At 43.2% G+C, this 57671-nt stretch carries 62 protein-coding genes and 3 tRNA genes (1 of these 65 cut by a window edge); 49 read left to right on the top strand and 16 right to left on the bottom strand.

Annotation, left to right across the window (positions count from 1 at the left end; genetic code table 11):
* The 6 genes from DW800_RS17420 to DW800_RS17395 form a co-directional block, all read right to left on the bottom strand.
* A protein-coding gene (locus DW800_RS17420; RefSeq protein WP_005828045.1) for a sulfatase crosses the window boundary here: on the bottom strand, window positions 1-642 show its beginning. Its footprint begins 906 nt before the window's first position; only the first 642 of its 1548 coding nucleotides appear in the window; its start codon is at window positions 640-642; its stop codon lies off the left edge, out of view.
* Between the two features lie 55 nt (window positions 643-697).
* Window positions 698-2356 (bottom strand): long-chain fatty acid--CoA ligase, encoded by a 1659-nt coding sequence (locus tag DW800_RS17415; RefSeq protein WP_005828046.1) that lies wholly within the window; start codon window positions 2354-2356, stop codon window positions 698-700.
* A gap of 100 nt (window positions 2357-2456) precedes the next feature.
* On the bottom strand, window positions 2457-4871 hold the full coding sequence (locus tag DW800_RS17410; protein WP_119958234.1) for a TonB-dependent receptor: 2415 nt from the start codon (window positions 4869-4871) through the stop codon (window positions 2457-2459).
* Between the two features lie 20 nt (window positions 4872-4891).
* Entirely contained in the window at window positions 4892-5968 is a 1077-nt protein-coding gene (locus tag DW800_RS17405; RefSeq protein ID WP_034525574.1) for a GDP-L-fucose synthase family protein, read from the bottom strand.
* Window positions 5969-5994: 26 nt separating this feature from the next.
* A complete protein-coding gene (gene gmd, locus DW800_RS17400) occupies window positions 5995-7071 on the bottom strand; it encodes a GDP-mannose 4,6-dehydratase (protein ID WP_005836261.1) in 1077 nt (358 codons plus the stop codon).
* A gap of 74 nt (window positions 7072-7145) precedes the next feature.
* A complete protein-coding gene (locus DW800_RS17395; RefSeq protein WP_005837656.1) occupies window positions 7146-8306 on the bottom strand; it encodes a dicarboxylate/amino acid:cation symporter in 1161 nt (386 codons plus the stop codon).
* 128 nt (window positions 8307-8434) lie between these two features.
* Between DW800_RS17395 and gnd the strand changes: the two genes are divergently transcribed.
* From gnd to pgl, 3 genes are read left to right on the top strand one after another with little or no spacing between them, the layout of a single operon-like run.
* Window positions 8435-9910, top strand: a complete 1476-nt coding sequence (gene gnd / locus DW800_RS17390) for a decarboxylating NADP(+)-dependent phosphogluconate dehydrogenase (protein ID WP_034523384.1) — start codon at window positions 8435-8437, stop codon at window positions 9908-9910.
* A gap of 17 nt (window positions 9911-9927) precedes the next feature.
* Window positions 9928-11424: a glucose-6-phosphate dehydrogenase gene (gene zwf / locus DW800_RS17385; RefSeq protein WP_117589218.1), complete on the top strand. Its 1497-nt coding sequence runs from the start codon at window positions 9928-9930 to the stop codon at window positions 11422-11424.
* Window positions 11421-12137 (top strand): 6-phosphogluconolactonase, encoded by a 717-nt coding sequence (gene pgl, locus DW800_RS17380; protein WP_005828055.1) that lies wholly within the window; start codon window positions 11421-11423, stop codon window positions 12135-12137. The genes zwf and pgl overlap by 4 nt, the downstream gene beginning before the upstream one ends.
* Here pgl and DW800_RS17375 read toward each other — a convergent pair.
* The 8 genes from DW800_RS17375 to DW800_RS17340 all read right to left on the bottom strand — a co-directional run bounded on the left by DW800_RS17375 (window position 12130) and on the right by DW800_RS17340 (window position 18324).
* Window positions 12130-13173: a DUF2776 family protein gene (locus DW800_RS17375; RefSeq protein ID WP_005828056.1), complete on the bottom strand. Its 1044-nt coding sequence runs from the start codon at window positions 13171-13173 to the stop codon at window positions 12130-12132. The two genes, pgl and DW800_RS17375, sit on opposite strands and share 8 nt — an antisense overlap.
* Before the next feature lie 99 nt (window positions 13174-13272).
* Window positions 13273-13917, bottom strand: a complete 645-nt coding sequence (gene pdxH, locus DW800_RS17370; RefSeq protein ID WP_035448172.1) for a pyridoxamine 5'-phosphate oxidase — start codon at window positions 13915-13917, stop codon at window positions 13273-13275.
* Between the two features lie 316 nt (window positions 13918-14233).
* On the bottom strand, window positions 14234-14920 hold the full coding sequence (locus DW800_RS17365; RefSeq protein WP_005828058.1) for an energy transducer TonB: 687 nt from the start codon (window positions 14918-14920) through the stop codon (window positions 14234-14236).
* Window positions 14921-15277: 357 nt separating this feature from the next.
* A complete protein-coding gene (locus tag DW800_RS17360) occupies window positions 15278-15553 on the bottom strand; it encodes a hypothetical protein (RefSeq protein ID WP_129643995.1) in 276 nt (91 codons plus the stop codon).
* A gap of 22 nt (window positions 15554-15575) precedes the next feature.
* A complete protein-coding gene (locus DW800_RS17355; RefSeq protein ID WP_117589212.1) occupies window positions 15576-16667 on the bottom strand; it encodes a type I restriction endonuclease in 1092 nt (363 codons plus the stop codon).
* 24 nt (window positions 16668-16691) lie between these two features.
* A complete protein-coding gene (locus tag DW800_RS17350; RefSeq protein WP_147335287.1) occupies window positions 16692-17195 on the bottom strand; it encodes a helix-turn-helix transcriptional regulator in 504 nt (167 codons plus the stop codon).
* 602 nt (window positions 17196-17797) lie between these two features.
* Complete coding sequence (locus tag DW800_RS17345) at window positions 17798-18040, bottom strand: hypothetical protein (protein ID WP_117589215.1); 243 nt, start codon at window positions 18038-18040, stop codon at window positions 17798-17800.
* Between the two features lie 2 nt (window positions 18041-18042).
* Window positions 18043-18324: a hypothetical protein gene (locus tag DW800_RS17340; RefSeq protein ID WP_117589216.1), complete on the bottom strand. Its 282-nt coding sequence runs from the start codon at window positions 18322-18324 to the stop codon at window positions 18043-18045.
* A gap of 161 nt (window positions 18325-18485) precedes the next feature.
* Here DW800_RS17340 and DW800_RS17335 point away from each other — a divergent pair, with 161 nt between their 5' ends.
* The 26 genes from DW800_RS17335 to DW800_RS17215 all read left to right on the top strand — a co-directional run bounded on the left by DW800_RS17335 (window position 18486) and on the right by DW800_RS17215 (window position 38603).
* Complete coding sequence (locus DW800_RS17335) at window positions 18486-18788, top strand: hypothetical protein (protein WP_117600669.1); 303 nt, start codon at window positions 18486-18488, stop codon at window positions 18786-18788.
* Between the two features lie 1161 nt (window positions 18789-19949).
* On the top strand, window positions 19950-20162 hold the full coding sequence (locus DW800_RS17330; RefSeq protein ID WP_117589300.1) for a hypothetical protein: 213 nt from the start codon (window positions 19950-19952) through the stop codon (window positions 20160-20162).
* Window positions 20159-20539: a helix-turn-helix domain-containing protein gene (locus tag DW800_RS17325; RefSeq protein WP_229034725.1), complete on the top strand. Its 381-nt coding sequence runs from the start codon at window positions 20159-20161 to the stop codon at window positions 20537-20539. The genes DW800_RS17330 and DW800_RS17325 overlap by 4 nt, the downstream gene beginning before the upstream one ends.
* Window positions 20540-20543: 4 nt before the next feature.
* Window positions 20544-20843, top strand: a complete 300-nt coding sequence (locus DW800_RS19725; RefSeq protein ID WP_117866150.1) for a hypothetical protein — start codon at window positions 20544-20546, stop codon at window positions 20841-20843.
* 233 nt (window positions 20844-21076) lie between these two features.
* Window positions 21077-21190, top strand: a tRNA-OTHER gene (locus DW800_RS19720).
* A 181-nt stretch (window positions 21191-21371) separates the two neighbouring features.
* A tRNA-OTHER gene (locus DW800_RS17315) sits at window positions 21372-21439 on the top strand.
* Window positions 21440-21533: 94 nt separating this feature from the next.
* A tRNA-OTHER gene (locus tag DW800_RS19715) sits at window positions 21534-21664 on the top strand.
* A gap of 215 nt (window positions 21665-21879) precedes the next feature.
* A complete protein-coding gene (locus DW800_RS17305) occupies window positions 21880-22818 on the top strand; it encodes an ATP-binding protein (RefSeq protein ID WP_117866149.1) in 939 nt (312 codons plus the stop codon).
* A complete protein-coding gene (locus tag DW800_RS17300; protein ID WP_117866148.1) occupies window positions 22802-23623 on the top strand; it encodes an HNH endonuclease in 822 nt (273 codons plus the stop codon). Before DW800_RS17305 ends, DW800_RS17300 begins: the two co-directional genes overlap by 17 nt.
* Window positions 23623-24048, top strand: a complete 426-nt coding sequence (locus DW800_RS17295; RefSeq protein ID WP_117866147.1) for a hypothetical protein — start codon at window positions 23623-23625, stop codon at window positions 24046-24048. The genes DW800_RS17300 and DW800_RS17295 overlap by 1 nt, the downstream gene beginning before the upstream one ends.
* A gap of 2 nt (window positions 24049-24050) precedes the next feature.
* Window positions 24051-24701 carry a hypothetical protein gene (locus DW800_RS17290; RefSeq protein WP_117589295.1) on the top strand — a complete coding sequence of 217 codons (651 nt, stop codon included), beginning with the start codon at window positions 24051-24053 and terminating at the stop codon, window positions 24699-24701.
* Between the two features lies 1 nt (window position 24702).
* Window positions 24703-26391, top strand: a complete 1689-nt coding sequence (locus DW800_RS17285) for a DEAD/DEAH box helicase (RefSeq protein ID WP_117866146.1) — start codon at window positions 24703-24705, stop codon at window positions 26389-26391.
* Window positions 26388-26753: a VRR-NUC domain-containing protein gene (locus DW800_RS17280; RefSeq protein ID WP_117589293.1), complete on the top strand. Its 366-nt coding sequence runs from the start codon at window positions 26388-26390 to the stop codon at window positions 26751-26753. The genes DW800_RS17285 and DW800_RS17280 overlap by 4 nt, the downstream gene beginning before the upstream one ends.
* Window positions 26754-26968: 215 nt before the next feature.
* Window positions 26969-27517: a hypothetical protein gene (locus DW800_RS17275; protein WP_165859905.1), complete on the top strand. Its 549-nt coding sequence runs from the start codon at window positions 26969-26971 to the stop codon at window positions 27515-27517.
* Window positions 27480-28004, top strand: a complete 525-nt coding sequence (locus DW800_RS19710) for a DUF6633 family protein (protein WP_117866145.1) — start codon at window positions 27480-27482, stop codon at window positions 28002-28004. The genes DW800_RS17275 and DW800_RS19710 overlap by 38 nt, the downstream gene beginning before the upstream one ends.
* A gap of 235 nt (window positions 28005-28239) precedes the next feature.
* Window positions 28240-29979 carry a DNA cytosine methyltransferase gene (locus DW800_RS17265; protein ID WP_117866144.1) on the top strand — a complete coding sequence of 580 codons (1740 nt, stop codon included), beginning with the start codon at window positions 28240-28242 and terminating at the stop codon, window positions 29977-29979.
* Window positions 29979-32495: a DNA methyltransferase gene (locus DW800_RS17260; RefSeq protein ID WP_117866143.1), complete on the top strand. Its 2517-nt coding sequence runs from the start codon at window positions 29979-29981 to the stop codon at window positions 32493-32495. The genes DW800_RS17265 and DW800_RS17260 overlap by 1 nt, the downstream gene beginning before the upstream one ends.
* Complete coding sequence (locus DW800_RS17255; RefSeq protein ID WP_117589288.1) at window positions 32492-32815, top strand: hypothetical protein; 324 nt, start codon at window positions 32492-32494, stop codon at window positions 32813-32815. Before DW800_RS17260 ends, DW800_RS17255 begins: the two co-directional genes overlap by 4 nt.
* A gap of 88 nt (window positions 32816-32903) precedes the next feature.
* The gene (locus tag DW800_RS17250) at window positions 32904-33257 is read left to right on the top strand and encodes a hypothetical protein (RefSeq protein ID WP_117866142.1); all 354 of its coding nucleotides are present in this window, start codon (window positions 32904-32906) and stop codon (window positions 33255-33257) included.
* A 5-nt stretch (window positions 33258-33262) separates the two neighbouring features.
* Complete coding sequence (locus tag DW800_RS17245; protein WP_133302536.1) at window positions 33263-33568, top strand: hypothetical protein; 306 nt, start codon at window positions 33263-33265, stop codon at window positions 33566-33568.
* 593 nt (window positions 33569-34161) lie between these two features.
* A complete protein-coding gene (locus DW800_RS17240) occupies window positions 34162-34845 on the top strand; it encodes an FRG domain-containing protein (protein ID WP_117589285.1) in 684 nt (227 codons plus the stop codon).
* A gap of 210 nt (window positions 34846-35055) precedes the next feature.
* Window positions 35056-35649, top strand: a complete 594-nt coding sequence (locus DW800_RS17235) for a hypothetical protein (protein WP_117589284.1) — start codon at window positions 35056-35058, stop codon at window positions 35647-35649.
* Window positions 35639-36049 (top strand): YopX family protein, encoded by a 411-nt coding sequence (locus DW800_RS17230; protein WP_165853104.1) that lies wholly within the window; start codon window positions 35639-35641, stop codon window positions 36047-36049. Before DW800_RS17235 ends, DW800_RS17230 begins: the two co-directional genes overlap by 11 nt.
* A 127-nt stretch (window positions 36050-36176) precedes the next feature.
* The gene (locus DW800_RS17225; protein ID WP_117589282.1) at window positions 36177-37025 is read left to right on the top strand and encodes a mechanosensitive ion channel family protein; all 849 of its coding nucleotides are present in this window, start codon (window positions 36177-36179) and stop codon (window positions 37023-37025) included.
* Window positions 37026-37338: 313 nt separating this feature from the next.
* Complete coding sequence (locus DW800_RS17220; RefSeq protein ID WP_117589302.1) at window positions 37339-37977, top strand: porin family protein; 639 nt, start codon at window positions 37339-37341, stop codon at window positions 37975-37977.
* Between the two features lie 110 nt (window positions 37978-38087).
* Window positions 38088-38603, top strand: a complete 516-nt coding sequence (locus tag DW800_RS17215; RefSeq protein ID WP_117589281.1) for a porin family protein — start codon at window positions 38088-38090, stop codon at window positions 38601-38603.
* Window positions 38604-38710: 107 nt separating this feature from the next.
* On the opposite strand, the gene DW800_RS17210 is transcribed toward DW800_RS17215, so the two are convergent.
* Both DW800_RS17210 and DW800_RS17205 read right to left on the bottom strand, forming a co-directional pair.
* On the bottom strand, window positions 38711-39238 hold the full coding sequence (locus DW800_RS17210; protein WP_117589280.1) for a hypothetical protein: 528 nt from the start codon (window positions 39236-39238) through the stop codon (window positions 38711-38713).
* Window positions 39239-39299: 61 nt separating this feature from the next.
* Window positions 39300-39533: a YtxH domain-containing protein gene (locus tag DW800_RS17205; RefSeq protein WP_117589301.1), complete on the bottom strand. Its 234-nt coding sequence runs from the start codon at window positions 39531-39533 to the stop codon at window positions 39300-39302.
* Between the two features lie 526 nt (window positions 39534-40059).
* On the opposite strand from DW800_RS17205, the gene DW800_RS17200 reads away from it, so the two are divergent.
* The 20 genes from DW800_RS17200 to DW800_RS17110 all read left to right on the top strand — a co-directional run bounded on the left by DW800_RS17200 (window position 40060) and on the right by DW800_RS17110 (window position 57449).
* Complete coding sequence (locus tag DW800_RS17200; RefSeq protein WP_117974920.1) at window positions 40060-40596, top strand: methyltransferase domain-containing protein; 537 nt, start codon at window positions 40060-40062, stop codon at window positions 40594-40596.
* Window positions 40593-41699: a phosphoadenosine phosphosulfate reductase family protein gene (locus tag DW800_RS17195; protein ID WP_117974918.1), complete on the top strand. Its 1107-nt coding sequence runs from the start codon at window positions 40593-40595 to the stop codon at window positions 41697-41699. The genes DW800_RS17200 and DW800_RS17195 overlap by 4 nt, the downstream gene beginning before the upstream one ends.
* On the top strand, window positions 41662-42300 hold the full coding sequence (locus DW800_RS17190; RefSeq protein ID WP_227187301.1) for an IbrB-like domain-containing protein: 639 nt from the start codon (window positions 41662-41664) through the stop codon (window positions 42298-42300). The genes DW800_RS17195 and DW800_RS17190 overlap by 38 nt, the downstream gene beginning before the upstream one ends.
* Before the next feature lie 2 nt (window positions 42301-42302).
* Window positions 42303-42896, top strand: a complete 594-nt coding sequence (locus DW800_RS17185) for a ParB N-terminal domain-containing protein (protein ID WP_117974914.1) — start codon at window positions 42303-42305, stop codon at window positions 42894-42896.
* A 31-nt stretch (window positions 42897-42927) separates the two neighbouring features.
* Window positions 42928-43440, top strand: coding sequence for a DNA-packaging protein (locus DW800_RS17180; protein ID WP_227187299.1), 513 nt, complete (start codon window positions 42928-42930; stop codon window positions 43438-43440).
* 54 nt (window positions 43441-43494) lie between these two features.
* A complete protein-coding gene (locus DW800_RS20065; RefSeq protein WP_255425210.1) occupies window positions 43495-43623 on the top strand; it encodes a hypothetical protein in 129 nt (42 codons plus the stop codon).
* On the top strand, window positions 43566-44756 hold the full coding sequence (locus DW800_RS17175; RefSeq protein ID WP_243634924.1) for a phage terminase large subunit: 1191 nt from the start codon (window positions 43566-43568) through the stop codon (window positions 44754-44756). The genes DW800_RS20065 and DW800_RS17175 overlap by 58 nt, the downstream gene beginning before the upstream one ends.
* The gene (locus DW800_RS17170; protein WP_119958230.1) at window positions 44753-45289 is read left to right on the top strand and encodes a hypothetical protein; all 537 of its coding nucleotides are present in this window, start codon (window positions 44753-44755) and stop codon (window positions 45287-45289) included. The genes DW800_RS17175 and DW800_RS17170 overlap by 4 nt, the downstream gene beginning before the upstream one ends.
* Window positions 45286-45717, top strand: coding sequence for a hypothetical protein (locus tag DW800_RS17165; RefSeq protein ID WP_119958229.1), 432 nt, complete (start codon window positions 45286-45288; stop codon window positions 45715-45717). Before DW800_RS17170 ends, DW800_RS17165 begins: the two co-directional genes overlap by 4 nt.
* Window positions 45718-45719: 2 nt before the next feature.
* Window positions 45720-46187: a hypothetical protein gene (locus tag DW800_RS17160; RefSeq protein ID WP_119958228.1), complete on the top strand. Its 468-nt coding sequence runs from the start codon at window positions 45720-45722 to the stop codon at window positions 46185-46187.
* On the top strand, window positions 46174-47271 hold the full coding sequence (locus DW800_RS17155) for a hypothetical protein (RefSeq protein ID WP_119958227.1): 1098 nt from the start codon (window positions 46174-46176) through the stop codon (window positions 47269-47271). The genes DW800_RS17160 and DW800_RS17155 overlap by 14 nt, the downstream gene beginning before the upstream one ends.
* Window positions 47268-49199: a hypothetical protein gene (locus tag DW800_RS17150; RefSeq protein ID WP_119958226.1), complete on the top strand. Its 1932-nt coding sequence runs from the start codon at window positions 47268-47270 to the stop codon at window positions 49197-49199. Before DW800_RS17155 ends, DW800_RS17150 begins: the two co-directional genes overlap by 4 nt.
* A 2-nt stretch (window positions 49200-49201) precedes the next feature.
* The gene (locus tag DW800_RS17145) at window positions 49202-51928 is read left to right on the top strand and encodes a hypothetical protein (protein WP_119958225.1); all 2727 of its coding nucleotides are present in this window, start codon (window positions 49202-49204) and stop codon (window positions 51926-51928) included.
* Window positions 51925-52158, top strand: a complete 234-nt coding sequence (locus DW800_RS17140; protein WP_117589269.1) for a hypothetical protein — start codon at window positions 51925-51927, stop codon at window positions 52156-52158. The genes DW800_RS17145 and DW800_RS17140 overlap by 4 nt, the downstream gene beginning before the upstream one ends.
* Window positions 52159-52288: 130 nt before the next feature.
* Complete coding sequence (locus DW800_RS17135) at window positions 52289-53425, top strand: ATP-dependent Clp protease proteolytic subunit (protein WP_158573894.1); 1137 nt, start codon at window positions 52289-52291, stop codon at window positions 53423-53425.
* A gap of 17 nt (window positions 53426-53442) precedes the next feature.
* The gene (locus DW800_RS17130) at window positions 53443-54510 is read left to right on the top strand and encodes a hypothetical protein (protein ID WP_117866139.1); all 1068 of its coding nucleotides are present in this window, start codon (window positions 53443-53445) and stop codon (window positions 54508-54510) included.
* Between the two features lie 16 nt (window positions 54511-54526).
* Window positions 54527-55138, top strand: coding sequence for a hypothetical protein (locus DW800_RS17125; protein WP_119958224.1), 612 nt, complete (start codon window positions 54527-54529; stop codon window positions 55136-55138).
* 23 nt (window positions 55139-55161) lie between these two features.
* On the top strand, window positions 55162-55746 hold the full coding sequence (locus tag DW800_RS17120; RefSeq protein ID WP_133302537.1) for a hypothetical protein: 585 nt from the start codon (window positions 55162-55164) through the stop codon (window positions 55744-55746).
* A 19-nt stretch (window positions 55747-55765) separates the two neighbouring features.
* On the top strand, window positions 55766-56962 hold the full coding sequence (locus DW800_RS17115) for a hypothetical protein (RefSeq protein ID WP_117589264.1): 1197 nt from the start codon (window positions 55766-55768) through the stop codon (window positions 56960-56962).
* Between the two features lie 22 nt (window positions 56963-56984).
* Window positions 56985-57449: a hypothetical protein gene (locus DW800_RS17110; protein WP_117589263.1), complete on the top strand. Its 465-nt coding sequence runs from the start codon at window positions 56985-56987 to the stop codon at window positions 57447-57449.
* Window positions 57450-57671: the final 222 nt, after the last annotated feature.

Raw genomic sequence — 57671 nt, 5'->3', positions numbered from 1 at the left:
GCTTTTACCGTCTGTTTTGTTGCCGAAATTCTCCTTGCCATAGTAGCTGGCAGGTGAACCGGCAGCATGTCCGGCTATGTTCACTTCAAACCCCATTTTCAACGGGTCGGCTCCGGGAGTGCCTTCAGCACCGAAGTGGGCTTTTCCGCAATGAATGGTGTGATAGCCATGGTCTTTGAGCACTTCGGCCAGGGAGGTGACTTGTGTGGTCCGTTCCACGCCAGGCTCTTGACAAATGCCGTTAACGTTCCATTCCGGATAAATCATGACCGAGTCGGGTTGTTCATGGGTAGTGTTCTTGCGGAGGGTCCAACTGGTGACTCGATGCCTGGCAGCATTCATTCCCGTAAAAAGGCTGACACGCGTAGGTGAACTGATGCTGCATGCATAGGCCTGCGTAAACATTTTGCCTTGTGTAGCCATCCGTTCCATGTTGGGAGTATGGTACGTATCGTTGTACTTGGTACGCTGTGTCCAAAAGGGGAGGGACGTGTCTTGCCATCCCATGTCATCCACTAGGAACAGAATGATGTTTGGCTGCTCTTTTGGAGCAGGTACGGCATCCCCAGGCGGCATGCCATACGCTTCTCCCGCCATTCCGCATATCGGAAGCATGGCGGATAATAATAATTCGTTTCTCATTTAGATAATAATTTAGAAAGGGTTAGATAGGTTGTAGTTTAATTGTTTTTTTACATTATCCTTTGGCCTCCTGATACAAGAAGCGTTTGATAGATTTCTTCGGCGTTTTTTCAAATTCTTCAGGATAGATTTTCATTTTGAATATCTGGCTGTATGCGGGCAGTTCTGCATTCAGTGCCACACGGTTTTCCTCCATGACGCGTTCGATGTCGTCATTGTTCAGCCCATGGGCAAAGGCATCATCGAAGTCGGGGTAAACCAGACCTACCAGTTTCTCATTCTGCTGCACGATGATGCTTTCGGCTACATACGGCATATTGTTCAGTTTGTCTTCTATCTCTTCCGGGTAGATATTCTGACCGCTCGGACCAAGGAGCATGTTCTTGCTGCGTCCCTTGATGCTTACGTTGCCTTCGGCATCCATCAGGGCAAGGTCTCCGGTGTGCAGCCAGCCGTCTTTGTCGAGTACCTGTACGGTGGCCTCGTCGTTCTTGTAGTAACCCAGCATGACATTGGGACCACGGCAGACAATCTCTCCCGGAATGTTTTCGGGATCGGATGATAGGATTTTCACCTCCATACGCGGTGCGGCCTTTCCGCAAGAACCGGGTTTGAAGCGGGTCCAATCCTCGTAACAGATGATGGGACCGCATTCCGTCATTCCATAGCCTACCGTATAGGGGAAATCTATCATCTTTAAGAACTGCTCCACTTCCTGGTTGAAGGCAGCTCCTCCTACAATGATTTCTGCAAAGTTTCCGCCAAAGGCTTGAATCATTTGTTCGCGTACGGTCGCCTTTATCTTGTCATTGATGATGGGTACTTTCAGCAACAACTTCATGGCGGGAGTTTCCAGCTTGGGCAGTACGCTCTTCTTTATAATCTTTTCGATAATGAGCGGAACAGCCACAATCAGGTTAGGCTTCACTTCGGTGAAAGCCTGGAAAATGATTTTGGGGCTGGGCATACGAGTGAGGAAGAATATGTGGCAACCTACGGCGAATTCATACAGAAACTCGAATGCAAGTCCGTACATATGTGCCATTGGCAGCATGGAGACAATCTTGTCACCGGCTTTCAGCGGCAATACTTCGAAAGCAAAAGTGGTGTTTGACCAAAGGCTGCGGTAGGGCAGCATCACTCCTTTGGAGTAACTGGTGGTGCCGGATGTATAGTTGATGACCGCCAGTTCGTCGGGCTGGTCCTTGTGATAACTGACATGTTCCTTGCGGAAGTTCTTGGGGTATTTCTTACCGAACATTTCGTTGAGATGTTCGCGGGCATAGTCCAACTTTTCGCTACGGGAGACAAGAATGTAGAAGTCTGCCATCATCATGATGCCCTCCAGCAGCGGCATGGCACTTTCGTTGAGGTTTTCCCAAACCTGGTCGCCTACGAAAAGCAGTTTGGCTTCGGAATGGTTCACGATGTTGTGTACATTGTCTGCCTTGAACTCGTGAAGGATGGGGACGATTACCGCACCGTAGGTCAATGTTGCGAGGAACGTTACGCCCCAGTGGGAACTGTTGCGGCCACAGACGGCAATCTTATCGCCTTTCTTGATGCCGCTTGCCTCGAAAATGATATGCAGCTTTTCTATTTTGCGGGCTACGTCCTTATATTGTAGGGTTGCTCCCTTATAGTCGGTCAGAGCGTCTAAATCCCAATTTTCCTTTATGCTATTCTCTATATAGGCGATAAAACTTTGTTCCATGATATTAATTGCACATTTGGTTGAAAATTGTGCAAATATAAGGGTTTATATATAGAAAGCAAACTTTTATAGGGAAAATAGTTTTTATGGCGGCTATTTGCTAAAACTCGACAGTTATACCTAAAGTAGGCAGGATAGTGCCGCTTTCCTGCTTGAGGTATTTCATTTTATAGCGCTGTTCGGCAACAGGAGCGGACGGATTTTCGATGATGCCCGTACTCATTATCACATCCGGCTGCTTCAGTTTGTTGCCGGTGATATTCTGTATGTCCAGGTAGATTCCTATCATGCAGTGATGGAAGTAGAAGGACTTGTCCACACGCAAGTCTAACTGGGCAAAGTTGGGAAGCCGCCCGGTATTATAGTACGCATAGTCGTAGTAGGGCTGTCCTTTGGCATCCCATGCTTCTACGAGTGATGATTTGTCTTCATCATAGGGAGTGTAGGGGCTGCCGCCTATATAGCTTAGCTTGCCTCCTATGCTCCAGCGCCGGGGCAGGTTGTATGTACCGCTCATGTTGAGTATGAAACGGTTGTCCCAGGCAGATGGAATGAAGTCTCCATTTGAACGGTTGCGGTATTCGCTGCGGTATAAGGTGAAGGAGGATACGAGATTGAACTTGCCGGATGCCTGCCAGCGGAACATGGTTTCCAGTCCGTAGGCCCTGCCGCTGGCTGTAGGGACGAGTGCTTCGTTGCCGGTGACACCGTAATCGTTTCCTTTGCATGCCAACGGAATGTTGTCTTGGAGGGAAAGTGGCATACGGCTGTAACGCTTGAAGAAACCTTCTGCAGAAACCATGAACCGGTCTTGCAGGTGCCAGTCCACACCGAGGCTGCTTTCAAAGACCTGCATGTACTTCAGGTTTTTGTTGAGATATTGCCCTTCATTGTCTTTATATCCCAAAGCGGTGTAGGGAGGCAATTGGTGGTAGAGGCCGGTACTTCCGCTCAGGGTCCATTGTTCCGAGAGTTTGTAGGATGCAGAGAGGCGTGGGGAGAACTGTTTCCATAGCTGCCGCATCTTTCGGTTGTAAGTGTTGCCATCCATACGGATACCGGCAGAAAGGGCCAGACGCTTGTCGGCGGTGGTATAGTTGGAAGAGAAGAAAGCCCCCCAGCCGAAGATGTTGAGTGAGGTTTCGTAGATGGAAAGCGTACCCGAATGACTGCCGTATAGTCTTTGCCTGCTGTGGTTTGTATAGATGGAGTTGTTCAGTTCTGCTCCTTCTTTTAGGGTCCATGCTCCCAAGCGCGTTTGGTTTTCGAAACGCAGGGTGGTCTTTTGTTCTGTGGAGCGTAGGCGCAGGGTCAGGTTGTCTTCGGAAGAGTCATCGTTGTTGCGGTATTTCAGATTGCGGTTGTTCAGGTAGTTATGGCTCAGTATAAGGGATTGTACGTGCCTTCCATTGTAGTGTCTGTAAGAGGCTCCGAGAGTGAATGTTTCCTGATGGATAGTGGGGAGATAGCTGAGCAGATATTCGGCATCTTCTCCTTTTTCATCGGTATTCAGTTTCATCTTGTCAATGCCTGCAAGACCAAGCAGGGTCAGCTCGCTGTGCTCGTTGAAACGGGTTTTTGTTTTGAATTGTCCGTCAATGAAATTGGGCAGGAAGGGCAGTCCCAAAGCCTTGAACAAAAGTTGCAGGTAGGACTGGCGTGCGGAGAACAGATAAGTGGTGCGCTGCCCCAGATGGCCTGCTCCGCTGAGCGAGACTTCCGATGCGCCGATGGTGGCTTTGAACGCCTGCTTGTCCGGATTTCCGTCCTTGAGGCGGAAGTCGAGGACGGAACTCAAGGCTCCGGAGCGGTTGGCGGGGAAGGCGCCCGTATAAAATGTAATCTCGCGTATCAGGTCGGCATTGACAATACTTACCGGTCCTCCGGATGCACCCTGAGTGGCAAAGTGGTTGATGTTGGGGATTTCGATGCCATCCATATAAAAGCGGTTTTCGGAAGGAGAACCGCCCCGAACAATCAAGTCGTTGCGATAGCCGATGGGAGAGAAAGAGACGCCGGGATAGGAGCGTACGATGCGCGAAACATCCCGGTTGGCTCCGGGACTTTTCTCTATTTCCTGCAAGCCGATGATACGCATGCTGACCGGGCTTTCGATATTTCGCCGGAAGGGGGAAGGCACCACCACTACTGTGTTCAGCAGATTGGCATCCTCTTCCATCTCTATCTCGATGAACGGGGTTGAGGCTGAAACGATATATTCGGGGGTGGAAACAGTCTGGTATCCTATGCAGGATGCCTCAAGGCTATAAATGCCCGGAGGTACCTGCTCTATCTTGAATGTGCCGAGTGAATCGGTGGATGCCCCTTTCCCGGGGATGCCGGCAACGAAAACGTTGGCGTAGGCCACGGGTTGTCTGGACTGTCTGTCGATGACTTTGCCGCGAACGGAATAGGTCACGGGAGCTATCATGGCATTCATGGTTGGGCTGATACCTGATAAAAGTATCAGCAATATAAACAATACAGTTCCCACCTTGTACCGTATGGCATTCATGGCTAATCAGACGTCACTAATTACTTTCCCAAGTACCATCGGTACATGCGTTGCACACCTTCCTCGATATCAATCTTATGATGCCATCCCAATGCATGTAACTTACCGGGATCGGTCAGTTTGCGCATGGTGCCGTCGGGTTTGGAAGTGTCGAAGGTCAACCGGCCCTGATAGCCTACGGTGTTGACAATCAGCTCTGCCAACTGGCGGATAGTGATTTCCTTGCCCGTACCGATATTGATGTGACAGTTGCGGATTTCCTTGTCGTCCGGCTCGAAGGTATCTTTGAAGTCGACGTGTTCCATGACGAAGACGCTGGCATCTGCCATCTCCTCGCTCCAGAGGAATTCGCGCAAGGGGGTGCCGGTACCCCATAATCTCACTTCTTCTTCGCTGATGCCGTATTTCCGGAGGATATTCAGAATGTCTTCTTTGCTGCTGTCGCCGTTGATGCCTTCCACCGGACGCAGGTTCATGTCGTGGCGTACGGCATCCCAGTCGCCTTGTTTCAGGCAGTGGGCGAGGTGTATCTTGCGTATCATGGCAGGGAGCACGTGGCTGCGTTCCAGGTCGAAGTTGTCGTTGGGACCGTAAAGGTTGGTGGGCATCACGGCAATGTAGTTCGTACCGTATTGAAGATTGAAGCTTTCGCACATTTTCAGTCCGGCTATTTTGGCGATGGCATAGGGCTCGTTCGTGTATTCCAGCGGAGAAGTGAGGAGTGCGTCTTCTTTCATCGGCTGTTCGGCATCACGGGGATAGATGCAGGTGCTGCCAAGAAAGAGAAGTTTTTTCACTCCGTGGCGGAAGCTTTCGCCGATGACGTTCTGTTGTATCTGCAGGTTCTTGTAGATGAAATCGGCACGGTAGATACTGTTGGCCATAATGCCACCCACAAAGGCGGCGGCAAGGAATACATATTCGGGCTGCTCCTCGTCGAAGAAGCGGCGTACGGCAACTCCGTCGAGCAGATCGAGTTCTGTGTGGGTCTTGCCGATGAGATTGGTGTATCCTTTCTCCTCAAGATTTTTCCAGATGGCAGAACCTACCAGTCCCCGGTGGCCTGCTACATATATTTTGGCATTTTTGTCTAACATTGTTGTCTGAAAGTTTAATAGTTCATTCAAAGCTCTTTGCTTCTTAAATACAGTTTCTTCACAAATTTCATGTCGTGCTCTGCCATGATGCGTACCAACTCTTCAAAACTGGTCTGCCTCGGATTCCATCCCAGCAGTGTTTTTGCTTTGGTGGGGTCGCCCAGCAATTGTTCCACTTCGGCAGGCCGGAAATATTTGGGGTCGACTTCCACGAGGACTTTTCCGGTCTGTGTGTCGATACCCTTCTCATCCACTCCCTGGCCTTCCCAGCACAGAGTGATGCCTACCTCCCGGAATGCCAGTGTCGCAAATTCGCGTACGGTATGCATTTCTCCGGTGGCAATGACGAAGTCTTCGGGGGTGTCGTGCTGCAGGATGAGCCACATGCACTCGATGTAGTCTTTGGCATATCCCCAGTCGCGCCGGGCATCCAGATTGCCCAGATACAGCTTGTCCTGGAAGCCTTGGGCGATGCGGGCAGCCGCCAGTGTGATTTTTCTTGTCACGAAGGTTTCACCTCGGCGTTCGCTCTCGTGGTTAAAGAGTATGCCGTTTACAGCAAACATGCCATAGCTTTCGCGGTAGTTCTTTGTAATCCAAAAGCCATACTGTTTGGCTACGCCATAGGGGCTGCGGGGATAGAACGGGGTCGTTTCGCTTTGCGGCACTTCCTGCACTTTTCCGAAGAGCTCGGAAGTGGAGGCCTGGTAGATGCGTGTCTTCTTTTCCATACCGAGAATGCGTACGGCTTCGAGCATGCGCAGGGTGCCTACGGCATCGGTTTCGGCGGTATATTCGGGCACGTCGAAGGATACTTTGACATGGCTTTGGGCGGCAAGGTTATATATTTCGTCCGGCTGCACACTCTGGATGATACGGATGAGAGAGCTGGAGTCTGTCATGTCTCCATAGTGCAGGTTAATGGTACGTTTCTGTTTCATGTCGCGTACCCACTCATCGAAGTAGAGGTGTTCGATGCGGCCGGTGTTGAAAGAGGAAGAGCGACGCAGGATACCGTGCACTTCATATCCTTTCTGCAGGAGGAATTCGGCAAGGAACGAGCCGTCCTGCCCGGTAATGCCGGAGATAAGGGCTTTCTTCATAATGTATGCTTCTTGTTATTATGTCTTTTCGGACTGCAATATTCGTTATTTTCCACGAGATGGCAAAATATAAACTATTTCTTTCCCATCACTTTGTCGATAATCAGTGCGATTGCCCCGTCGCCCGTCACATTGCAGGCAGTACCGAAGCTGTCCATCGCTATGTATAGTGCAATCATCAGCGCTTGTGCCGACTCGTCGAAGCCCAGCATGGATTGCAGGATGCCCAGTGATGCCATGATGGCGCCTCCCGGTACCCCGGGAGCGGCTACCATAGTGATGCCCAGCATGAAGATAAATCCTGCAAATAGAGGGAAATCATGGGGCATGCCTTGCATTATCATCAGTGCCAGGGCGCATGCCACAATCTTCAATGTGCTGCCCGACAGATGGATGGTGGCGCAAAGTGGGATGACGAATCCGGCAATATCGGCAGAGACGCCGTTCTTCCGACTTTGCTCCAATGTTACAGGGATAGTGGCGGCACTGGATTGAGTGCCTAGAGCCGTGAAGTAGGCAGGCATCATTCGTCCCAGTAGTTTGAGAGGGTTCTTGCGGACAAACAGTGCCGCAATGCTGTATTGGAATACCAGGAGAAAGATGTGAAGCAGGAAGATTACACCGATAATCTTAATAAAGACCATCAGGATGCCGAATACTTGTCCACTGTGCGTCATGTTGAGGAAAATGCCGAAAATATAGATGGGAAGCAGCGGCAATATCACTGCACTGATCATGCGGATGACAATCTCTTGAAAATCGCGTGCCGCATTTTTCAGTACCTCACTTTTCAGATGAGCCAGGCCCAGCCCCAGTGTGAAGGCAAGTACGAGTGCGGTCATAACATTCATCAAGGGCGGGATACCCACGGAAAAATAGGGAAGGATGCCTTGAGATTCACTGACTTCTTCTAACGGCACCCCGGTTTCTATGAGGGAAGGAAATACCGCCATACCGGTGAAATAGGAGAGAAAGCCGGAGAATAAGGTAGCTCCGTAAGCAATGAGCGCCGTGACGACCAGCATCCGTCCGGCTCCTTTGCCGATGTCGGCAATGGCAATCGTGACCAGTCCCACAATGATGAGGGGGATGGAGAAGTTCAGGAATTCACTGAAAATGGCATTGAATGTTACGAACAGCCGTACCAGCGAAGCCGGTAGGAAATTTCCGAAAAGTATACCTAAGATAATGGCAATGATGATGCGTGGCAATAGTCCGATGTGGAAGTTCTTCATGAGCATTGGTTTTCTGTCTGGTTGAAAAATAGGCTTTCGCTGACAAAAGTACTATTTTATTTTCGTAATTCATACGAACAAATGCTGTTAGCATTTTGTTTCCATATAAAGACAAAATTTACATGAATATGAAGAATTTAAATAAAACAGACATTGGACTTATCGGTCTGGCAGTTATGGGCGAGAATTTGGCCCTCAATATGGCAGATAAGGGATGGAATGTTTCGGTATATAATCGTACGGTTCCGGGAGTGGAAGAAGGGGTGGTGGAGCGTTTTGTGAACGGCCGCGCCAAAGGGAAAAAAATTGAAGGCTATACAGATATAGCCGAATTTGTAACTTCCATTGCCATACCCCGCAAAATAATGATGATGGTTCGTGCCGGCAGTGCGGTGGATGAACTGATGGAACAGCTGTTTCCCCATTTGTCCGAAGGGGATATCCTGATTGACGGTGGTAATTCCAATTATGAGGACACCAACCGGCGTGTGGCATTGGCCGAAAAGAAAGGCTTCCGTTTTGTGGGAGCTGGAGTTTCCGGTGGAGAGGAAGGAGCGCTGAACGGCGCGTCTATCATGCCCGGAGGATCTGAAAGTGCCTGGCCTGAGGTGAAGCCTATCCTGCAGAGTATTGCGGCAAAAGCATCTGACGGTACCCCGTGCTGCCAGTGGATTGGTCCTGCCGGTTCCGGTCATTTCGTCAAGATGATACATAACGGTATCGAATATGGAGATATGCAGCTTATTGCCGAAGCTTATTGGGTGATGAAGAATCTGCTTGGTCTGGACAATGGACAGATGGCGGAAATCTTTGCTGATTGGAATGAGGGTAAGTTGCGTAGCTATCTCATTGAAATTACCGCCAACATACTGCGTCATAAGGACAAATCAGGAGGTTACCTGATAGATAAGATATTGGATACCGCCGGACAGAAAGGTACGGGCAAGTGGTCCGTTATCAATGCGATGGAGCTGGGCATGCCGTTGGGGCTGATTGCTACGGCTGTGTTCGAACGTAGTTTGTCGGCACAGAAGGGTTTGCGTGAAACGGCTTCCAAGCAATTTGTGTGCCGACGCTCGCAGGCGGTGTACAACAAGTCGGAGATGGTGAAGGATATCTATTCCGCACTCTATGCTTCCAAATTAGTGTCATATGCTCAGGGATTCGCCGTGTTGCAGCGTGCATCCGACGCTTTTGCCTGGAACCTCGATTTGGCATCCATCGCACGCATGTGGCGGGGCGGCTGCATTATCCGTAGTATTTTCCTGAACGACATAGCTACGGCTTTCGAGGCAAAAGACAAGCCCAAACATCTGCTGTTGGCTCCTTATTTCAAAAATGAAATGCAGCTGTTGCTTTCCGGCTGGAAACATCTGGTGGCACAATCCATGAAAGAGGAACTTCCGGTGCCTGCATTCTCGTCCGCCTTGAATTATTTCTATTCGCTGGTGTCTGCCAAGTTGCCTGCCAATATGATTCAGGCGCAACGTGACTATTTTGGTGCGCATACCTTTGAAAGGACAGACGAGTTGCGTGGACAGTTTTTCCATGAAAATTGGACGGGACACGGAGGAGATACGAAATCGGGTACGTACAATGTGTGAGAAAGGGGGAGAAGATGATGAATAAATTAGTGATTGTTATATTCGGCGCTTCGGGTGACTTGACGAAGCGCAAACTGATGCCGGCGCTCTATACTTTGTATAGTGGCGGGCGGTTGCCGGAAGGATTCTCCATTCTGGGGATAGGACGCACCGAGTATACGGATGCCCGTTACCAAGAATATATAATGAGTGAATTGAGTAAGTTCGTAGCTTCCAGAGAGCAGGTGGAAGATAAAATGAGGGATTTTTGCAGCCATCTGCATTACCAGACATTGGATCCCGCCGAGGTTGAAGGCTATCATCTGCTGGACGGACGTTTACAAGAGTTTACCGGTGAGCAGAAACCGGACAACCTGCTGTTCTATCTGGCTACTCCACCTTCCTTGTACGGTGTCATTCCCTTGCACTTGAAGGCGGCCGGTCTGAACCGTCCTGATACGCGTATCATCGTTGAAAAGCCGTTCGGTTACGATTTGGAGTCAGCCAGAAAGCTGAATAGCATTTATGCTTCCGTTTTCAAGGAGCATCAGATTTACCGCATCGACCATTTTCTGGGTAAGGAAACGGCGCAGAACATTCTCGCCTTCCGTTTTGCCAACGGAATCTTCGAACCGCTATGGAACCGTAATTATATAGACTATGTGGAGATTACAGCCGTAGAGAATCTGGGTATCGAAGGACGTGGTGGATTCTATGAAGGTGCCGGAGCCCTGCGCGATATGGTACAAAACCACCTCATACAGCTTGTGGCGCTCACAGCATTGGAACCGCCTGCCGTTTTCAATGCCGATAATTTCCGCAACGAGGTGGTGAAGGTCTATGAGTCATTGGCCCCCTTGACAGAGGAGGATTTGGAGGAACACATTGTCCGCGGACAATATACGGCTTCGGGCTCGAAAGCCGGGTATAGGGAAGAGAAGAACGTGGCACCTGATTCGCGTACCGAAACGTATATTGCCATGAAAATCGGTATTAACAACTGGCGGTGGAAGGGTGTTCCTTTCTATATCCGTACCGGCAAACAAATGCCGACAAAGGTGACTGAGATTGTTGTACATTTCCGTGAGACGCCCCATCAGATGTTCCGTTGCGAGGGTGGACATTGTCCCCGCGCGAATAAGCTGATTCTCCGCCTGCAACCCAATGAAGGTATTGTGCTGAAATTCGGCATGAAGACTCCCGGACCGGGATTTGACGTGAAGCAGGTGATGATGGACTTCAGTTATGACCAGTTGGGCGGGTTGCCTACCGGCGATGCCTATGCCCGTCTGATAGAGGACTGCATACAAGGTGACCCTACACTCTTTACCCGCAGCGACGCGGTAGAGGCTTCATGGCGCTTTTTCGATCCCGTGTTGCGTTATTGGAAAGAGCATACGGATGCTCCTTTATATGGGTATCCCGTAGGTACGTGGGGACCTTTGGAAAGTGAAGCGATGATGCACGAACATGGTGCTGAGTGGACTAATCCGTGTAAGAATTTGACTAATACAGATGAATATTGCGAGTTATGAAAAGTTATGTTTACCATTCGGCTACAGCTACGGCACATGCGTTGATTGAACATTTGATTGCGATGATGGAGCGTGAGCCGGAAAAGACCTTTTATTTTGCATTCAGCGGGGGGAGTACTCCTTCGTTGATGTTTGACATTTGGGCTAACGAGTACAAGGAGGTGACTCCTTGGATGCGGATGCGGATTTATTGGGTGGATGAACGGTGTGTGCCGGCAGAGGATTATGAGAGCAATTATGGTACCATGCGCCGTTTGCTGTTGGATGAAGTAGGCATGCCCGATGAATACGTTTACCCTATTTATGGAGTGAACCGCCCGGAGATTGAAGCAAAGAACTATTCGACGCTGGTTTGCCGCACGGTTCCGCTTTGGGGTGGCTTCCCGGCCTTCGATGTTGTTTTGCTCGGTGCTGGAGACGACGGGCATACCTCCTCTATCTTTCCGGGGCAGGAATATCTGCTTTCTTCCTTTCATCCTTATGAGGTGAGTGTCAATCCCTATAATGGGCAGAAACGCATAGCCATGACCGGCTGCCTTTTGTTTGCTGCGAAGAATCTTATTTTCTTTGTTACCGGCAAGAATAAGGCGGATGTGGTCCGCGATATTCTTGATTCCGGGGATACCGGTCCGGCAGCTTATGTGGCCCACCATGCCGAGCGTGTGGAATTGTTCCTCGATGCTCAGGCCAATGGCGGGAAAATGTCTACTTAGATGTACCGCTCTCCAGAATGCTTACGATGGAGAATAATGTAAAGCAGATGCCTCCCAAACCTGCCAGTACGCGTGCAGGGACAAAATAGGCATTGTGCAGGCTTGCCATCTCAAACAGAAAGGCGGAGAGAAACAGACAAGCCAGGGCCGTGAAGACCGGAATCAGCGGGATGCGGTTGGCCAGCTTGAAAGTGTTCCGCCAGATGGCGGCAAGTAGTATGACTTTGCTGGAAATGCTGTAGCATACCAGTCCCAGGCCTATCATAATATATCCTGTGGAGGAGAGTGCCGGATTGCTGTTGGCCAAGACCAGAAGTCCCCAGAGAATGCTGATGCTGCCCATTATCAAAACAAGGGCCGGCCATTGTTTCCGTTCAGACTTTGTATAGTTGTTGCGTATCTGGCGGACGATGGTTGCAACCAGCGCCACCAAGCTGGAACAGATACAAGCAAGTCCTGCCATGACATGGCCTGCTACATAATATGCATTGTGCTCGCTGCTTTTTGACAATAGCCAGAAGGCCCATATCCATGCCATTACTGCCATAAGGGTGGCAACTGCTATCAGGATATATCCCTGGGAGGAATTGAATGCATCGGCAGGTTGTAGCTGGTCGGTACGTTCCGAGTTGGCGGGAATGAGGGTGAAGCGGGTGGAGGCTGTGGCTGTGGTAGCTACACAAGCTGTGATGAAACCGACTCCGCAAATCACGTGTCCTGCCACGAAATTGCTTGCCGTGGCAGCTTCGTGCATATAATTCCAACCATAGATTACTGTGAGTACGGCTGCCAGGTAACCAATAACCGGAAGTGCGTATCTGGCTATCGGATTGTAGGTATGAATAATTTGTCTAATGATTGTTGCCGCTGTGGCGAACAAGGCAATGCAAATCATCCCTAAGGAAAATACTACCGGACCGGCCACAAATTTTGCCGAATCCAGTCCTTCGTGGAGCACAAAGGCTCCGTAGCCGAAACAGAAAAGGGCCATCAACAAGGGTATAGCCCTGAAAAGAATACTGATACCGTAATTCATAACTGTTGTTTTTAGAGTTTCCCCTTCAAACAGCGTTTCTGTGGCTTTGTTCCTCCTTTTAAGATTTATTTGTGATGAGAAGTGTTTCCCTGTCCGTATTTAGGGAGCCAGCCTCTCCTTTTTCCAGCTGCCATCCGCTTGTTGGGAATAGAGGAAACGGTCGTGTAGCCTGCTTTCCCGTCCTTGCCAGAATTCAAAACGGAAAGGGGTGACGGCAAAACCTCCCCAGTTGTCGGGACGTTTGATACTTTGCCCTATCCATGTTGCCGCTTCGCGGACGAACGCGCGCATTATCTCCATACGGCTGCCGATGACGTGACTTTGGGGTGAAATCCTCGCCCCGATTTTACTTTTGTAAGGCCTGCTTGCAAAATAGGCGTCAGAATCGGCAGGAGCGCATCTTTCAGCTTTTCCTTCAATGTGTATTTGCCTTTCCAGTTTGTGCCATACGAAAGATAAGGATATATACGGATTTGCAGTCAGTTGCCGGCCTTTTCTGCTTTCGTAGTTGGTGAAGAAGATGAACCGGCCATTTTCCACCCCTTTCAGCAACACTGTGCGTGTAGAGGGATGTCCGTCTGACGAGACTGTAGCTACCGTCATGGCGGTGGGCTCGTACTCATCACTATGGATAGCATCGTTCAGCCAATGGTCGAATTGCTCAAGGGGATTGTCGTTGAGGTTACCCGGTGTCAGCCTGCCTTTCTTATATTCTCTTCTGATGTCAAAGAGTTGTGATTTCATTATCGTGTGGTTTTATCAGGAGTGATATATTGTTTTTCTATGTAACAGTCTGAGAGGGCTGAATGTTTTTGTTTTTCTGCGGAAAGAAAAATATGGAAGAAGGAAATGGCTGTGTTGATACTTAAAAAAATGGGGGTGTGTCAAAATTCACCACAGATTACACGGATTAACACAGAATGAGCTTAATCTACTGATAGTCAAAGATACTTATCTGTGCAAATCTGTGTAATCTGTGGTGAATACCAGTTTCGACACACCCTCGGATATTGGAGATTACCTTATGAAGACAAGTGGAAAGTGGACACTGGCATGTCTGCTATTGTAATTTAAACATTACGGGAACTGTGAATTTACAACGGACCGGTTTGCCTCGTTGCTCACCGGGTTTCCATTTGGGCATGGTGGAAATCACACGGATAGCTTCTTTGTCCAGATAGGGATCTACGCCTCTTACTACTTTTACATCTACGATGCTGCCGTCTTTGTTGACAACGAATTGTACTATTACGCGCCCCTGGGTTCCGGTCTCTTGTGCAATAGTCGGGTATTTTATACTCTTACCCAGATATTGCATCAGACTCATGCCATTATAAGAAAACTCGGGATTCTTCTCTACAACTTCAAAAATCTCATCCTCTACCGGAATCTCTTCATCTACGGTTGGAGATATGGGTTTGATGATTACAGCTTCACCGATTTCTTCGGAAGAGGCAATGGCTGTTTCTTTCACATTGTCATTATCATCCACAATTGTCAATACCTCGGCAATTGCAGGAGCTTGAGGGGGTGGCGGAGCTACTAATTCGGGTTGCTCCGTGATAGGAATTTCAATTTCCTGCTCAAATACGTTCTCGGTAATAGCACCGCTCATGTCAATCCTAACATCACGCTTCGACCATTCAAATGCAACGAACATGAAGACCAGCACAATTACATAACCTACAAGTAGCCAACTTGACTTCTTGTTTTCCAGGCTTGCTTTGGATGTTTTCTTGATTTCCATAATTTACAAGATTATTACCGTATAATGGTTGTCGCGAAACTAACATTATACAGATGTGATTAGTAAAATCATAAAACATGCGTGCCCACTTGTTTCTGTATTAAAGATAAGAAAATGAATGTTATGTTGGTGTTTGATATGTAGTTATATATAGTTTTTTAAATTTGCTTTGATAATTTTTCTGCTTGTGGATTAAATAGTGTTGATATGTAAAAAGCACTTCCAACGTTCGCTTACGGAGGAAGTGCTTCACACAAAAACTAAACTAGACTTATTGTATTGAAAATATAGCTATAATCTGTGTATCACTTCTTTATAGGCTGGTTTAAATCTGATGTCGACAATAAATAGGAAAAATCAGCTCATGTTTTGTTGTATAACGTTACTTTTCTCAATGTTCTCTAGAACCTCGTCGATGAAAAGCGAACGATAGTGCGGACATTCCAGTACACCCTTTTCTTTCGCTTCCCGGTATACCTTGGAGAACAGTTTTGCTTTCTCCTTGTCGGTGGTCGGCAACTTATCTATGGGAGTGGCAAGGAACCGACACCCCCAGCCTTTGCAGGTAGGGGTGAGGGAACAATGGTTTGGAGTTTTCCACTGACATGAGCATTCGGTAATTATTTGATTCATATTTGCTATAATCGAATTGACATCAATCTTTGTGCTCATACATGTCTATTGTCTTGAAGAAATCATCCTCGTAATTATAGATGTCATCTAGGGTTTCAATAACATGTTTCACATCTTTCTTGTTTTCATCAATAGTGGCTACATACTTAGTGGCTGTATTGAAATACATACGACAAATAGGTTTGCGATTGTTGTCATCAAGCAGAATACTGAAATAAGTCTGTGCATCACGATATACTATGCGGGATATATCTACTTTCTTTCTACAGATAGCTTTTACAATTCTGTATGCATCTAACTCTTCTTCTGTAGTGACAATCTTGGATTCTGTATTTACTTCTTCTGTAGTCTCTTCTGATGTGTTTCCACTGTTTTTTGTTTGGCTTTCCTCTATTTTGGAATCACTAACTGTCAAAGCTCCTTTCAAACGGTCATTAATAATATCGTTGATATGTGAAGAGATAGCGCGTTTGACTAAAGGTGTGAATTGGTCTATTATATTTTGAAGCATTCTACCTTCATAAACTTTGGTAGCAAACATTTTCACAAAATCAGTGCTAGGCGAGGAGAATTCTTCTTGGATAATAGCCTTTAATTCTCCCATGTACTTTAATTCGCTGGCTGAGTTCAGAATATTGTCCACATCAAAGTATGATTTATGGAATTTTTTCAGTTCCTCGATTTGATTATCCCTTAAATCCGTAATATCCACTTCCAAAAAAGGCTTATCATCCATTATATTGGGTTCTTTCAAATCTGTATAGAAGCGGTAGATAATTCCATTGGTCAAAAGTCCGAACTTAGCTTTTGATACGTTGAAATAGCGTAGTAGTTGGTTATCATGTAGGTTTAAATCTTGCTTCCAATGCTTACATTCAATCAGCAATATAGGCTGGTCGTCCTTCATGATGGCATAATCAATCTTTTCTCCTTTCTTGGTCCCAATATCGCAGGTCATTTCTGGCAATACTTCCAAAGGATTGAACACATCATATCCCAGAGCATTAATAAAGGGCATGATGAAAGCATTTTTAGTAGCTTCTTCTGTCTGAATGTTATCTTTCAGCTTTTCAATTCTATCAGCAAGCTGTTTAATAGTGTCTTTAAAATCCATAGTATTTTACTTTTTAGATTGATATTATAGTCTCATATTGCGTTCAACAACCTTAATCACGTTGTATATCTCCACTACATCATCAAGGTTAACGGTGTAGTCATTGAATAACTCATTGAGCGAGTGGCAGGTGATATTACCTTTATCATCTTGGGCCGTGATTTGCTTGATGGATATGCCGTTTGTACGGTGTACAATAACGAAGTACCAGTCGTTAATATGAAGTTTGGGAAGCCAAAGGTCACGTCTTACTTCCCTTGCTAAAACCTTGTCACCATCGCAGATGGCAAGCCTGCTGTTGTCATCCATACTGTCACCTTCTGCTTCAAATATGCGGTATTTTCCGTGATAGGTCTTATCTACGATTACCGGCATTGTGGGCAAGGTGTCTATATATTCGGTATCTCCATATCCGGCGAGATAACCACATTGTGCTTTGATGTGTATAACGGGCACGTTCATGTAGCTTAAATCGTCAACTGGGCGGGCGTTGGAGTGGTACGTCTGTGATGGAGCATCGGTAAGCATATTTCCTTCACCAGTTAGTAGCCATTCTAAATTGTATGCAGGGAATGCACTAACTATCTTTTCACATGTTGCACGTGAAGGTGTACGATGCTCGTTAATAATGCGAGTGATAGTTACATTATTAGATATACCAATAGCTTTACTGAATGAATTCTTATTCAAGCCTTCTTTTTCAATAATAAATTCAACTCTTTTCCAAGCTTCCATATTTGAATATACTAACAGTTAGTTAAATGTTGTAAATAAACTAACTTTTAGATAGTAAAAGTTTGTATTTGTACTAACTGTTAGTATCTTTGCAACATCAACGTCAACAACGACTACAAAATAATGAAAAATAGTTGAGTTGGCAAAATTAAAGTAATACCTAAAAAGGAGTAGTTCTTTGATTTATTGATGTTGCAAATTTAAAAAGGGGTAGTATTTCTACCACCCTTTCAGTTCTTAACCTCTATGGGTTCGTTCTGACGGCTGTCTATTTGAAAGGATGCAATAATTACAGACTTGCAAGCCACTTCTTGCCTGATTTGGTGAATGTCCATAGGTAAATACCGCCTACTATTGCTACTCCTACTGCGAAAACGAATATTAATACTTCCATACTATTTTAATATTTTGTTTGCCAGCAATGCCGACAATACGGTTAATACTATTCCAAACATAGCAACGAGCCACATTGTTGCGTTTTGGGTGTCAGAGAACAAAGGTAGTGTAATTCCTATGACCAACCCAGCGAAAGAAAGTTTGGATAAGTCGAAGAAATATCCTGCGAGTTTGTCTCGTCTAGTCTTATCTTTTTCTTTCCGTTCTTGCTTTACTGCTTGTTGTTCGCTCCAGTTCCCCATAGTTATTTCTTTGAAAGGTTCTCGATGGTACGTTGCTGGCTCTCTATGACGGAGAACAGGCGTTCGTTGGTGATGGGGGTTGGTACTTCTGATTGTCTTGGTAATGAAATTCCAATCAATTCTGATAGGTCTATATTCGTTGCCTTAGATATAATCATCACCTCTTCTACGCTACGCTTCATTAAGTCGTCATATCGTGGCATATTGTTGGGGTGAATACCTAAGGCATCGGATACAACTTTATAGGCTATTCCCTTTTCTTTCAGCAATTCTCTTAAGGTCATACAATCATATTATATTTTATTAACTAATAAATATATCATAATTGATTGTTATAATCAAAAATGATAGTATATTTGCAACGTCAACAACGACAACAGCAGCAAAGATGCGAAGTTTGAGTGAGATAACCAAAAAAACAACATACCTAAAAAGGAGTAAGACAATGAAAAAGTACGATTTACACAAGATTATGAAAGCGGCTCACGAGATATACAGAAAGTATTTCAAGCTATACCAGCTTACTCACGGTGTACAGACTTTCGGTGATTGCTTGAAACTCGCTTGGGCTAACGAAAAGAAACGTGTTGCTGATGAAGAAGCGAGAAAGGCTGAGAAAGAAGTAATGAAAGCAGCTTTGGTACGACCGGAAAGAAGAAGTTCTTATGATTACTGCAACGCTCCAGCTTCAGCTTACTACAATCAGAACAGCAAAGGTGCCTTCGGTTCCCGTTACGTAGGCGATTAAGATAATTATTCGCAGAAAAGGCAGCTACATATACCATGCAGAACAGCTGTACGCTTAACATGAATACTTGCGCAAGTGGCGTGCAAAGCCTTGCATGGGCGAATTGAAAGATTCTCCGTCCGGTCATTGAGCCTACCCTTTGATGGGAGACGGAGAACGAGATGGAGTGATTGCCCTAAGCAATCCGTTCCAGAAAGCGATACTGGCGCTTACCCTCAATCCCAGCATAGAGGACGCGAGAGATACCCGGAGTAGCAAGAATTTGCGACGATGTCTGAATGGAAGTTCAGAACGAGCGAAAGATTTGCAACGGTGCGAAATAAGAAGCCGACATGCCCCGAACGGTCATGCAGCGAAGTACAGTAGCTGATAACTCCGGTGGGAAGAGCAGAGAGAGCTTATCGGGGCACGAATATTAATCGAAAATAGAGAGAATATGAATGAAATAATAGATTACATTAAGGATTCACCAATCGAGTATGCGATTGATGCCTTGTCTGTAAATTATGTGATACAGACTATTGTTCAAATGGTACTGTTCCCCTTTGTGCTATACTTTTGTTGGAGGGTTTTTAAAAAGATACTTCGTAACATGAAATAATTAACAGAAACTCCTTACAATAGTATATGTAACCAATACGATGATAAACAGCAGGAATGAAACATACGAACATCCTTCACAGAATACGAAGATTTTTCTTTTTGGTATGCTTTCATATACGTAAGCTTGACCGTGCGGTAATTCCCCGTTATGATATTTTCTTAGGTATTCCCGATAGGTGCGCACAGCTTGATTGCTCAACACTCTATTCTCGTATAAAGATATTCCAGAGAAAAGGATACAGAGTGCATTTACGCATATTGCAGTCACAAGGAGAAGCTTGTTGCAAAGACTGTCCTCTGAAGGACTGCTTAAAGAAATGATTACTGCAAAGGTGGTTGAAGCTACCATTAAAAGTGTTGTTTGTATTTTGAATACCCATTCTGTTCGTTCATCCAGAGAACGCATGTAGAGTCTGATTAGATTTCTTTCACTACTCATGCTTACTTAATTTTAAATGTGGCAATGCAAAGTTAAGTAAATCTCCCGAATAAAGCGTGATGCCGCCAATCGGATTGGCTCGGGAGAGCTCAAATACTAATCATTAAAATTTTATAGCGATGAAAAAGCGAATAATCACAGAAAACTACACTCCGGCTTTGAGAGATATGGAGGTAGGGGAAGTTCTAACTTTTCCGGTTAAGGCGTATAATTCCATAAAGGGGACAATTATCCCCCGATTGAGATTGGAGTTCTGCGTTGAGGATGCTGACTGGAAAGTAGGGGAGGTTGACAAGAGGAAAGGTATTTTTGATGTGGAAAGGGTCGCATGATGATTTCCCTTTCTCCTACGGAACTGCTTGTCGCGAATGAGTACTGCAAGGGGCTTGCCGACAAGGAGGTGGCGGGCAATCTGAATAAATCGGTTTGGACTGTCAAGACCCAGAAAAGAACGATATACCGGAAGTTGGGTATTTCCAAAGATACGGAACTGCTTCTGTATATGATTTGCGATAGGCTTAAGCGTGATTTTGACTTGAAGGAATTGCGCAGGCACGGACTTGAATTCCTCTTCTCTATTTTATTCTTATTGATGCAGGTTACTTGTAATGATATTGACTTACGGAGAATGAGAATACCATCACGGGTACGGACAGCCATGCGATATATAAGGACTGGCCGAAAGAATAATAACGACTTTATTTTTTAACGGTATGATATACGAAGTGAATGGTGATTTACGCAGTTCCATGTTGATTGACGGGACAGCGGAGGCGAGATTGGCAGACATCCTCACTATTATGGATTCTCGCACTTTTCCAAAGAGAGAATCTGAAAAAATAGTAGGAGGTCCGGGCAGGTTAAGAGTGTTGGTAAATACTCAAAGAGTGAGAGTTGAGTATAAATCTAATGGGAGAAGCTATTACAATGCTTCGGATGTGTTGAGCTTTGCAAAAGTAAGAAAGGGAAAGAACAATGAAAAGAAGAATCATTATAAACGTGCTACTGCTTAACGTATTGGCACTACCATGTTTATTGATGTTTAATGATGTAGACTCGGTAACGGGAGACTGGAATTATGGTATAAACCTTTTTGGCCTTGTGTATTCGTATTGGTTTTATCACAATGTCCTGAAAAAGGTGTTCAAGATATAGACCTCAGCGGAGGAAGTGTTTCACACATAATTAGATTGATTTAGAATTAGACATGGGAGTTGTCTCTACTCGTGAGAGCAGGGACAGACACGGGCAATTAGCTCAGCTTGGTAGAGCGGTACATGTAGTTAGTATTGGTAATTTGTCATGGTATTGTTTAAAGGTTTCATGTACAGGTCGCGGCGTTCAAATCCCGCATTGTCCACAAGCTTTTTATTGTTTAATCTATAATTCCGTTGTAAAGGACAACGTGAGGTGAGAGTCCTCATTTAAGTTTTTATTTTGCTTTTGTTTTAAGTGACTATCCCGGTGTGGCTTGACCGCCTATCCGGGAGCAACTTTGTTGACCTGCCTGCCCAGTCTGTGAAGATATGGTAGGCAAATATGGGCGTTCGGTGTAATGGCTAACACAACTCATTTGAGGAGATTGGCGGTTCGAGTCCGTCAACGTCCACAATCCAAGAGAGGGTTATTTAGTAGTTTTGTCGTGTTTTATTTTTTGTTTGTGTTTCAAGGTGAACGGTTTGTGAAAATAGTTCACCTATTCTGGGAACGTAGCTCAGTGGATAGAGCACCGTGTGTGGTGGAAGGTTGAGAGTTCGATTCTCTCAAGTAGATTCTTAGCTTAATGGGAGAGCACCACAAGCGGCGGTCGGTGGTTCGAATCCATCCGTTTCTACAAGCCTTTATGAGAGAAAATCCGCTTTTAGTCCGAGAGTAGGGCGAAGATAGCGCAGGGAATCATCCGCGCGGCATCGGTTAGCCGTTGACTCTATCTGAAAGGTAATGCGAAATCGGATAGGATTAGGAGTATTTGTCGTTTGCGCCCCGGAGAATACGCTTCGGGGCTTTCCTTTGGCTATTTTTTTATTAACCACTTTAATATTTTCTATTATGGGACTTATCAAAAGACCTAACGAGCTGACCGTTAAGACTACCTTGTCAGCACTGATTTACGGCCAACCTGGCATGGGAAAAACAACTCTTGCATTATCGGCTCCCAATCCGGTATTGTTCGATTATGACGGCGGTATTCACCGTGTCAATGCCGCCCATCGTGTACCGACCGTTCAGATTACAAGCTGGGACGAGACGAACCAGGTACTTTCGTCCGAAGAAATCAAGGAGTTTTCCACTATTGTGATTGATACTGCCGGAAAGATGCTTTCTTTCATGGATAAGGCGATTATGGCAGCGAATCCGAAGATGAAGAAAGTGGATGGTACCCTTTCCCTGCAGGGTTATGGAGTACGTAAGAACATGTTCATCAACTTCGTTAATCAAGTCACACTCATGGGCAAGTCTGTTATCTTCGTGGCTCATGAACGGGAGGAGAAAGTAGGCGACGAAAAACAGATACGTCCGGAGATTGGCGGTTCGTCCGCAGGTGACTTGATTAAGGAACTGGATTTGGTTGGTTACATGGAAGCTATCGGTAAGGACAGAACGATTTCTTTTGACCCCTGCGAGAAGTTCTACGGGAAGAATACTTGTAATCTTCCTTCACGTATCAAAATTCCCGTAATCATTGATGAGTCTGGTACCGTAACGGGTGAGAATGATTTCATGACGAAAATCATCAGTACTTATAAGGAGTATCAGACGAAGCAGACGGAACTATCTTCCGAATATGATGCGGTTCTTGATGCTATCCGTGACGCAGTGGAACAAGTGACTGATACACAATCTGCCAATTCTGTTCGGGAAGCTTTAGATACCATGACGCATATCTTTGACAGCAAGGTACGGGCAGGCATGATGCTCAATGAGAAGTGCAAGAGACTTGGCTTGAAGTTTAACAAACTCAGCAAAAGGTATGAACCAGCAGCCTAAATACAGATTCTACCCGTCACTGCTCGATAAATTCGAGCAATATTTGCGGGCTGATGAGCAGGTAGAGAGCTTCTGGAATGTCGATAATGAAACGGGAGAATACAAGAAAAGTCCGGAAGAAATTGAAGCGGAGCTGAAGCAAAGCCTACTTGATGCGATAAACCGTGTCCCGTTTGAGAGTGAGGCAGCTGATAAAGGAACGGCCTTTAATGCTGTTATAGACTGCTATATCCACAAGAAAAAGCATATACCAAGCGAACGGGAGCCATACACCATTATCGGTGATGGAGAAACGAATACCATTCAGGTATATTTTCCTGCTACTGATATCGCGCCAGAGCGTAATTTCTTATTTGACCGTAGCTGGTGTATAGAGCAGTCGAAGTATTTCTCCGGTGCATTGTCCCAAGTCTTTGTGTCCGCAGTCATTCCCACTCGTTATGGTGATGTGGAGCTTTATGGGTATATAGATGAGCTCGTTCGTGATACCGTATATGATATCAAGACAACATCTAAGTATGATTTTGGCAAGTATGAACACGGCTGGCAGCGCCATGTATATCCTTACTGTTTGATTGCTTCCGGTCAGATGGAAAGCGTGAAAGCGTTTGAGTACACTGCCTATCAGATGAAGGGCGGTACCAGCCGGACGCCACTAATTAGCGGAACGCAATACCCGGAATACTACACTTATAACCATGAACAGACGATTAAGCTGCTTACGGCACACTGCGAGCATTTCATAGAGTTTTTGGAAGCAAACCGAGACATTATTGCTGATAAAAAAATCTTTGGATTAGAGTAATGGCACAAGAAGCAATTCTGGAAAAGGTCAACGGCGAGGTACACATAAGCAAGTCTTTTGACTTCATGTGTTCCCAGCTTCGTAATGGTCGGTATCGTGTAAAAATCGAAAGGTTCACAGAGCCAAGGACGATGTCACAGAATGCGCTTATGTGGTTGTGGTTTACTTGTATTGAGCAAGAGACCGGGACGGACAAGCAGGATGTACACGATTACTATTGTAACCGCTTTCTCAGAAGGACTTCGTATTTCAGGGGAAAAGAAATGGTCATTACCGGAAGCACATCGAAGCTCAATACAGTGCAGATGACTGACTTTCTAAATAAGGTTCAGGCCGATGCTGCTGCCGAACTGGGAATAACGCTCCCTCTTCCGGCTGACCGTTACTATAACGAATTTATCAACGAATATAAAGACAGGAGGTAGAAATGAATATCACCAAAGCAAAAATCACGAAAGACAACACGCTTGTTGCCTCTTTCAAGAACGAGAATGAGGACAATGTAACCATTGAGGGAAAGAATCTTATCCATAAGGATTTGCGTGCAGCGTTTAACGAATTGATTCCTCACCTTGCTTTCCTCTGTGAGCAGAAAGAAGCTGATGGAAAGGACTCCATAGATGAACTGCCGGAAGAAATCTTCTCTACATTCGAGGTCACGGGCTACACAGTTAGCGGTTCGGATGACAATGAAGGTGTGGTATTGGTTGGAAAACGTTTTCTTAAAAGTAAGAAGGTGCTTAACCTTATAGCTCCGTTTACCATGTTCAACAATGAGAACGAGGAATATAAGCATGCATTCGAACTGCAGCAGGCAATTGAGGCATGTAATTATGAGGTGGAACAGTATCTTACCGCTAAGAAATGGGCGGTAGTCCAGCAGGAACTTCCGTTCGATGGGGATATTCCTACGGACATTGCAGCCGACCCGGTGGGAGATGCTGCATTTGAAGAGGAAGCGAATGAGTTCCTTAAACAAGTGGTGGAACAGAGTGGCACTACTCTAACGATTGACGGGAAGAAAGTGAAGCCGCGCAATAAAAGTAAAAAAGTGAAGATTAAAGAGCCGGCAGCTTGATATGGCAGCACCTTTTTGTATCACCAAATATCCGGACGGCTTCAAACTGAAATTCATGTATCATCCGATGTTGGTTAAATGCGTGAACAATATTCCATCAGTCAAGGCTAACGCAAAGAAAGCATATCTTTTCAATGAAAAGGCGTGGTGGGTTGACTTGGCTGATGAATGGTATGTTGATACAATGGCGAAATGGGCGGTACAGCAGGGATTCTGCGGTTCCGTACAACGGTCGGAGCAAAGAAAGGCTGATATAAGCTTTGACATTGCTCCGATGCCGCAGCTGACCGTTTCCCACGGATTGCTACTTGAACCGTACGATTACCAGAAGGAGGGCATAGCCTATGCTCTGGCCCATAAACGGTGTATCTTCGGTGACCAGCCGGGACTCGGTAAGACCTTGCAGGCAATAGGCACGGTGACGATTGCAAAATCCTATCCGTGCCTTGTTGTATGTCCGGCAGCACTTAAAATAAATTGGCAGCGTGAGTTCAAGAAATTTGCTGGAAAGCAGGCGCTAATCCTTGATGATAAGAACAAAAATACTTGGCAGCGCTTCATTGAAACCAAGTGTTGTGACATCTTCATCACTAACTACGAGAGCCTGAAAAAGTTCTTTGTATTGGATGTGAAGAATGATACGCGGTTTACGCTGAAATCAATCACCTTTGACCCACGTATAACCCTTTTCAAGTCTGTAATCATTGACGAGTCGCATAAGTGCAAGTCTACCAAGACCCAACAGAGTAAGTTTGTTGAGGGCATCTGTAAGGGCAAGGATTTCATTCTTGAACTGACGGGAACACCGGTAGTAAACGATAATACTGACCTTATACAGCAACTTAAGATAATGGGACGGTTGGAGGATTTCGGAGGGTATAGGACCTTCACCGAACGTTTCTGTAATGGGCCGAAGAAAGCCTCCAATCTGAAAGAACTGAACTGGCGCCTTTGGAATACCTGCTTCTTCCGGCGTGAAAAAGCCAAGGTATTGACCCAGCTTCCGGACAAGACGAGGCAGTATATTGAGATGGATATCACCACACGGCTTGAGTATGAAAAAGCGGAAAACGACCTCATACAATATCTGCGTGTCTACAAGAATGCGGATGATGAGAAGATAGCCAAGTCCATGAGGGGCGAGGTGATGGTCCGCATGGGAATATTGAAAGCCATTTCTGCGCGTGGAAAAATCAAGGCGGCTGCCGAATTCATACATGACGTGATAGACGGTGGGGAAAAGCTGATTGTCTTTGCCTACCTGAAAGAAGTGGTAATGGAGCTGAAGAATATGTTTCCGAAAGCAGTGACTGTTACCGGCGAGGATAATGCTGCCCAGAAGCAGATGGCTGTGGATGCTTTCCAGAACAATCCGGATTGTACGTTGATTATCCTTAACTACAAATCGGGCGGTACCGGGCTCACCTTGACTGCTTCCAGCCGTGTAGCCTTCATCGAGTTCCCATGGACTTTTTCTGACTGTGAGCAGGCGGAAGATAGGGCACACCGTAATGGGCAGAAGAATAACGTCAACTGTTACTATTTCCTTGGCAGGAATACCATTGATGAATACATGTATGGTGTTATCCAACGGAAGAAAGGCATAGCTAACGGTGTCACCGGAACGGACGATGTGGTTAAGGAGAATGTGGTAGATATGGCTATGGACTTATTCAAAGGTAAATTATGAGAAAAAGACAGACTACACCGCAATCGGAAAGTCAGATACAGCATAGCTGTCTGACTTGGTTCCGGATTCAATACCCGTCTTTGAGTCTTATGTTGTTCGCCGTTCCCAACGGTGGAAAGCGTGATGCCAGGACTGGAGCACAAATGAAGTACGAGGGAAGTGTAAGGGGTGTTTCCGATTTGATACTGCTTGTACCTAAGAAAGGATTTTCCGCTCTTTGCATCGAAATGAAGAGACCGAAAGGGAAACAAAGCGAGGAGCAGATAAGATGGCAGAGAGAGGCTGAAAAATTCCGAAATAAATATGTGGTATGCCATTCTCTTACTGAGTTTATGAATGAAGTCAATTCTTACCTATTATGAACTATATTGAGCTAATAAAGAACTTCTGGTTGCAACATAACGCATATTCGCTAACTGTCACAGAAACCGCTTTGTATTTCTACCTGTTAGAAACTAACAACCTCTGTAGGTGGGCGAATACGTTTAACCGTAACAATGGTAAAGTTCTTGCAGACCTTAGCATAGCCTCTCTAAAGACTTTGTCAAATGCTCGGAATAGATTAAAACAAGTAGGATTGATTGACTTCAAAACGAAGAATGGAAGCCCGAATGTAGTGTACGCCTTGGTAAAATTTACCGAGGTTGGTGCCGAGGTTGGTGCGCAGGTTGGTGCCGAGGTTGGTGCCGAGATAATAAAACATAAACATAAACAAAAACAGGTGGGTAATTCTGGCGAGTTATTCCCACCGGACCAACCTCCGAAAAAGAAACCTCCGAAACCCAAGGTAGAGTTCATTCCACCTACCGCCGAAGAGGTGAAAGAGTATTTCCGTGATAAACTTCCCGATTGGGAACTGCAAGCGGATATTTTCTACAATCACTTTTCCGGTCTCGGTTGGAAAACTGCTACCGGTGCCAAGGTGGAACGTTGGGATAGTCGGGCCAATCTTTGGATAATCGAGAAAAAACAACAGGACAATGGAAAAACAGAAAATCAAGCCCAAAGACAAAACAATCGGGATGCTGATAAGGCAGCAAAGGCAAGAAACCTCCTTGACGAATATGCAGCCATCGAACAGGGAAGTAATGCTATCAGCCATCAAGGAGAAATACCCGACCTTTAGTAAGGCTTCTGCCGTATATTCGACATCACTCCAACCGCTACTTCTTGCCGATATTGAGAAAGCATACAGTGAGAAGTCCCCCACGCTGTCAGACCTTGAACGGATGTACGGATATGGTTCCTCGTCTCTGTGGGTAAAGACGCAGTTACTGACCATTGATTTTGCTTCTTCCACGAAGGAGGGGGCCGATGAAAATGCCTTGAATGAGTTCTCTGGACTGTTCGTTAGCCAGTATCACTACATCAAACTGACGGAGTTCATATTGTTTGTCGCACGGTTCAAGCTGGGAAGGTATGGTAAGTTCTATGGTTATTTCGATACGATAACCGTTGGCGAAGCATTTCGGAAATTTCTTCGGGAACGGTCAGATGAACTGGATATTATCATTCGTCGACGCAATAACCAAGCTTTGGAGGAACAACAAGCTCCGGTAAAACGGAATCACCAACCGCCCGACGACTTACGGGCAAAACTGAATTTGAAATGAAAGAGACCAAACTGATAGCGACTATTCTGTCAATCCTGGCAGTATATGCCGCTTTTTATTTTGTCTGCTACTGGATAGCAGACTATTGTTTAAGGACTTACTTGTAACTGATGAAAAAAGACACACGATTATGAAACCAAGAAAACAACTAATTGACGCCGCCGTAGCCAATGGTAGCTTCAGAGAATGGGCAAAAGTTCCTAATGACTGGAAACCGAAGGAGATTGATTGAGTTATGAAATCATTGAAAGAGATATTATGCAGCTTAGAAGGGTTGTCCGACATTGAATTATTTGTCATAGACCTATTCTGTGGGGCCGGTGGTTTGTCGGAAGGCGTGGAAGAAGCCCGTTTAAATGGCAATAGATGTGCAAAAGTCGTTTGCTGTGTGAATCACGATAAGAATGCTATCCTTTCACATGATGCCAACATTCCTGATGCACTTCATTTCATTGAGGATATTCGTACACTGGAGCTTTCACCGATAAATACTATTGTTGAACGTATCCGTGAATTATATCCTGATTCGATGATAATGCTTCATGCTTCTTTGGAGTGTACCAACTTCTCGAAAGCTAAAGGCGGTCAACCGAGAGATGCTGATAGCCGGACGCTGGCAGAACATCTCTTCCGTTATATTGATGTTATAGCCCCTGACTACATTCAGATTGAAAATGTAGAAGAGTTTATGTCATGGGGAGATATGGATGAGAATGGGAAACCTATCAGCATGGATAAAGGAAGACTTTATCAGAAGTGGGTACGCAACGTGAAAAAATATGGTTACAACTTTGAACACCGTATCCTGAATGCTGCCGACTTCGGCGCCTATACCACAAGAAAACGCTTCTTCGGCATCTTTGCTAAAAAGAGTTTGCCGATAGTATTCTCTGAACCGACCCACTGTAAGGGTGGTAGGCAAGATATGTTTTCGCGGCTGGAGAAGTGGAAGCCGGTAAAGGATGTACTTGATTTCTCTGATGAAGGAACTACCATCTTCAGGGAAAAGCCTCTTGCAGAGAAAACGCTTGAGCGTATCTATAACGGACTTATCAAGTTTGTAGCCGGAGGAAAGGATGCCTTCCTCGTGAAGTATAATTCTATGAACCGTACGGGGAAATATAACGCTCCTGGGATTGACGAACCATGTCCGGTGGTAACAACACAAAACAGACTTGGAGTAGCGCAAGTTTGCTTTCTTTCCAAACAATTCAGCGGACATCCCGAAAGCAAGAATGTATCAGTGGAAGAGCCTGCCGGAACAATCACATGCAGGGACCATCATGCCTTCGTATCAGCGCACTATGGGAACGGCTTTAATCGTTCGGTAAACGAGCCGTCTGCGACAGTTACAACAAAAGACAGATTATCATTAGTAACTCCAAGGTTTATCGCCAATGAGTATTCCGGTGGAGGACAACATACAAGTATTGATAATATTTGTCCGGCAATTTTAACCAATCCCAAGCAAAAACTTATAACATGCAAGCCTTGGATTATGAATACTTCTTTCTCAAATATTGGTAGCAACATAGAGGAACCGGCACAGACAATAACCGCAAACCGGAAATGGCATTATCTGATGAATCCACAGTTCAACAGTGCTGGCAGCTCCGTTGATAACCCCTGCTTCACCCTGATAGCACGAATGGATAAGATGCCGCCCTATCTGGTAGCAACAGAAAGCGGTCAGATAGCGATTGAAATCTACGACAATGATAGTCCTATGACCGTGAAGATAAAGGAGTTCATGTCACTGTATGGCATAGTGGATATTAAAATGCGGATGCTTCGCATTCCTGAACTAAAACGTATCATGGGCTTTCCGGAAGATTATGTGTTAGTTGGTACACAAGCTGACCAGAAGAAGTTTATCGGAAATGCGGTAGAGGTTACACAGGCAAAGAAGAATGCCGAAGCACTTTGTGCAAAACTTAGAGATTTAAGATTGAAGAAATTAAAAGAAGTAGCTTAATGAAAGAATATATAGAATTTTTAAAAGACAAGATGGCCATCAGCTGTCAGACCGGGTTCGAGGTCAATCCGGATGAACTGACACCGTCGTTATATCCCCATGTGAAAGATACAGTCCGCTGGGCGGTGTCTGGCGGTTGCCGTGCGATATTCTCCAGTTTCGGTATGCAGAAAACCGTTACTCAGTTGGAGATACTTCGGGTAGTCCTGAAACACAAAGGCGGCAAAGGGCTGATAGTTTGTCCCAAACGTGTAGTGGTTGAGTTCCTTACACAAGCGGAACAACATCTGCACATGAAAGTGACCTATGTACGAACTATGGCTGATGTGATGATATGCCCGACTGACATCATGGTTACGAACTACGAGCGTGTGCGCGACGGTGAAGATGGTGTAAGAATAGAACCTTCCTACTTCACCGCAACATCATTGGATGAAGCGAGCGTATTACGTGGTTTCGGTACCAAGACCTATCAGGAGTTCCTTCCCTTGTTTGCGAATGTTCCCTACCGCTTTGTCGCCACCGCCACGCCATCGCCCAACAGATATAAGGAACTGATACATTATGCCGGTTATCTCGGTGTGATGGATACCGGGCAGGCACTTACCCGTTTCTTTCAGCGTGACAGCACGAAGGCGAATAACCTTACCCTTTATCCGCACAAGGAGAAGGAGTTCTGGTTGTGGGTAAGTACATGGGCGTTGTTCCTCACCAAACCGTCCGACCTTGGTTATCCCGATACCGGATATGAATTGCCGGAACTGCGTGTACATGAAGAAGTGGTTAGTGTTGACAACTCCACAGCCGGAACCGACCGTGACGGACAAGTGAAGATGTTCCGTGAGGCAGCTCTCGGACTTGCCGACGCAGCGAAAGAACGTCGGGACAACATGCAGGAAAAGATTGTCCGTGTGGTGGAAATCATTAACCGTCCTGAAAACAAAGACGACCATTTCCTTTTATGGCATGACCTGGAGAATGAACGGAAGGCTTTGTGTGATGCCATACCCGGATGTAAGGCTGTGTACGGCTCGCAGGATGATGAGGAAGCCGACGAAGTGATAGCGGACTTTAAGGACGGCCGTCTGAAATATCTGGCCGCCAAACCGGAGATGCTTGGTGAAGGTTTGAACTTCCAGTACCACTGCCATAAGGCAATCATGTTCATCGACTACCGTTTTAACGACAAGTTCCAGGCGATAGCCCGTATCTACCGTTTCATGCAGCAGCATCCGGTTGACCTTTATCTGGTCTATGCGGAAAGTGAGGGAGAGATATACAAGAGCTTCATGCAGAAGTGGGCGCAACACCGCGAGATGGTAGCCAAGATGACCGATATAGTCCGCGAGAACGGTTTGTTCGGCTTGCAGGCAGAGGAAAAGATGATGCGGTGGATGTTTGCTAGCAGGGAAGAAAAGTCCGGTAAACTGTGGAGGGCAATCAATAATGACAATGTTCTTGAATGCCAGACTATGGAAAGTAATTCGGTGGACTTGATTGTAACCAGCATCCCGTTCTCCAACCACTATGAGTACACTCCGACCTATAACGACTTCGGGCATAATGAGGACAACGGCAAGTTCTTCGAGCAGATGGATTATCTTACACCGGAGCTTATGCGTATTCTTAAACCCGGTAGGTTAGCTTGCATCCATGTGAAAGACCGTGTTTTGTTCGGCAACGCTACTGGTGACGGTATGCCTACCATTGACCCGTTCAGTGAAATGACTGTATTCCACTACATGAAACACGGTTTCCGCTACATGGGGCGCATCACGGTGGATACGGATGTGGTAAGGGAGAACAACCAGACTTATCGGCTTGGATATACGGAGATGTGCAAGGACGGTTCAAAGATGGGTATCGGTTGTCCTGAATATGTCCTTCTTTTCCGCAAGCTTCCTTCTGACACCTCACGGGCTTATGCTGATTTGCCGGTGACCAAGAACAAAAGCGAATATTCGTTGGCCCGTTGGCAGATAGACGCTCATGCAAGTTGGAAATCTTCGGGTAACTCTCTATTGAGTTACGAGGACATGAAAGGGGCCGGCATTGACAAGATACGCCACCTATTCAGGAACTACGAGCGTGGGCACGTCTATGATTATGAGGAACACGTATCATTCGCCGAAGAGCTGGAGGCATACGGAAAACTGCCAAAGACATTCATGGCCGTTGACCCGGTAAGCAAGAAGCCTTGGATATGGGATGATGTCACCCGGATGCGCACGCTGAATACTAAGCAGTCGCAGAAGAAACGGCAGAATCATATTTGTCCCCTTCAGTTGGATATTGTCGAAAGATTGATTGAACGGTATTCAAACAGGGGTGAACTGGTGTTTGACCCGTTCGGAGGTATCGGCACCGTTCCCTATTGCGCTATCAATCTGGGGAGGAAAGGTCTGTCAACCGAACTCAATTACGACTACTGGAAAGATAGTCTTTCATATCTGTATGAGGCAGAGATGGAGGTCAGTGCACCCACATTGTTCGACTTAATGAATGATGCCGTATGAACATTCACCAGATAGTTCCCCGTTCGGATTGCACCTCCTTCGCCAAGTGCGGCAAGCACTCACTTGCATATTGCAGGAGGTACGGTGCGTCCGAATGCGGACCATGTGAGATTGTGAGGAGGAAACCCCGTAACCGGGTGGTGGTTGACGGAGTGGAGCGTAAACTGTGCACCCGTTGCGGTAGAGCACTTCCGTTATCCAGGTTCTTCGATAGGACAGCCCGTCGTAACGGTAAGGAATACCATCTGAAAGCGTCATGGTGCAAGATGTGTATGGCAGAGGTACAGAGCGAGCGGAATAGAAAAAGGAAAATGAATTGAGATTAACATGTGCAAAAAGAAGCCATTTCTGCACATGAAGTATTAACACGAGCGGAAACCGGTGGTTCTTGCTCACAATAAGAAATATATGAAACAGACAGTAGAAGAAGCAGCCAAACAAGGAGCTGAAGGATATAATATCGTCGGGCAGAATATTTATAAGTCCGGATTTATTGTCGGTGCGAACTGGCGCATCAATAGCGTATGGCATAAGACTAAAGATGAAGTGCCACAAGCTCATGGAGAATACGAAAATGAACATTATCCGCAGATACCATGCCTTGTGTATGGAAAGTTAAGCACTGGAACTGGTTACGGTGTCCGCTATTGGAACGTAACAGAGCAATGCTGGGACGATGAAGAGTGCGATGATTACGAGTGCTCTAAAGATGCCATTGATGAATGGGCGTATTTGGATGATTTAATATCAACTGAAGAGTAATGATTATGAAACAGACGGTAGAAGAAGCTGCATGGCAAGAGCTTATGTCAAGCTATGCAATAGTGGTTAAAGGTGAGTTTGCATATCAGCAACAAGCAATGCTAAACATGTTCAGAAAAGGTGTCGAATGGCAGGCAAAGCAATCACCGTGGATAAGCGTAGAGGATGCAATACCAAACAAACAAGCAAAAGGCATGTGTCAAGTGAAATTTGTTGATGGTAGTATTGATGAAATGGCAATGCGAGAAGTGGATAAATGGATATACCCCTACATCAAGACTGGATATGTTACTCATTGGAGACCTATTTAGTTTTTCGATGAGATGCTAGCAATAATGAATTAAAGAGAAAGGAGATTGAAACGAGGATACCTGTCACGTATCCTCGGAAAGATGATTCTTTTAACGATGACTACAAGGTAGTCTTCTACAATGTTCTCTCACGTGTTCACATTTGCCAAACCGGAATCTGTAATAGGAACGAACATGTACAGGTTTGTCGCTACAACACTGGACTGTTTTACTGTTTTGAGACAGAGCCTCATTCTAACAGTTCTAAAAAGAATGAGGATGTCTATAATTTAATGTTACCATTAATTTAACCCATTAGTTTTCCCTCTGATTTTGTTTGTATTTCAGAGATGCTATTGGGATTACAAAAATAATCATTAATCTTTAAAATTCAATGCAATGAAGTCAATAACCATAAAACAACCATGGGCAAGTTTAATATCAAGTGAGAGGATATTAAAAGTTATCTCTATCACAATTAATGTTTATCTTTTGATTTTTTTAATAGCAGAAAAACTTTATTGAGTTTCCGTAAATTAAAATCGTATATTTGCAGTGAATACACGACTTGAATGTAGAATTTAAGTGATATTATAACCTTAATAAAAAAAGTGATGAAGGTATTTACTGTACAAACCTTGGAAAATTTTATGTCTTTACAAAACGGCCTCCCTGAAATGGATTTCTTCAGAGGTCAATCTTCTTCTGAATATAAATTGATACCTTCAATAGGTCGGAGGTTCAAGGAAGGACAGGAGGACGTGTTGAAGCAATATGAGAAGGAGGTATTTGAGGATTTTAAAAGAAAATATTCAATGTTTACGGGTGCACGCCCTAAAAATGATAAGGAATTTCTATTTCTAGCACAACACTATGGACTTCCAACGAGACTTCTTGATTGGACTTATAATCCTTTGATTGCATTATATTTTGCATGTTGTTCAAATTTTGATAAAGATGGAGTTGTTTATCATAGTTGTCCATTCTCAATGATGGTTTTCGATGAAGATAAAGATGACATACTTTCATTTCCCGCAATAACTTTATTAGTTCCTAATATGACAGATGTTAGGTATAAAAATCAAAATGGCATATTTGTACTTTATCCAGAACCTTGGAAGGAAAATTTCGAATTTATCTATGCAAAATATATAATCCCTGTACAATATAAACAAAACATATTGAGTAAACTTGAAAAAATAGGAATCACAAGATCATTTATAATGCCTTCTTTGGATAGTTTGTGTAAGGATATTGTCGATATTCATGATTTAAGGTATCCGTACGCAATAAAATGAGATTAATATGGATTCGATATACAATCAATATTAAGAGTTTTTCAAGTATCAAAATTATTCTTACATCGTTTGTTAGATAGAAACATCGACTATAACTAACCAGCGTAAAATTTCTACAGACAATCCTTGTCAGTGCTTTGTGAATACCCGGAAACTGCTTTGTGGCGGTTATCGGGTATTGTATTTCCAACCAATTAATACCCAAATATCATGAACTTAAATGAATTAAGAGATAAAGCCTACCGTAACGCAGTAACGCACGGTTTTCACGATGAAGAACTGAGTAACGAACACTGCCTTTGCCTTGTCATATCCGAGCTTATGGAAGCTGTGAAAGCTGACAGGAAAGGACGATTTGCCAAAGTTCCGGTCGATAAAAAAGGTACAATATTTGACGAACGGACTTTTCATTATCAAAATAAGTATTTTGCGGAAAACTTTGAAACATATATCAAAGACTGTGTGGAAGACGAGCTTGCCGACGCCTGCATACGCCTGCTTGATTTGGCTGGATTAAGAAATATATCCATTGATGATTTTTCAGGTGAAATGATATACGAAGCAACAGAAAGCTGCAATAATGAGACCTTCACAGAAAGCATATACGCTATATCTACAATTCCTATACGGTGTGAGTATGAATATGACAGTCTATTAGAAAATCAATTAAATAGCATGCTATTGGCTATTTTCGGGTTTGCCAAACATCTGAACATAGACCTTATATGGCATGTGGAGCAGAAGATGCGATACAATGAATTGAGAGAAAATAAACATGGAAAAAGTATTGATTATGAAACGTGAAATAAAATTCAGAGGGAAAAGCATTGATACGGGGAAATGGATATATGGATTTCTCTCTTTTTTCTATACTGCCGGAAGGAACGAAAACGGGCTTATCCTCACGGACAAGGCGAAGATATATTCCCCAGAAGACTGCCGGTGCGATGACGTATGGGCTGAAACCGTTGGGCAGTTTACCGGCTTGTGCGATAAGAACGGGAAAGAAATATACGAAGGTGACATACTTGTATGTGGTCAATGGATAGCTCTTGTATTGTGGAACAAAAAACTCGCGACATTCGCATTACAATTCGATTTTGAAAAAGAAGTCGGCATGAAACCTTTAGGCGAATGGCAGACTATGACAATCGTCAGTAATATTTACGATAGCCCGGAATTATTGAAAGGGAATAAGCCATGAAAATAAGTTTTGTCTTTTTTCTTGTGAATAAATACAGATTGTATATGTGTGGTAGCCATTCAGATTTGGTTATCTTTGCACACTGAATTTAACTCTGTTTTTATAATCTTATTTTATTTGTAAGGAAATGAATTTATTTTTATTGAACACAACTACTACTGGAGGAAAACTGGAACAGGCATTGGAAAAGTTGGTGGATTTTGGCATGGATGCCGGTAAGGACATATTAATTGCCTTTTTAATCTATGTAATCGGACGTTTCATCATCAAACAGATAAGTGCATTAGTAGCCAAGCTATTCGAAAAACGAAAGATTGAAACCAGTGTACAGACCTTCTTGAAGAGTCTGATAAAGATACTGCTGAACATGATTCTTGCTTTTGCCATAATCGGCAAACTCGGTGTGGAGACCACCAGTTTTGCGGCGTTACTCGCATCTGCCGGTGTAGCTGTGGGTATGGCGCTGTCCGGTAATCTCTCAAATTTTGCCGGTGGACTGATTATACTTGTTTTCAAACCGTTCAAAGTAGGTGACTACATAGACGGTCCGGGAGTAAGTGGTACGATAAAGGAAATACAGATATTTCACACTATACTTTCCACTCTTGACAACCGCATGATTTATGTACCTAATGGAAGTCTCAGTGGTAATGCCGTCACTAATTACAGTAAGCAGGACAAACGTCGTGTTGAATGGGTATTCGGTGTTGAATACGGTGAGGATGTAAAGAGGGTCAGAGCCGTTTTACAGCGCATAATCAATGCAGACAGCCGTATATTGGATACACCGGCTCCCCTTATTGTCTTAGGTTCATTGAGTGCAAGCAGCGTTGATATTACGGTGCGCGTCTGGGTAAAAAGCGCTGACTACTGGAGTGTACTGTATGATATCAATGAAATAGTTTATACTACATTTAATGAAGAAGGAATAGGATTTCCCTTCCCGCAGCTCACTCTACATCACGCAAAAGATTGAGCTTATTATCTATAACAGTTTCCATTTATCAAGAATTTGAAGCTTTATGTTTGCTCTGAAAAGTATGCTATACTGTTCATTAATTCCGAAAAAGAAATCATAAACTCCTTTTGTTTGCTTTTAAACATTATCGGTTGCTAATTTATTGAAGCTTTATATATAGATTTGCAAGTATTTCTTAATTAGGATATGATATAAAAAGATTATTTTAACTGTTTCAGCTTTTATAGCTGTTAGTGGTGTTTATGACAAAAAAGCGGTAGAAGGTTTTGACAAGAATAACAACCTAATATTTTTTTAATTTGTAATTATGATGAAAAAAAGTTTCTTGACTGTTCTATTTGCGCTGTTCTGCACGATGGGATTTGCGCAATTGTCTTTCAATGTAAAGGCCGGTCTTAATCTCAGCAGTTACATCGGTGAAAACTCTGACCATTCCAAATTTAAACCAGGAGCACGCATTGGAGTGGGAATGGAATACCAATTCAGCGGCCTTGTTTCCTTACAGCCCTCGCTATTCTTCTCACAGAAAGGTGCGAAATATTCAAGTGGATATAGCGGTAGCGTCGTAGATGCGGATGCAGATGTGAAGATCAACCAGCTTTATTTGGAATTGCCCATCAATGTACAATTCCGTTTCAATATTGCAGACAATACTAACCTGGTCATTGCGACAGGGCCGTATCTTGCCTGTGGGGTAGGTGGTAAAGCCAAGTTCGATGGCAAGGCATCTGTTGGAGGTATCAATATCAATGGAGATGAGAAAGTCGATACATTCAGTGATGACGGCTTGAATTACAATAGGTTCGATGCCGGTTGGAACATCGGTCTTGGGGTAGAGTTTGGCCGAATTCTTGTGGGGGTTGACACACAGCTTGGCTTCTGCAAGATTATGGATGGGGATGCTCCGCACAATGCGAATATCGGTATTACTCTGGGGTATAAATTTTAAATAGTTCCCTTACGATCCCTTGATTGAGTATATTTTTATTAATAGTTTAACTTTTTTATTGTAGACAATCTATAAATTATTTTATCTGTTTTAAAATAAAACGGTGTAGTATGAAAAAATTATTCATTTTATTAGGAACTCTTTTTTTGTTGTCAGTAGGTGCTTATGCGCAGAAAGGGAAACAAGCCATAGGTTTCGGTCTTGGTTATGGTACAGAAATTGAAAGTATCGGATTGGGAATCAAGTATCAGTATAATATAACCAATCCTATACGTATCGAGCCCTCTCTTAATTATTTTTTTGAAAATGACAATGTAAGCATGCTGGATGTGAACGTGAATTTTCATTATCTGTGTCCGGTAGCTAGCAATGTCAAGCTTTATCCACTGTTTGGGTTGACTTTGTCCAACTGGATGTTTGATATGTATGATGTTGACTGGGATGGGGATCATGTTCATGTGGATGGCGATGGGAATCATAATGAATGTCGTTTCGGTGTAAACTTGGGAGTTGGAGCCGAATTTGCATTGAGCCGTAATTGGGCCATGAATCTTGAATTTAAGTACCAGTTGGTCAGTGATTTTGATCAGGGTGTCATCAACATCGGGGCTGCGTACAGATTTTGAAGAAAATATCGGAACAGAAATCTCATTGATATAAAAGAGGGGATAGGCATAGTTTAATGCTTATCCCCTCTTTTTTAGTGTTTCAATGCTTGGATTTCAAAGCCAAATCAATCGTCATCATCATCATCATCGTCATCATCATCGTAATATCGATAGTGCTTCTTGTGGTGTCTCTTCGGTTTTTTATATTTGTGTTTCTTATGGTGAAATTTATCATGGCGCTCACAGTATGAATTATAGTATTCATGCCAGCAGTCACTATGGTGATGGACTCTGTCATAGAAAGGGGTATAATATACACTTCCCGGATTTATGCCAATCTCCACAAGAATACGGTTCCATCCGTAACGTTGATACCGGTTGTAATAATCGCATACATCATGCATCTTTTTTCCGGAAGTTCTGGCTACCTCAAGTGCAATCCCCACATTTCCCCAGTCTTTTCCACAGCGTCTGTAGTAATCGTCCAAGGAACGGTTTGAAATATTGTATTCCAGACATAGGCGCTTTCTGTAATCAGAAAGTTCCACGGCTGCGTAGCGGTTGGCTCTGCCAATAAAGATGGAAATGCCATCCTGGGCAGGCAAGGTGCAGGCCAATAGGAGAAAAAGCAGTAGTAAATTAATCTTTTTCATAATGTTTTTAAATTAGGTGGATCTTTACTGTATAAAATTAGGACGGCCTTTTTTACAACTCTTATTCCAGTTTTTCTTTTGCTTTTTCAATTTCATCCCCGGCTTCATCCAGGGCTTTCCTCACATCATCTGCTCCCTCCTCAATCTGTTCTTGTGCTTCTTCAAGTGCGTCTTCAACAGATTCCTTTACATTTTCTACACGATCCTTAACCTTGTCTTTTGCTTTTTTCTCTCTGCATGATGTAAAGCCAAGTGCAATTGTGCATGCCAATATGGCAAATAAAAACTTTTTCATATTCTTACATTTAGTGATATTGTTTGATTCGTTAAAATTCAAATGTAGAAATAAATATTGTCTTTAGCAAATGGTGGAAACATTTTTAAAGATAATGTAGGAGTAAAATATCTTATTTATTGGTACAATATGTAATGAAAGTCTTCCAAATAATCGGATAAATTGGAGACAACTTGCTTTTGAGATGTAGCCTGTAATATGTACAAAAAAGGCTATCCTCCCGGACAGCCAATCTTTTTGTTAACCTTAATCTAATACTATGAAAAACACATTGCAAAGGTAAGGTTTTGTGGAAGTTATGCAAATTATGAGCCTTTGTTCAGCCATCTTATAACATGGTTTAGCTGGTAAATGTACTTGTTAACCATTAACGGTGTAATTGTTAAATTGAAGGTTGGGATTTATTTAAGGTATTGCTGGCTAAAGCAAAATCTTCTGCCAAATCGTGTCAGTAACTTCTTTGATGCCGAATAGTCCGTTCGTGGATTATTCGGTATCTTTATTTTGTAAATCAAAATAATAAAGTATGTACGCAGTAAATCAGTATGATGCAGTTGCAGAGAGTTATGATTCTCTGTTCAAAGACAAAGCCAGTATTGAGGAGAATCGTAAGATTGCCTCAATGCTTTTTGAGGTTTCAGGGATTTTTCTGGATGTGGGATGTGGTACGGGGTTACTCCTTGATATTCTGAAAGTGTCTCCGGATGAATATTGGGGTATTGACCCAAGTAGTAAGATGCTTGATGTTTTCAGAAAGAAGCATCCGGAGTATAATAATTTGTGTATTCCGTTTGAGTTGCTCAATTTAAAGTTTGCAACATTCAATAGCATTGTAGCTTTGTTCGGCTCGGCCAGTTACATTGATATTGAAGCACTGACGGATATTCCCGAAGGAAAGAATATTTTCCTCATGTTCTACAAGGAGAATTATCATCCGGTAACTTATAAACGTACCGGCTGTAATCTGGAACATTACAGTCATTCAAGGAGTGAGCTGGAGGAAAGATTTCCTCATTGTGAAGTAAGGGAGTTTGATAACTATTATATCGTGACGAACGTATGATATTGTATTCAGAGCAGAATGTATATGAAGCGGCAAAAGACCGGATAAGGAAGTTGTTTTCTATGGGGGACAGATTAGGTGTTTGTTTCTCCGGAGGCAAGGATAGTACTGCCTTATTACACCTTACTTTGGAAGTGACAAGTGAATTGGGCATTCAAAAGTTGCCGGTTATATTTCTTGATCAGGAATGTGAGTACACATATACTGTTGAGTATATGCGTTATGTTATGTCATTGCCAGAGGTGGAACCTATTTGGGTGCAAATTCCGTTCCGGTTATGGAATGCGAACAGTGGTGACTGGTTTATCCCTTGGGAGCCAGGGAAAGTGTGGATGCGTGAGAAAGAAGATGTCTCTTTTAAGGAAAACGTCTATGGAGTCGACAGATTTAAGGATATGTTTGATGCCATCGCATATCATCACTTGGGAGGGGGGTATATATCTTTGGGAGGTGTCCGTATTGAAGAGTCACCAGCTCGTCGTGCTGGATTGACGGGAAAGGAAACCTTGCCAGGAATGACATATGGAAAACGTTGTAGCCATGGTGTTGTTATATATCCTTTGTATGATTGGTCATATCGCGATATATGGTATTACATCTTCTCCAATCGGTTGAAATACAATAAGGTCTACAACTATATCTTTTCAAAGGAACCGTTGCGTTCTGCAAGGGTATCTTCTCTTATCCATGAGAACAGTAATCAGAATATTCCTTACTTGCAAGAGATTGACCCGAAGGCTTATAATGCCATGTACATGCGTATTCCCAATATTGGCACAACGAACCATCTTCTGTTGGATGCCTTTGAAGAGGTAAGAAACTATCCCAACTGTTTCAAGGACTGGCCGGAATATCTGCAATATCTCATAGACAATATCGTAGCTGAGAGCAAGAATAAAGTAATTTTTACCAATAATCTAAATACGGTGGTTGATAAGATTGCGGGCTGGTCTGATTCCGATCGCGTTGATATATATCGCGCCTTTGCCCGTGGTATCATCACAGAGGACTTTGAACAGACAAAGTTGAATAATAGGTTATTGGTTCATAAATCAAAGTATAAATATGGAAAAACTAAAAGAAATAATCATCCGGATGCTTGATGAAGCGCCAGATAAAATAAACTTCTTCAATGAGATAAGACAGATTTTATTCTCTCTGTCTCCTGAAAAGGCCAATCCGGTGGACCGTGTCCTCTGGGTACCGATGGATATGGTGAAGGCGAACAACTATAATCCGAACGCTGTGGCAAAGCAGGAGATGCAGCTCCTTTATACTTCCATTCGTGAAGATGGATATACACAGCCAATTGTTACGATTTGGAGTGAAGAGGAGCAAAAGTATATTATTGTCGACGGGTTTCATCGTAACCTTATCGCGCGCATGTATAAGGACATTGCCCAGCGCAATAGTGGGCGTCTTCCCATTGTTGTCATTGACAAGGATATCAACGACCGTATGGCTTCTACGGTCCGTCACAATCGTGCCCGTGGCAAGCATTCCGTTGATGGCATGACAAACATCATTTATAACATGATAAAAAACGGTGAGTCGGATGCTGTTATTTGTAGAAAGCTTGGCATGGAGCCGTTGGAGCTTGTGAAGCTGAAGCATATTACCGGTTTTGCCAAGATGTTCAGGAATTATGAATACAGCAAAGCCATCAAAGAAATTGTTCATCATACAAACTCATTGGAATTATAACTATGGATATACAGAGCATTGCAATAGATAGGATTATTCCGTATTGGAATAATGCCCGGAACAATAGTAAGGCTGTTAAGCCGGTAGAAGAGTCAATAAAGAAATATGGTTTCAATCAGCCGCTTGTGTTGGATAAGAATTTTGAAATCATTGTTGGTCATACACGGTATTTTGCCCTTTTGAATCTTGGATATAAAGAGGTCCCGTGCATCATTGTGGACTTGGACGAGGAAAAGGCGCGTCAGTATCGTATCGCAGATAATAAGACATCAGAATTTGCGTCATGGGATGAAGAGAAACTGATACGTGAGCTTAGGACAATGAATGTACCTGCAGATATGCAAGACTTCTTTTTTGAACCCATAGACCAGTTACTCGGTTTTGACATGAATTTTATTCCGACAAACAATTATGTCACGGAAGAGTCGCAATCAGAAGCGGCAAAACAGGAATTCAGTGAGGAAATGCATCGCCAAGAGAATGAATCTTTCAGGAAGAAGGCAGAACGTATTGAAGAAGGTCTGGAGCAGGAAAGAACTGAATATATTGAACTTGCATGTCCTCATTGTGGAGAGATTATCAGAATGAAGAAATAATATGGCGGCACCGACGGGAAATAAATTTTGGATGTTAAGGAGCAAGCATGGGAGGGATAAACTCTTTTCCACGCCAGAACTCTTATGGGAGGCGGCATGTGAGTATTTCCAATGGTGTGATGAAAATCCCTGGTTGTCCAAAAAGGCCATTCAAAAGACTGTTCCGGTAAAAAGGAAAAAAGGGAAGAAGGTGGAGACAGTCAATGAGCAACAAGTACAACAAGAAGTTTCCCCGACTTCCCGTCCGTATTCCCTAACCGGGTTCTGTATTTATGTAGGTGCTTCTTCCAAGTGGTGGAGCACTTTTCGTTCCGAATGTAGAAATAAGAATGATGAAGATTTTTTGGAGGTCATCGCACGCGTGGAGGAAACCATCGAAACGCAGCAGTTTGAGGGAGCGTGCGTTGGAGCTTTCAATGCGAATATCATTGCCCGAAAGTTAGGGCTTGTTGACAAGCAGGAGGTGGACCATACGAATGCAGGAAAAGAGTTCAAAGGATTTAATTTTCTACCATATACAGAAGATGCGGAGAAAGTCAAGTAATGGGATATAAGGTCAATATAAAGCAGAGGTTAGCCTATAACTACCTTCGTGACGATGTTACGAAGTTTCTGTGTTATGGTGGCGCTGGTGGAGGTGGAAAATCATGGCTTGGGTGTGAATGGCTTATGCAATGTGCTTACTATCTCCCGGGCACTCGATGGTTCGCTGGCCGAAATAATTTGAAAGATAGCCGTGAGTCTATCTCTGTCACTTTCAACAAGGTGGCAAAGTGGCATCGATTCACTGATTACAAGCAGACCAATGACGGTATACTTTTGGGGAATGGGTCGGAAATCATCTTTCTTGACTTGACATATTATCCCGTCAAAGACCCGATGTATGAGCGATTGGGCTCTAAGGAGTTTACTGGAGGGTGGATTGAAGAAGCCGGGCAGGTTCACTACCTCGCATTTGAGGTTTTGAAGACGCGTATAGGACGGCACTTGAATGATGTGTATGGAATATCCGGAAAGATACTTATCACTTGCAATCCGAAGAAGAACTGGCTTTATCGTGAGTTCTATAAACCGTGGAAAGAAGGCAGGCTGGAAGCCCCATACGCTTTTATTCAAGCATTGGTGCAGGATAATCCCTACGCTACCGAGGACTACATAGATACGCTCCGTAATACCAGGGACAAAGTGACAAAGGAGCGCTTGTACTATGGTAATTGGGAGTATGACAACGACCCGACAGCACTCTGTGATTATGATGCTATTTGTGACCTATTCGCAAATGAGCACGTAAAACCGATAGGATTATCGACGGGAGCAGCTGACCTTGCCATGAAAGGACGTGACCGCTTTGTCGGAGGGCACTGGGTAGGCAATGTGTGTTATATCCGGTTAGACCAGGAATATAGCACGGGTAAATCTATTGAGACGGACCTTAAAAACATGATGATACAGTGGAAGATTCCACGTAGCATGATGGTCGTTGATAGTGATGGACTTGGAAGCTACCTTGAAAGTTATTTGAATGGCATCAAAGAATTTCATGGTGGTAACCGACCTATTAATCCAGAGTACGACAATCTGAAGTCTGAATGTGCATTTAAGCTTGCAGAGCTAATAAATAATCGGCAGATAAGAATTATATGTACGGAAGCGCAAAGAGAGCGCATAATGGAAGAATTGTCCGTCTTGAAGCAAGACCATATAGATGCCGATACCCGGAAGAAAGGGATAATCAGCAAGGAGAATATGAAAGATATACTCGGACATTCTCCGGATTACCTCGACATGTTGATAATGGCAATGCTTTTCCGTATAAAACCGATACCTAAAAGACCAAAAGCAAAATTAGGACAGATATGACAGTAAAAGAGTTTTTGATATTGAGTAACGTGGCGAGCAATGCTGCTGAACTGTTGGATCAGATAGGGAAGTTGCCTAAACCGGACTTTGTCGCAGGTGTAAGAGTTCCGGAGACTCTGAATGACCTCACTATAGGTCAGCTGATGGAACTGCAATCCATACGCAATGGAATAGATTGTATAATGGTTCCATGCCGTGTTGTCCTTGGTTTGTCTATTGATAAGATAGAGAAGTGTGGGGTAGCGGATATTTTGGGATTCTCCACATGGGTAACCAGGGAGGTTGAACGTATTACCAAGCTTTTTGAAACTACGAGCGTAGTACCGACTCCGGAAGAAAGACGTGCCGGAGTGGATAAGCTTTCGTTCGGGTTGTTTGGCTTGGTGGATTACTATGCTACCCGTATGGGGATAACTGACCATGAGCAGGTAGAGAGTGTTCCATGGGTAAGAGTGTACAAGTGTCTTGATATGGACGCGGAGAAAATACGTTATGAACGTCGATTACGAGAAATATATCAGAATAAGCAATGAATATAAGTGTAGAAAGGAAAATCGCTTCTATCGCAGAGAAGCTGGAAGGAGTTACCTATTTATTTGATAACTGGGTGACCGCCAACGTTCGGCTGGATAAGATGCCATTGCCGGCCATTATAAATCTGCTTCCTGCATCTGGGAAGTTCGTCATATCAAGGACTCAGTTAAGAGATTGCCCAAATTGCATGATTGCTTTTGTAGACAAGACGGCGTTTGATTTTGACGGGGTGGAGAATGATGAGGTTATTGAGAGGTGCAAAGGGTATGCAGTTCAATTTATCCGTGAGTTGAATAGGAGCGGGCTGTTTGAGTGGGTAAGCGATGAAGTCCCTTATTCCGTTTTCTATGATAAGCTGGATGTAAATGTTACTGGAATAGTAATAGAATTGAAACTGAAAGAGGTTCAAGGAGTACCCATGTGTTAGTTATGGAAGACAGAAGAAAGGACGTTAAAGATATACTGAACGAGGAGTTGGATAAACTTCGGCAGCGTATCATTGAGAATCATATACAAGCTGGACAGCGTGCAAGCGGAAGAACCATCAAGAGCCTGCATGTCGTAGTAGATGATAATCATGGTGTTTTATTCGGTAGACAGGCTTTTGGAGTTCTGGAAACAGGACGCGGACCGGGAAAAATCCCAAAAGGTTTTTGGCAAATAATTCAGCAATGGGTGGTGGATAAGAGGATTCAAGTAGAAAAACCTAAATCGTTTGCTTATCTCGTAGCTCGTAAGATTGCAAATGAGGGTACTAGGCTTTATCACTCTGGAACGCATGAGGATATATATTCAACGAGTGTTACACAAGCGATACGGGATATTATGGACCGTGTGTTTGGTGTTTTTCTGAACGATGTACAACATATAAATTTGCATAGTAATGAGGACGCATAAGATAGGAAATACTACAATCGAGTATCCGGATGAAATATCTTTCTGTTTCAATCCGGTAGTGATAAATATTAGTGGATATACTTGGGCATGGGTGGAAGCAACGATAACCGACGTACTTACCGGAAAGGAATATAAGGAAAAACGTGCATTATTTAAAACCGCATGTTTCTTTGATCTGTCTTTCTATATGCAATCGGCTTTTGATGCAACGGAGTTTGGCAAGATTGACTATCAATCCTCTATTCCACAAGATAGTCAGCTTGGGCGTCTGTTCTCTGTTGAAGTGGATATGTATACGTCTGATAGCACTATCGGAGAAAGTTTCCAGTTTAATACTTTTATTATTTGGGGCGCAATGAAAGTCGGCGAAAGATATAATGGTGACCGTATTCTAACATGGTTTAGGAACTTACCATTTACGGTCGGTATGTACACTGCGGGGGCCGGTACTGTTAGTGTGACTGCTGACGGTCAAGTTTTGCCGTCCATCATATTGTCTGACCGCAAAGTGTATAATCTTACTTTGCAGGGTATTGATGCGAATAGGGATGTTGTTTTGAATCTCCCTGGAACTAGTACGGGAGCAAGTGTATTCGATAATACCTTTGACTTTACTTTTCACGCATTGACGAATGTGGCCGCAAATGTGAGGCTTTTAGTTGATGAATGCACGGATGGAATTTATTTACGTTGGATAAATCGTCATGGCTTTTATTGCTATTGGTTGTTTAAACGTGGTGATGAGAGCAAACAAATTGCCAATGATGGTGAATTCATTCGTAATAATATGCAAGACTATAACTATGTTAATGGCTATCATGGAGGTTCAGGACGTAAGCAGAGAAAAACAGAAGAGAATACATTGTTGGTGTGTGCTCCTTTAGTGGACTCTGAAACGTTTGACTTCTTGTTTCAACTCGCGTTGTCACCCGTTGTTGATATGTATGCAGGTAAAAATGTGAATGGAGTTGATAGCTGGAAGGCGGTGAATGTATCTGTTGGTAATTTCAATAAGACAAGAGCTGTATTACAGGATTTCGTAGCAACAATCATATTACCAGAAACAAGAGTACAAAGCTTATGAGAAACGATATGCTATTCATTGGTGATAAACTGATGGATTTGGATGATGATACCAAAGTAACGCTCAATTTCAAAAGTAATATATTTACGGATTTGAGTAAGATTATAAGTAATAATTCTTATACTATCAAACTTCCGAATACTATACGTAATCAGTGTGCAATCATGCATGCTGATTTACCTTCATGCGACATCGTTTATCCTAGAATTAAACTGAATGCTCGTTATTTTCGTAACGGGATAGAGATACTCAATAACGCAACTGCGGTCTTATTGTCTACATCGGATGTTTTTGAATTTGCTCTTTCATGGGGTAATGTCTCTAGATTTGCAAATATTATAAGTGGAAATAAAACGCTACGTGATTTGAAGGATAGACACAATTATGAGGTCATTGCTGATGATGATTTTCCAGATTATCATGTATTTTGGAAAGTAGGTTCTTTTGAAGGGGATGCTTCCGGTAATTTTTTTATTCCTAAAGTAGACTATGGTATACGGCGGGAAGATACAACAGGGTGGTATCATCCTGGGTGTAAGGTTACCTGGATTTTGTTACAAATTATGAAAGATAATGGTGTCACTTTTACGTTTCCTGCTAATCGCGCTTTTATGTTAAGTAGATTGTTTGTACCCTTATTAACTCGTAATGATAGCAGAAGTTATGCTGCAAAAAATGCATTACATGCAGAGTTTAGTTACTATGTACATGGACGTCTTGATAAGGGAGAACCGGAAAAATTGTATTTTGCAGATAAGTCGTTTTCAAGCTATTATGGGACTATAACCAAGTTTAAAAGTAGTTCTGGAAAAATTTATATTCAAGGCTTTAAACTTAATGCTCCGAATATGAAGATTTTGATGAATGGTAATGTGTCGTTTGATGTATCCACTTCTATATACCCTAATGGAGCATGTCTGGTTGCTTATTACATTATGGATGATGATACAAGAGTCGATATTGCAACTATAGATTATAGCAAGATTGAGAGGCATAACACAAATAGTTATACTATCTATTTTGATTTTACAGATATAGAGACAGATACGCTAGAGGAAAGTAAGGAGATTTTGTTTGGATTACTTGACGCAGGGTGGATTGATGATGGTGGTATATCTATGGATAATTCATTTAGCATTACAGCTATATGTGATCAAGTGATGCCTTCGATAGATGATGAGATAAATGCAGGATATGGGCACTTCCCGATTATTGCAAATTTGCCCGAAATAAAACAGATAGATTTTATTAAAGCTGTTGCTGCAATTCTCGGTGTTTTTGCTGTTCCTGGTAAGAATGATTCAAATTCCATTGAGTTTGTTTCTGTAGATACTATTAAAGAAAATGAAACAAGAGCATATGATTGGACAAAAAAGGTTGTTGCTACTTATAAGGAGAATAAACCTAATATGTTGGAATATAGGCTGAATGATTTCGCACAGCTGAATTATCTGCGTTACAAAGAAGACTCTACGGTTAATGGCTCTTATGATGGAGCATTACAAGTATTAGATTACACTTTGGATTCAGAGCGTGATATTCTTACGCTTCCATTTGCTGGTACTGATATGGCAGGTGGCGTTGCGTCTATAAAGTTATATAAGTATGACAGTGATGGTAAATCTTCTCTAGAGAAAGTGGAGCCAAGAATTTTACTTTGTACAGATGATGCAGATGTTCTGAAAGGAACATTTGAGGAACTTGATTTTTCTTCTGTGATTAACTCTTATTACAAAAGTTATAGTGAGGTCATTTATATGCCTAAAGTAATCACAGAAAAGATAGAAATAAATGATATTGAGTTGAGAGACTTGGATATGACTGTTCCAATTTACTTGGCCCAATATGGTAGATATTATGCCATTATTTCCATTAAGGCAGAAGATACGGGAATATGTGAATGTAAATTGTTACAATTGGAGGTATAATTATGAAAGACAATACAAGTGAAAAAATATTGGAAATTCGGGTAAAGTATGATGATGCTATCCGTAAAATAGCAGAGTATCGTACGCAGTTGGATATACTTCGAAAAGTAGAACAAACTCTTAAGGAGGATTTGAAGAAAGGCCGTATGAGTAGGGAGGAATATAATATTAAATTAACCGAAAATAGGGTTGCTACCCAACAATATACAGATGCCATCCGTGTACTGAATAAACAAATTCAAAATGAACGTAAAGAGCAGACAGAGATGGAAGGAAGCCTTGTTAGGTTGCGGGCTGAGCTTTCCAATCTTACCGCTGCTTATGACAGATTAAGTCGTGTAGAGCGTGAGGGGGGCGAAGGCAAAGAGCTGCAAGATAAGATAAATGCCATTACCGATGAACTGAAAGGTGCGGAAGAAGAAACGCAGCGCTTTTATCGGAATGTGGGTAATTATAAAGATGCGATACTTCAGGCTACAGAAGCCCAAGTACCTTTTGTTTCCATATTGCGCAGTGGCGTTAGCGTCTTGCGAGGTACAAAGGAATTTGTTGGTGGTTTGAAGGATGAATTGGTTAAAATAACAGTCCAGTACAAAGCAGGAACGGTCACTGCGAATATGTTCTCTGGTGCTCAAAAAACAGCGGCTATAACAAGTAATTTGTTATCTGCAGCTTTAAAAGTGTTGAAACTTGCACTAATTTCCACTGGTATTGGGGCTATTGTTGTTTTGTTGGGCTCATTGGTCGCATGGTTGGCTAAAACGCAAAAAGGTACTGAATTTCTTTCTAATGTAATGTCCTCTTTTGGGGCAATTATTGATGTGATTATAGACCGGATTGCAAAGTTTGGTGGAGCTATTGCTAAATTCTTCTCTGGTGATTTTTCTGGTGCAGCAAAGGATATGAAGGATAGTTTTTCCGGTATTGGAAAAGAAATTTCAAATGATGCGAAACAAGCGTGGGCACTGAATGATGCATTGCAACAGTTAGAGAAATCGGAAACAATGCTTAATATGAAGCGTGCGGCAAGTCGCTCTGAGATTGAAAGATTGAAGCTCATTGCAGATGATACTACAAAAAGCCTGAAAGAGCGTACTGATGCGGCTACAAAAGCATACGATATGGAAAATAAACTTCAGCAGGAAAGCATTGATATTGGCCGAAAGAAATTGGCAAATCTTCTTGGGCAAATAGAACTTACTGGTGAAGCTAATAAATTGCTTGATGATATGGCACAAGGGGCAGTAACGGCTGATGAGGTTATTAGCCGATTGGGTATATCAGAAAGTACAGTGAAAGATTTAAAGGAATTCTCTCAAGTTTTTTCGGACGTAGCTCAAAAGGAAATGGAGAGCTATACCCGTAATAAGGAAACCCAGAATAAAATAAATGCGATGCGGAAAGAATCAGTAGATAAGGCTAAAGTTGTAAAAGAAAAAGAACTTTCAGAAATTCGTAAGGCTGAGGATGAAATGCTTAAGCTGGTTAAGGACAGTAGAGAGAAACAATCCATTGAGATAGAACGTCAGTTTTCTCGTCAAATAGAAGATTTGCGTGTTCGCTTGATTGAGGAACAAGACCTTACAACGAAAGCACGTGGAGCTATAAATAATCAGATTATTGCACTTGAACAGCAAAAAAATGATGCATTACAGCAATTATCGGAAGAACAACTGATGAAGGAGGTGGAGAACCGGCAGAAACTAATCTCTCTGCAACTTGAATCCGTAAAAGCTGGAGGTGAGCAGGAGTACCAACTAAAGATGCAGCAACTTGTTGCCCAACGTGACGTAGAACTCCGTCAGAAAGAGCTTACTGAACAGATGAAGCTTGCTATTACGGAGAAGTACAATAAAGAGATTTATGATTTGTCCGTTCAACATGAGAATGATACAGCAAAGAAACAAGCTGATGCACTCAAACTTCGATTGGATAATGAATTGGCAGAAGCTAAATTGAATGGAGATAGTGAACTTGAGCTTCTTCGTATGCAGGAACAGCAGAAGCTTGAACTGAAAGACAGCTTGAGACGGATGGGAGAGGAGAGTGATGCCGAATTCCGGGCCAGGCAGCTTGCTGCAGACCAAGAATACTTGAATGCAAAGCAGGCGGTCATTGACAAGGAAGTGGAGATGCAGCAAAATAAAGGTGAATCCCTTTCTGTCTTGGCAGGGAATCTTTCTGATTTGTTGGAACAAGCGGCAGGAGATAACGAGAATATGGCTCAGTTGGCGAAAATACTGGCTATTGCGGAGGTTTCTATTGCGCAAGGGGTAGCCATTGCCAAAGCCGTAGAAACAGCTACCCGCTCATCTGCAACATGGATTGACATGCTTGCTGCGATAGGTACTGTAGTGGCATCTGTAACTACTGTTATGGGAAAGGCTATGAAATCGGTGAAAAGTGCTAAATTTGCACAAGGAGGTAAAGTTGAAGGGCCAGGTTCCGGTACAAGCGATTCCATACCTGCTATGTTGTCCAACGGTGAAAGTGTAATGACGGCTGCTGCAACCTCGATGTTTGCTCCGTTATTGTCGGCTTTCAATCAGATAGGAGGAGGTATTCCCATTAATGTAACAGCTTCTTCCAATCAGGCGTTAGGAGAGGACATGCTGGCCAAAGCTGTTGCAAAAGGTATGATGATGGCGCCTGCTCCGGTGGTTTCTGTGGAAGAGTTTACCTCTGTTGCTAATAGGGTTAAGTACGTTGAAAATCTTGGTAGTATATGAAAGCATATGAACTATTGATATTGAATAAGAGTCTTCTTCAAATGATGGGGGATGCTTCGCTTGATGTCGGGGATGTGAAATATATTCCCGTGTATCAAGAATATGTCCGTCTGTCAAAGGAGGGACATAAAAAGACTTATATCATGCAATATTTATCCGATGAGTATAATATTGCGGAAAGGACAATTTATCGGATAATAGATAAGTTCTCAAGTAAGGTGGATGTTTAGGGGGGGCGGAATTATTCCGCTCTTTTTTTGTTTTGAAAAAGTTGCTGACAAAGCGTGTCAGTGGAATAGACTTCTTATTTTCTTCAAGCCGTATCATGTTTTCTACCTTTGTTACAAACAATTATGTGATATGGCTAAATTATACATTAACAAGGACATTGTAGCTGATAAGGATAAAATGGAAAATTGGTATTTGACCGGTGACGAGGGGCTTTCGTTTCCGGATATCCAATACTTCCTTTCATGGCTTGACCCGGCTGACCCTAAAATTGACATTGAAATCCATTCGTGCGGCGGTGATACGGTTGAGGGGTATGCTATTTATGATGCATTACGTGCGTCGGGCAAGGAAATATCTTGTACCGTTGTTGGACGATGTGCTTCTATGGCTACCATCATTTTGCTTTCTGCTCCACTTGAACGCAGAAAAGCTTATCCTCATGCAAAGTTTCTCATCCACAAACCATATTTGGCAAGATATGATGATTTATTGGACCTTGAAACTATAGAATCCATCAAATCAAGTCTGGAAGCGGAAAAGGATAAGATGATGGCTGTATATGTTGAACGGACAGGAGTTGAATCGACCATTTTGGAGGTCCAGATGAACAAGGAGGCATGGTTTGGCGGTGAGGTTGCAAAACAACTTGGATTTATATCTGATGTTCTTATACCGACTACAGCAAAAGGAACTGATTATAAACTTAATAGTGAGAAAATGAACAAAGAGAAACAAGTAACGGTAAAGCAATCTATCATTGACAGACTGCTTGCGAAATGTGGCTACCAGAAGATAGAAGACATTCCGGTAGTATCTATGGAACTGACAGATGCCGAAGGTAATACACTGACGGTGGAACGTGAAGAAGGAGAACCGCAGGTGGGAGATGCGGCATCCCCCGATGGCGAGCATGTTATGCCCGATGGTAAGACTATCATTGTAACAGACGGAGTGATTACAGAAATCAAAGACCCGGAAGAAGCAAACGGTGACGAGGAGATTGAAGCTTTAAAGGCGCGCATTGAAGAACTTGAAGAGGAAAATGCGGCATTGAAAACCAATGCCCGTACAGTTGAGGACAATAAGATACTGAATGCTGTAAAGATGGCAGGAGGTGAGAATTGGCTAGCAAAACATTGTTCAACCTATAGAGTCTCTTTGCGTACCCAATCCTTCAAGAATACTGTTGAGACACAAGCAAGTGCAGAGGAGACACCTATTCAAAGAAAGTTGAGAGAGGAAAGGGAGAAGAGAACTAAAAAGTAAAGAAAGGAGAATTGAGTATGCCTATTTTAGATTTTTCAAAATTGACGCCAGACAATCAGGCGGTGAAGGATTTGAAAGACTTGATTGAACTGACAGTCTTTCAAAATGAGGATATGGAGCGTTTTATGACGTTCATGCCTAAAGTGACCAATGGCAAGAAAGTTGGCTTCATCGGTGAGATGGAGGATGTAGGTATCGCAGGTGCCGGATGTGACCCTGAATATCAAAAAGTGGCTATCGCTGCCGCCCAGAAAGTATGGGAAATTGGCGACTGGCAAGTTCCGTTGGAAATGTGCTATGAGGATTTGGAGAATACTATTGCAAAGTACTGCTTGAAGACCGGTACCAATATTGCGGACCTTACTTCTACTGAATATATGGATGGGATTGTCCTTCCAAAACTGACGGAAGCAATGATGAAAATGTTATGGCGCTTCACTTGGTTTGGAGACAAGGATGCCGCTAATATTGACGGTTCCGGTCAAATTACGGATGGATTGAATGTAGAATTGTTCAAGACATGTGACGGTTTCTTTAAACGCCTGTTTGCCATATGTGCAGAGAATTCCGGTCAGCATACCGTTATATCAGCCAACTCTGAAGCATCTTATGCTTTGCAGAAGTCCAAGATGAAAGAATTGGGGGCTGCTACATCTGTGTTTGACACGATGCTTGAAGATGCGGATAGCCGTATTTTCCAGAAGTCCGGACATGCAATTTTTGCTACAAAATCATTATGTGATTCTTTGTCACGTGATGTGAGGGAGAAATATAAGGTTATTATGCCTTGGACGGTCATTTTTGACGGCCTTGAAGTAGGAGAGTATGACGGCGTTACGGTCGTAAAATGTTCTATTTGGGATAGATTTATTCAAGCGTATCAGAACGATAAAACGAAACTGAACCTTCCTCACCGTGCGGTTCTATGTTCTCCGGACAATTTAATGTACGGTTGTGAAGGCGATAACCCGATATCTGACCTTGATATCTGGTTTGAAAGAAAACCCCGTAAGAATTATATCTATTCTACTGGTAAACTCGGTTCTATGATTGGCGAGGACAACTTGGTGCAAGTAGCATATTGACAAAAGGAGGTATTCTATGGGAGTATGTGATGATATTTTAAAGAAAGATATTGTTCCGTCGTGTGATGATCCAGTAGTACAAGGATTGGAGCAGGAAGGGGTAATAATGAATCGTGCGGATGTGGACTTTGCAGCCACAGTATTCAATTCTACAAAAAAGAATGTGATTGAAACGCTGGCTATGAAAACCGGGAAGAAGGCTTATAAGGTTGTTGTTCCTGGTAAAAATCCATTTACGGGTACAAAGACCTCATTAGTGGCTGGCACATATCGTAGTTCGTTTACCAATACTGTCGCGATTGTGATATTGGCAAACGACCCGGATGTATGCGCTGATGTTATTGACGGATTGGCTAACGGTACCTATGTTGTGGTGTTGGAGAATAAATATAAGGGTTTACAGAAAGAAGGAAACCCTGGTGATGCCGCTTTTCAGGTGTATGGTTACTACCAAGGGCTTACAGCTACAGCTATCGACAACGATAAGTATAGCGAGGATACTGAAGGTGGATGGGCTGTTACCTTGGAAGAGCAGAAAACGCCTAAATCTGCATTATTCTTGTTCAAGACGAGTTATGAAGCAACTAAGACTGTTGTCAACACTTTGACGGCTGAACCGGCAGCATAGGAGGGAATATGCTTGTCTTGGAGATGGTTGATAAGTTGAAGAGATTGGGGGATAAGGTCTCCCTTTCTTCTTCTGATAAATCAGACATTGAACTGATGTTTCATGAAGTTCTTGGTAGGACATTTACCAAGACCTCATGTGGTGATTGCTATCGTGACGCTGTGATTGAAATGTATTCGTACTTAAAAAGATATGGAAAAATGAAAGAAAAATCAAGTTATGCATTGAAAAATGGTGTATTGCTCCAAGTAGGCTTTGGAAGTAGTGAAATGTACACCAACAACAATCTTACTGACGAAGCGGCAGAAAGGTATCTTGCGGAAAATCCTAAAGGGATAGTCTTTTTTGCTTCAACGCCTTCCGATTGGGAGAAAAGGGTTGAAAGACGGATGAGTCCTGCTTTACCATTGGATGAAACTTTGGTTTCAGAATTGGTGAAAGCCTTTGAAGTGGAAGGTGCTACTTCTGAGTTTGTGAGAGATGCGTTCAAGACTTATAAACTGAACGGGAAGAAAGTTACAGCTAAAGTATTGGATGCTCATATTAAAGAGGCTCAATCTGTAGTTGACTCTAAGCAGACTATAGAAGCCGTAGAAACGGTGAAATAAAGAATAACCTCACGGAACGATGAATGTAAATGAATTAAAGAAGAAGAGTAATAGGCGTGTTGACACGGGCTATTTACGTAATCTTGGCATCCAAAGCTACGGTGATGATAATTTATATCCCCAACATCTAAGAAATATCATCGCTGCGAGTTCAACGGGTAGCGAATGTGCAGAACGTTATGCCAATTTCATAGAGGGAAATGGGTTTCGTGAGGTTGCTTTTTCTGAATATGTGGTTAACCGCCGTGGAGATACGGCAGATGACATCCATGCTTTCGTCTGCAAGGATGTTGCTGATTACGATGGGATGGCGATACATGTTAATTATAATATGTTCGCAGATATAGTGGAAGTACAGCACATCCCCTTTGAAAATTGCCGTTTGTTGGAGGAGGATGAATCCGGATATATCGCAAAAATCGCAGTTCATCCGGATTGGACAGGAAAGAAAACCCGTCAGGGAAAAGCCATAAAGGTAATACCAGAAAATGTGGAGTTTATAGATGTATTTAATCCACGTAAGGAGGTGGTCTATGCGCAAATTCGGGCTGCCGGAGGGATTGAAAACTATAAGGGGCAGATACTATGGATTAGCAACACAGGGAAATTCGTGTATCCTATCGGAAGAGCTGACCGTGTGATTACGGAAATGAGTACGGATGAGGGATTAGCCAATGTGAAGTATCGTAATGTGCGTTGTAACTTCATGCCTTCCGGGATGATAATTACAAAGAAAGGTGCTTCTTCGGTACGTTTTGATGAAAACGGAAATCCTATAAAAGAGGATAGGACTAATGAAGATACTGGTTTTTCTGATACTATCGTGCAATTACAAGGAGACACCAATGCGACAAAGGTCTTAGAGGTAACCTTGGAATCTGATGAAGAAAAACCGGAGTTTGTGGATATTAGTCCTAAAAATTATGATAAGGAGTTTACCGTTACTGATGCCAGTGTGGTTGAACGTATTTATTCGGCTTTCGGGCAGGAGCCTTGGTATTGTATCCGGATTGGTAAGGTTGGTTTTTCTGGGGATATATTGGAAGATGCTTTTGAATACTATAACTCTATTGTGTCAAAGCAACAACGCATGATTGAACGGGCTTTTCAGAAAATTTTTGCGCATTGGTATGAACCTCTCAATCCTTCCAATGACTTTAGTGTACAACCTCTTAAATATATAAGAAATGCTGCGATGTCTAATAACAACAGATGAGGTCTATAAGTTGGCTCGTACGATGTCAATACACATCGATACGGAAAAGATAGAGGCATATATTCGGGAGTCGGAGAACATTGATTTGAAGTCAGCTTTGGGTGATGCTTTATTCTTAGATGTGAAAGAACATCCGGAAAATTATAGTGAGTTGCTTAATGGTAGTTCTTATACCATAGAATGTGGAGGCAAACGTTCCTTTGTAGGGCTGAAAACGACATTGGCATATTATACCTATGCTCGTATCGTGAAAAATGGAGATGGAAATGTCACCCGTTTTGGATTTGTCAATAAAGATAACGAATATTCATCGCGTTCTGATTTTAAGGAGAAACTTATGGCTTATAATGATGCTTTCTCTGTTGCTGATAGGTATATGAAAGAATGTGTTCGGTATTTGAATGATAATAAAAAAGACTTTCCGCTGTATAGGGGAAGTGGAGGGATTAATGCTAATCGTGTAACTTTTAGAGTACTTGGTGAATAATGCCTGATACACTTGACATATTAAGGAAACTTGCTCTACAGATAAGGAACGCCTCTTCTGAGGGAGAGAATACCGCAGAGAGGGTTGGACGGACATTTATTGGCATTCTTGAACTCATTCAACAAGGAATGAGCATCGAAGAATTATCAAAGGTGTTCCTTCGAAAAGACCAGGCTGACGGCACAAATTTTCTGTTGAAGTTCGGCGAGTTTATCGACTCTA

It is taken from the genome of Bacteroides sp. AM32-11AC (assembly GCF_003603515.1).
GTDB classification, from domain to species: Bacteria; Bacteroidota; Bacteroidia; order Bacteroidales; family Bacteroidaceae; genus Bacteroides; species Bacteroides uniformis.
The sequence above is the reverse complement of the archived record's forward strand: the minus strand, read 5'-3'. Positions and strand labels throughout refer to the sequence as shown.

Bases quoted from the DNA above. Each gene is read 5' to 3' on its own strand.
- DW800_RS17415 (WP_005828046.1), bottom strand. From the start codon at position 2,356: ATGGAACAAAGTTTTATCGCCTATATAGAGAATAGCATAAAGGAAAAT.
- DW800_RS17410 (WP_119958234.1), bottom strand. From the start codon at position 4,871: ATGAATGCCATACGGTACAAGGTGGGAACTGTATTGTTTATATTGCTG.
- DW800_RS17405 (WP_034525574.1), bottom strand. From the start codon at position 5,968: ATGTTAGACAAAAATGCCAAAATATATGTAGCAGGCCACCGGGGACTG.
- gmd (WP_005836261.1), bottom strand. From the start codon at position 7,071: ATGAAGAAAGCCCTTATCTCCGGCATTACCGGGCAGGACGGCTCGTTC.
- DW800_RS17395 (WP_005837656.1), bottom strand. From the start codon at position 8,306: ATGAAGAACTTCCACATCGGACTATTGCCACGCATCATCATTGCCATT.
- gnd (WP_034523384.1), top strand. From the start codon at position 8,435: ATGAAGAATTTAAATAAAACAGACATTGGACTTATCGGTCTGGCAGTT.
- zwf (WP_117589218.1), top strand. From the start codon at position 9,928: ATGAATAAATTAGTGATTGTTATATTCGGCGCTTCGGGTGACTTGACG.
- pgl (WP_005828055.1), top strand. From the start codon at position 11,421: ATGAAAAGTTATGTTTACCATTCGGCTACAGCTACGGCACATGCGTTG.
- DW800_RS17375 (WP_005828056.1), bottom strand. From the start codon at position 13,173: ATGAATTACGGTATCAGTATTCTTTTCAGGGCTATACCCTTGTTGATG.
- pdxH (WP_035448172.1), bottom strand. From the start codon at position 13,917: ATGAAATCACAACTCTTTGACATCAGAAGAGAATATAAGAAAGGCAGG.
- DW800_RS17365 (WP_005828058.1), bottom strand. From the start codon at position 14,920: ATGGAAATCAAGAAAACATCCAAAGCAAGCCTGGAAAACAAGAAGTCA.
- DW800_RS17360 (WP_129643995.1), bottom strand. From the start codon at position 15,553: ATGAATCAAATAATTACCGAATGCTCATGTCAGTGGAAAACTCCAAAC.
- DW800_RS17355 (WP_117589212.1), bottom strand. From the start codon at position 16,667: ATGGATTTTAAAGACACTATTAAACAGCTTGCTGATAGAATTGAAAAG.
- DW800_RS17350 (WP_147335287.1), bottom strand. From the start codon at position 17,195: ATGCTTACCGATGCTCCATCACAGACGTACCACTCCAACGCCCGCCCA.
- DW800_RS17345 (WP_117589215.1), bottom strand. From the start codon at position 18,040: ATGGGGAACTGGAGCGAACAACAAGCAGTAAAGCAAGAACGGAAAGAA.
- DW800_RS17340 (WP_117589216.1), bottom strand. From the start codon at position 18,324: ATGACCTTAAGAGAATTGCTGAAAGAAAAGGGAATAGCCTATAAAGTT.
- DW800_RS17335 (WP_117600669.1), top strand. From the start codon at position 18,486: ATGAAAAAGTACGATTTACACAAGATTATGAAAGCGGCTCACGAGATA.
- DW800_RS17330 (WP_117589300.1), top strand. From the start codon at position 19,950: ATGAAAAAGCGAATAATCACAGAAAACTACACTCCGGCTTTGAGAGAT.
- DW800_RS17325 (WP_229034725.1), top strand. From the start codon at position 20,159: ATGATGATTTCCCTTTCTCCTACGGAACTGCTTGTCGCGAATGAGTAC.
- DW800_RS19725 (WP_117866150.1), top strand. From the start codon at position 20,544: ATGATATACGAAGTGAATGGTGATTTACGCAGTTCCATGTTGATTGAC.
- DW800_RS17305 (WP_117866149.1), top strand. From the start codon at position 21,880: ATGGGACTTATCAAAAGACCTAACGAGCTGACCGTTAAGACTACCTTG.
- DW800_RS17300 (WP_117866148.1), top strand. From the start codon at position 22,802: ATGAACCAGCAGCCTAAATACAGATTCTACCCGTCACTGCTCGATAAA.
- DW800_RS17295 (WP_117866147.1), top strand. From the start codon at position 23,623: ATGGCACAAGAAGCAATTCTGGAAAAGGTCAACGGCGAGGTACACATA.
- DW800_RS17290 (WP_117589295.1), top strand. From the start codon at position 24,051: ATGAATATCACCAAAGCAAAAATCACGAAAGACAACACGCTTGTTGCC.
- DW800_RS17285 (WP_117866146.1), top strand. From the start codon at position 24,703: ATGGCAGCACCTTTTTGTATCACCAAATATCCGGACGGCTTCAAACTG.
- DW800_RS17280 (WP_117589293.1), top strand. From the start codon at position 26,388: ATGAGAAAAAGACAGACTACACCGCAATCGGAAAGTCAGATACAGCAT.
- DW800_RS19710 (WP_117866145.1), top strand. From the start codon at position 27,480: ATGCTATCAGCCATCAAGGAGAAATACCCGACCTTTAGTAAGGCTTCT.
- DW800_RS17265 (WP_117866144.1), top strand. From the start codon at position 28,240: ATGAAATCATTGAAAGAGATATTATGCAGCTTAGAAGGGTTGTCCGAC.
- DW800_RS17260 (WP_117866143.1), top strand. From the start codon at position 29,979: ATGAAAGAATATATAGAATTTTTAAAAGACAAGATGGCCATCAGCTGT.
- DW800_RS17255 (WP_117589288.1), top strand. From the start codon at position 32,492: ATGAACATTCACCAGATAGTTCCCCGTTCGGATTGCACCTCCTTCGCC.
- DW800_RS17250 (WP_117866142.1), top strand. From the start codon at position 32,904: ATGAAACAGACAGTAGAAGAAGCAGCCAAACAAGGAGCTGAAGGATAT.
- DW800_RS17245 (WP_133302536.1), top strand. From the start codon at position 33,263: ATGAAACAGACGGTAGAAGAAGCTGCATGGCAAGAGCTTATGTCAAGC.
- DW800_RS17240 (WP_117589285.1), top strand. From the start codon at position 34,162: ATGAAGGTATTTACTGTACAAACCTTGGAAAATTTTATGTCTTTACAA.
- DW800_RS17235 (WP_117589284.1), top strand. From the start codon at position 35,056: ATGAACTTAAATGAATTAAGAGATAAAGCCTACCGTAACGCAGTAACG.
- DW800_RS17230 (WP_165853104.1), top strand. From the start codon at position 35,639: ATGAAACGTGAAATAAAATTCAGAGGGAAAAGCATTGATACGGGGAAA.
- DW800_RS17225 (WP_117589282.1), top strand. From the start codon at position 36,177: ATGAATTTATTTTTATTGAACACAACTACTACTGGAGGAAAACTGGAA.
- DW800_RS17220 (WP_117589302.1), top strand. From the start codon at position 37,339: ATGAAAAAAAGTTTCTTGACTGTTCTATTTGCGCTGTTCTGCACGATG.
- DW800_RS17215 (WP_117589281.1), top strand. From the start codon at position 38,088: ATGAAAAAATTATTCATTTTATTAGGAACTCTTTTTTTGTTGTCAGTA.
- DW800_RS17210 (WP_117589280.1), bottom strand. From the start codon at position 39,238: ATGAAAAAGATTAATTTACTACTGCTTTTTCTCCTATTGGCCTGCACC.
- DW800_RS17205 (WP_117589301.1), bottom strand. From the start codon at position 39,533: ATGAAAAAGTTTTTATTTGCCATATTGGCATGCACAATTGCACTTGGC.
- DW800_RS17200 (WP_117974920.1), top strand. From the start codon at position 40,060: ATGTACGCAGTAAATCAGTATGATGCAGTTGCAGAGAGTTATGATTCT.
- DW800_RS17195 (WP_117974918.1), top strand. From the start codon at position 40,593: ATGATATTGTATTCAGAGCAGAATGTATATGAAGCGGCAAAAGACCGG.
- DW800_RS17190 (WP_227187301.1), top strand. From the start codon at position 41,662: ATGGAAAAACTAAAAGAAATAATCATCCGGATGCTTGATGAAGCGCCA.
- DW800_RS17185 (WP_117974914.1), top strand. From the start codon at position 42,303: ATGGATATACAGAGCATTGCAATAGATAGGATTATTCCGTATTGGAAT.
- DW800_RS17180 (WP_227187299.1), top strand. From the start codon at position 42,928: ATGTTAAGGAGCAAGCATGGGAGGGATAAACTCTTTTCCACGCCAGAA.
- DW800_RS20065 (WP_255425210.1), top strand. From the start codon at position 43,495: ATGTTACGAAGTTTCTGTGTTATGGTGGCGCTGGTGGAGGTGGAAAAT.
- DW800_RS17175 (WP_243634924.1), top strand. From the start codon at position 43,566: ATGCAATGTGCTTACTATCTCCCGGGCACTCGATGGTTCGCTGGCCGA.
- DW800_RS17170 (WP_119958230.1), top strand. From the start codon at position 44,753: ATGACAGTAAAAGAGTTTTTGATATTGAGTAACGTGGCGAGCAATGCT.
- DW800_RS17165 (WP_119958229.1), top strand. From the start codon at position 45,286: ATGAATATAAGTGTAGAAAGGAAAATCGCTTCTATCGCAGAGAAGCTG.
- DW800_RS17160 (WP_119958228.1), top strand. From the start codon at position 45,720: ATGGAAGACAGAAGAAAGGACGTTAAAGATATACTGAACGAGGAGTTG.
- DW800_RS17155 (WP_119958227.1), top strand. From the start codon at position 46,174: ATGAGGACGCATAAGATAGGAAATACTACAATCGAGTATCCGGATGAA.
- DW800_RS17150 (WP_119958226.1), top strand. From the start codon at position 47,268: ATGAGAAACGATATGCTATTCATTGGTGATAAACTGATGGATTTGGAT.
- DW800_RS17145 (WP_119958225.1), top strand. From the start codon at position 49,202: ATGAAAGACAATACAAGTGAAAAAATATTGGAAATTCGGGTAAAGTAT.
- DW800_RS17140 (WP_117589269.1), top strand. From the start codon at position 51,925: ATGAAAGCATATGAACTATTGATATTGAATAAGAGTCTTCTTCAAATG.
- DW800_RS17135 (WP_158573894.1), top strand. From the start codon at position 52,289: ATGGCTAAATTATACATTAACAAGGACATTGTAGCTGATAAGGATAAA.
- DW800_RS17130 (WP_117866139.1), top strand. From the start codon at position 53,443: ATGCCTATTTTAGATTTTTCAAAATTGACGCCAGACAATCAGGCGGTG.
- DW800_RS17125 (WP_119958224.1), top strand. From the start codon at position 54,527: ATGGGAGTATGTGATGATATTTTAAAGAAAGATATTGTTCCGTCGTGT.
- DW800_RS17120 (WP_133302537.1), top strand. From the start codon at position 55,162: ATGGTTGATAAGTTGAAGAGATTGGGGGATAAGGTCTCCCTTTCTTCT.
- DW800_RS17115 (WP_117589264.1), top strand. From the start codon at position 55,766: ATGAATGTAAATGAATTAAAGAAGAAGAGTAATAGGCGTGTTGACACG.
- DW800_RS17110 (WP_117589263.1), top strand. From the start codon at position 56,985: ATGTCAATACACATCGATACGGAAAAGATAGAGGCATATATTCGGGAG.